The following is a 57,671-nucleotide window of genomic DNA, read 5'->3' as shown; positions in this document are numbered from 1 at the left end:
CGAGCGGTGATCCGGCCGTGGCCGTTACGACCGCCCTTGGAGTGAAGCGGACGAACCAGGGACTTCTCCGGCTCCGAGCGCGTGATTTCGACGAAGTCGCTCACGCTGGAGCCGCGACGACCCGGCGTCGTCGGCTTGTGCTTACGAATGCCCATCTTCTTCGCGCATTCCTTTACGTGTTACTTGATGTGCAGCGGTAGGACCCGGAAGGTCACTGACCGAAGATGTCGATGCGGTCACCCTCGGCGAGGCTGACGATCGCGCGCTTCGTGTCAGGACGCTTCCCGAAACCGAAACGGGTCCGCTTGCGCTTGCCCTTCCGGTTGATCGTGTTCACGCCGGTGACCTTCACTTCGAAGATCTTCTCGATCGCGATCTTGATCTGGGTCTTGTTGGCGTCCGGGCGAACGATGAACGTGTACTTGTTCTCGTCCATGAGCCCGTAGCTCTTCTCGGAGATCACCGGCTCGACGATGATGTCCCGGTGGTCGGCGATCCTCACTGGTCGTCCTCCTCGGACTCAGCGGCCTTCGAGGTACCGGCCGCGTGGGCCAGGAACTCGGCGTAGCCCGCTTCGGTGAAGACCACGTCGTCCGAGTACAGGACGTCGTAGGTGTTCACCTGGTCCGCGTCGAGGATGTGGACCTCTTCGAGGTTGCGCAGGGCGCGCCGGTTGTGCTCGTCCTCACGAGCCAGGACGACGAGAACCTTGTCGGACTCGGTGACCTGGCGCAGCGCCTTGAGGGCGGTCTGCGTGAGCTTGGTGTCCGCGTCCTCGGCCACGAACTGGCTGACGACGTGGATGCGGCCGTGGTTGGCCCGGTCGGAGAGGGCGCCACGCAGGGCGGCGGCCTTCATCTTCTTCGGGGTCCGCTGGCTGTAGTCACGCGGCTGGGGGCCGTGAACGGTGCCACCACCGGTGTACTGCGGGGCGCGGATCGAACCCTGACGGGCACGACCGGTTCCCTTCTGGCGGTAGGGCTTCTTGCCACCGCCGCGAACCTCGCCGCGGGTCTTGGTGGCGTGCGTGCCCTGACGGCCTGCGGCCAGCTGGGCGTTCACGACCTGGTGCAGCAGCGGAATGCTGACCTGCTGGGCGAAGACGCTCTCGGGAAGCTCGACGCTGCCCTTGGAGCCGCCCTCAGGGTTCTTGACCTCGATCTGGGTCATGGCTTACTTGTCCCCCTTCACAGCGGTGCGGACGAGCACCAGACCGCCGTTGGGACCGGGCACCGCACCCTTGACCAGGATGAGGCCCTTCTCCGCGTCCACGGAGTGAACGGTCAGGTTCTGGATGGTCTTGCGCACGTTGCCCATGCGCCCGGCCATCCGCATGCCCTTGAAGACGCGGCCGGGCGTGGCGCAGCCGCCGATGGAACCGGGAGAGCGGTGGGTACGGTGCGTACCGTGCGAGGCGGTCATACCGGCGAAGCCGTGCCGCTTCATCACACCGGCGAAGCCCTTGCCCTTGCTCTTGCCCGTGACGTCGACCTTCTGGCCGATCTCGAACGTGGCCGCGTCGACCTCCTGGCCGAGCGTGTACTCGGAGGCGTCCGCGGTGCGAACCTCGACGTAGTGACGGCGCGGGGTCAGTTCGTGCTTGCGCAGGTAGTCGCCCAGGGGCTTGTTGACCTTGCGCGGGTCGATCTGCCCGTAGCCGAGCTGGACGGCGGAGTAGCCGTCGGTGTCCGGAGTCCGGATACGACTCACGACACACGGACCGGCCTTCAGGACGGTCACGGGAACCATCTGGCCCGCGTCGTCGAAGACCTGGGTCATGCCGAGCTTTTCGCCCAGGACTCCCTTGATCTGCTTGGTAGCCATTGTCTGTGCCCTTACAGCTTGATCTCGATGTCAACGCCGGCCGGAAGATCGAGTCGCATGAGCGAGTCGACCGTCTTCGGGGTCGGGTCGATGATGTCGATCAGCCGCTTGTGAGTGCGCATCTCGAAGTGCTCGCGCGAATCCTTGTACTTGTGCGGCGATCGGATGACGCAGTAAACGTTCTTTTCCGTCGGCAGCGGCACCGGGCCCGCGACCTGTGCGCCAGTTCGCGTCACGGTCTCAACGATCTTCTTCGCCGAGCTGTCGATGACCTCGTGGTCATAGGCCTTTAGCCGAATGCGGATCTTTTGTCCCGCCATGTGGCCTGTTCGTCCTTCGCTTCAGTGTCCGTAACGGTGAGCAGTCCCGGTCACAGAAGCCCAGGCCCGTCGACGGAATCCGCCGGCTTCTTGGCCTTGAGCCCCTATTCCCTTGAGAAACCGCAACAGGGCTTGCCCCTGCGGTGCGTCACCGTCACAGAGCCCGATGACGTCTTGTCAGTGTGATGGGTGGGCCACGAGGAAGCGGCCCACCCACCACGCCGGGGTGGTTCCGTACGGGACCACCCCGGCGTGTGTACTACTTGAGGATCTTGGTGACGCGACCCGCGCCCACGGTCCGGCCACCCTCACGGATGGCGAACTTCAGGCCCTCTTCCATGGCGACCGGCTGGATGAGCTGGACGGTCATACCGGTGTTGTCACCGGGCATGACCATCTCGGTGCCCTCCGGCAGCGTCACGACGCCGGTGACGTCGGTGGTGCGGAAGTAGAACTGCGGGCGGTAGTTGTTGAAGAACGGCGTGTGGCGGCCACCCTCGTCCTTGGACAGGATGACGACCTGGCCCTCGAACTGGCTGTGCGGGGTGGTGGTGCCGGGCTTGATGACGACCTGGCCACGCTCGACGTCCTCGCGCTTGGTGCCGCGCAGGAGCAGGCCGACGTTGTCACCGGCCTGGCCCTGGTCGAGCAGCTTGCGGAACATCTCAACACCGGTGACGGTGGTGGTCTGCTTCTCTTCCTTGATGCCGACGATGTCGACGGTCTCGTTCACGTTGACGATACCGCGCTCGATACGACCGGTGACGACGGTGCCGCGACCGGTGATCGAGAAGACGTCCTCGATCGGCATCAGGAAGGGCTTGTCGGTGTCACGCTCGGGCTCCGGGATGAAGGAGTCGACGGTGCCCATGAGCTCCAGGATGGACTGGCCCCACGTGGCGTCGCCCTCGAGCGCCTTGAGAGCGGAGACCTTGGTGACGGGGGTGTCGTCACCGGGGAACTCGTACTCGCTGAGCAGCTCACGGACCTCGAGCTCGACGAGCTCGAAGATCTCCTCGTCGTCCACCATGTCGGCCTTGTTCAGGGCGACGACGATGGCCGGGACACCGACCTGGCGGGCCAGGAGCACGTGCTCCTTGGTCTGCGGCATCGGGCCGTCGGTGGCGGCGACGACCAGGATCGCGCCGTCCATCTGAGCCGCACCCGTGATCATGTTCTTCACGTAGTCGGCGTGACCGGGGCAGTCGACGTGGGCGTAGTGACGCGCCTCGGTCTCGTACTCGACGTGGGAGGCGGCGATGGTGATGCCGCGCTCGCGCTCCTCCGGAGCGTTGTCGATCTCGTCGAACGGCGTGACCGGGTTCAGGTCCGGGTACGTGTCGTGCAGCACCTTGCTGATGGCAGCGGTCAGCGTGGTCTTGCCGTGGTCAATGTGACCGATGGTGCCGATGTTGACGTGCGGTTTGTTCCGCTCGAACTTTGCCTTCGCCACTGGAAGTCTCCTAGACGTACAGATCTATCTGACTGTGGTCCAACCCCGCGGGCACGGGGAAACAGCCGGGTTACGTGTTCGCGACTATTCGCCGCGAACCTTCGCCACGATTTCCGTGGCGACAGCGGACGGAACCTCCGCGTAGGAGTCGAACACCATCGAGTAGTTGGCTCGACCCTGCGTACGGCTGCGCAGGTCACCCACGTAGCCGAACATTTCCGAGAGGGGCACGAGGGCCTTGACCAGTCGAACACCGGAACGGTCGTCCATGGACTGGATCTGTCCACGGCGAGAGTTCAGGTCGCCGACCACGTCGCCCATGTACTCCTCGGGCGTGGTGACCTCAACGGCCATGACCGGCTCCAGGAGAGCCGGCTTCGCCAGCCGGACGGCCTCCTTGAAGGCCATCGAACCGGCGGTCTTGAACGCCATCTCCGAGGAGTCGACATCGTGGTACTGACCGTCGGTCAGCGACACCTTGATGCCCACGAGCGGGTAGTGCGCGAGCACGCCCAGCTCAGCGGCCTCCTGGCAACCGGCGTCGACCGACGGGATGTACTCCCGCGGGATGCGGCCACCGGTGACGGAGTTGACGAACTCGTAGCCGGAAGCGGCGCCGTCCTCGGACTGCAGCGGCTCAAGGTCGATCTTGACCTTGGCGAACTGGCCCGAACCACCCGTCTGCTTCTTGTGGGTGTAGACGTGGCCTTCGACCTTCTTGCGAATGGTCTCGCGGTAGGCCACCTGGGGCTTACCGATGTTGGCCTCGACCTTGAAGTCGTCGCGCATGCGGTTGACCAGCACCTCGAGGTGCAGCTCGCCCATGCCCGAGATCACGGTCTGACCGGTCTGGTCGTCCGTGGCCACCTGGAAGGAGGGGTCCTCCTCGGCCAGGCGCTGGATCGCGATGCCCAGCTTCTCCTGGTCGCTCTTGGTCTTCGGCTCGATGGCCACCTCGATGACCGGAGCCGGGAAGGACATGGACTCCAGGACGATGGGCGACGACTGGTCGCACAGCGTCTCACCGGTGGTGGTGTCCTTCAGACCCATGACGGCGACGATGTCACCGGCACCGGCCCTCGGGATCTCCTCACGCTTGTTGGAGTGCATCCGGTAGACCTTGCCGATGCGCTCCTTGCGGCCCTTGATGCTGTTCAGCACCTGGGTACCGGCTTCGAGGACACCGGAGTAGATCCGCACGTAGGAGAGCTTGCCCAGGTGGGGGTCGCTGACGACCTTGAAGGCCAGGGCGGAGAACGGCTCGTCCACGCTCGGCTTGCGCTCGAGCTTGGTCTCCTCGGTCTCGTCCTTGGGGTCGTGGCCCTCGATGGCCTCGACGTCCATGGGCGAGGGGAGGTAGGCGATGACCGCGTCGAGCAGGGGCTGAACGCCCTTGTTCTTGAACGCGGTACCGCAGACCACGGGGACGGCGGTGCCGGCGATGGTGGCGCGACGGATCGCGACGACCAGCTGCTCCTCGGTGGGCTCCTGGCCCTCGAGGTACATCTCCATGATCTCGTCGTCGGCGTCGGCCAGCGTCTCGATGAAGGACTCGCGAGCCTCGCGGGCGGCCTCGACGTGGGTCTCCGGGATGTCGACGGTGTCGTACATCTCGCCCAGAGGAGTCTCGGCGCTCCAGACGTAGGCCTTCATCTTCACGAGGTCGATGACGCCCTGGAAGTCGCTCTCGGCACCGATGTTCAGCTGGATCGGCATGGCGTTCGCGCCGAGGCGCTCACGGAACATGTCGACGCAACGCTGGAACTCCGCCCCGATCTTGTCCATCTTGTTGACGAAGCAGATGCGGGGAACGCCGTAGCGGTCGGCCTGACGCCAGACCTGCTCCGACTGGGGCTCGACGCCTTCCTTGGCGTCGAAGACGGCGACGGCACCGTCGAGCACACGCAGCGACCGCTCGACCTCGACCGTGAAGTCGACGTGGCCGGGCGTGTCGATGATGTTGATGGTGGTGTCGTTCCACTGGGTGGTGATCGCAGCCGAGGTAATGGTGATACCCCGCTCCTGCTCTTCCTTCATCCAGTCCATCGTCGAGGCGCCGTCGTGCGTCTCGCCGAGCTTGTGGTTGACACCGGTGTAGTAGAGGATCCGCTCGGTCGTCGTGGTCTTGCCCGCGTCGATGTGGGCCATGATGCCGATATTGCGGACCTTGTCGAGGTCAAGCAATTTAGCCATGAGGCTCGTCCTTCGGTCTGTTCAGGTCCAGCCGCTTTACCAGCGGTAGTGGGCGAAGGCCTTGTTCGACTCGGCCATCTTGTGCGTGTCCTCACGCTTCTTGACGGCCGCACCGAGACCGTTGCTGGCGTCGACCAGCTCGTTCATCAGACGCTCGGTCATGCTCTTCTCACGACGCTGGCGCGAGTAGGAGACCAGCCAGCGCAGGGCCAGCGTGGTGGACCGGGAGGCGCGAACCTCGACCGGAACCTGGTAGGTCGCGCCACCGACACGGCGGCTGCGGACCTCAAGCGCGGGCTTGACGTTGTCCAGAGCTCGCTTCAGAACGACGAGCGGGTCCTGACCGGTCTTCTCGCGAGCGCCCTCGAGGGCGTCGTAGACGACGCTCTGAGCGATGGAGCGCTTACCGTCGAGCAGCACCTTGTTGATCAGTGCGGTGACGAGCGGCGAGCCGTAGACCGGGTCGGTGATGAGCTGGCGCTTCGGCGCCGGGCCCTTGCGCGGCATGCTTACTTCTCCTTCTTGGCGCCGTAGTGGCTACGGGCCTGCTTGCGGCCCCGGACACCCTGGGTGTCGAGCGAACCGCGGACAATTCGGTAGCGGACACCCGGCAGGTCCTTCACACGACCACCGCGAACGAGCACGATGCTGTGTTCCTGAAGGTTGTGACCAATGCCGGGGATGTAGGCCGTGACCTCGATGCCGCTGCTCAGCTTGACGCGAGCGACCTTACGCAGAGCGGAGTTCGGCTTCTTGGGCGTAGTGGTGTAGACACGCGTGCACACACCACGACGCTGCGGACTCCCCTTCAGCGCCGGGGTCTTGTTCTTTGCGACCTTGTCCTGTCGGCCCTTGCGGACCAGCTGCTGGATGGTGGGCACCGCGTCTCCGTCTTCCTCGTGACCTACGCCGGTTCTCGTAGCCGATATCGCTATTGACCTGCTGAATTTCCCGAAACTCCCCGGCCCCCGCAGTCGGGCGTGTCGACCTCGTTCCCGAGCACGGGAACGGAAGCACACCCGGCCATGAGGCCGATTCGCAGGAGAGGGGTTCACATGCGCCGCGCGCCTCGTATCCGTCCCGTAAAAGGACTGGGGCACCGCGCACATGCGTGACCCGTCGACTCACGGGCACAATCACACAGGCTACCGCTACCAGACCAGGTGGTCAAAACGGTGTGCGAGATAGCGAGAACAAACGGAACCGGTTCTCGCGTAGCCGTGGGTCACCCCTAGTCTACGCGCTCTCCGACTCGCTTCGCCCCAGGTTTCCCCTGGAATGTGGTTGGAGGGCCCTCACAGGAGAACGGCCGCTTCCGGAGGGCCCATTCTCCCCCCGAAAGCGGCCGGCCGGCTACAGAATCACCAAGATCGCGACGGAGATCACCGTCACCACGATGCCGACCACCGCGAATACGGTGCCGGTCGTGATCAGACCGAGTCCATCGAGGGTCCCACGCGATCCCCGGATCTCCTTCTTGGCCTTGGGTCCCGTGACGAACAACGCGAGGATCGCGGTGATCACACCGAGGAACGGGATCAGCGAGGCGAGACCCAGCCACAGGGTCCGCGTCGCGCCCGGATCGGTGTCGGCCAGGAAGTCGACGCTGTCGTACCCGGGGTAGGAGTCACCGGCCTCTCCCCCGAGGGGGCGGTCCTCGAAGCCGGGAAAGTCCTCAACGATCCGGTCACGACGGCGACGGTTCGACCTCGGGCGTTCGGTCATCCCGTAGTCGGCCGGGGTGAAGCCGTCCTCGTACTCGGGGTCCTCCTCCTCTGCGACCTGTTCCTCCGCGACCTCGTACCGGGGTTCCGGACCATCGTCCGGAGCGTCGGTCGGGTCGTCGTCCGGAGCGTCGGTCGGGTCGTCGTCCGGAGCGTCGTTCCAAGCGCCGGCGGGGCCCTGTGGCCGGGACCCGAAGGGTGAGGCCAGGTCGGAGGGGAGCCCCGCCGCGGACGGGGCGGGACGGTCGTCGAAGCCGAGCTCGTCCCGAACCCGATCGTCGTAACCCTGGTCACCGTAGGACCGGCCGTCATAACCCGGGTCGTCGTAGGTCCTCTCTTCATAGGCGCCCTCGTCGTAGGCCCGGTCACCCAAACCCTGTTCCGGGTACCCCGACCCCCGATGGCCCTGCTCGGTGTACCCCTGGGCCGCGTACCCCTGGTCCGTGTACCCCCGGTCGTAGTAGACCGGTTCGTCGTAACCGCCGATGTTCCGGTCACCGCCCGCGGGCGCGTCCGGAGCACGGTCGATCGAACGCGCGCCCGCCGTCCCGTAGTCATCGAGCCCACGACCGTCGAATCCGAGTTCGTCGTGGGGCATAGCGGGTCCGGTGCCGGTTCCGTACGCCGACGGTTCCTCGTCGTAGGCGGGCCGGTCGAACATCTGGGTGGCGTTGTCGGCGCCCCTGCTCCAAGAGGGTTCATCAACCGGGTCCGGGCCGTATGCCTGCGGTTCCTCGGTCTCCTTGGCCTTGGCCCGCGATTGCATGTTCGCGATCGCGGCGAGCGGGTCCTCGGATGAGGGCACCGCCGCGGACAGTGCCCCGGTGTCGGGGCCGTTGTCGCGTTCGGTACCGATCTCGTCCAGGCCCGTGGGCTCGAACCCGGTATCGCCGCGACGACGCCGTTCGGCCTCCCGGACCACCTCCGGCAGCCGCGGGTCGTCGCGGTCGAACGCCCAGGTGTTGCCACTGCCGGTGCCCAGGGCACCGTCGTCGGCGGGCACCGAGTACCGGGAAGGGGCGGAGAGCTCGTCGTAGGGTTCCGTGTACCTCTGACCGGACCGTTCCCCCAGCAGCGGATCCTGGGCCGGGGACGCCTCGTGGCGGCGATCCTCCAGGTAGGAGGGAGCGGGGTCGCTCCAACGCTCCGACCGGGATCCGGCCCAGGGCTCGGCCGCGCCGGTGGCCTCCCGATCCGGCGCCGGGCTCTGGTCCGGGGCCCGATCGTCCAGGCCATCGGTGTCGTACCGAGGCACCGCGTACTCCTCGGCCGCGGTGTCGGCTTCCCACGCGTCCGCGGATCGCGCACCGGGGGTCGCCTCGTCCATCCAGGAGTCCTGAGCGTCCACGGGGCCGCTCTCCTCCGACTCCTCGGGCGGCAACGGGACCTGTGCGCTCGCCGCGATGCCCGGATAGCCTCCGGCCCGGCCCTCGTCGTCCTCCGGCTCCCAAGCGGGCTCACCCTCGAACCCACGCCCGGGCGCGGTGCCCCACCACGGTTCCCCTCCGGGAGGGACATCGGAGGGCACGTTCTCCGAAGGGGAGAGCGTGTTCTCCTCGTGCCGGGGCCACAGCGGCTCGGCGGGATCCCGGGGTTCCGTGGACGACTCCCAGGACGGCGCTCGCGAGGCCGAGGCTCCGGCCGGACTCTCCCCGGTCGGAGCACCCCACTCGGGGTGGGTGTTCGGCACCGAGGGCTCGACCGGCGTCGAGGAGGTGTTCGAAGACTCCCAGGCGGGCGGACGCTCGCCCGGCACACGTGTCACCGGCTGATAGGCACCACTGCCCGCACCCGGGTAGGAGATGCCGGGCGGACCCTGAGGCTCCTGGCTCACCGCGGGGGGTGGGGGCGGAGCGCCCAGAGCGTCAGGGTAGGGCTCCACCAGGGCCGGGCGCGACGTGCTCAGCCCCGAATACCCGCCGCTGTCGGGAAAGACCGCGGTCTCTTCCTTCGGGGCGTCGCCCTCGGGCTCCTCCCCTTCATTGTTCATGGGGTCCTGGTAATCGGACTGTGTTCGGAAACGGTTCTCACTGGGCTTGAACCAGGAGTCCGCGTCCTCTCCGGACGACCGATTCCCCGGTTCTCCGCCCCCGTTATCGTTCACTTGCGTGCTCTCCCGCCGGCGCCGTGGCGCCCTCTCCCCGTCAACACAGCGGTGTGTCGACCCACAACGACGAAACGGCGGCGGGGCCACCCCCCGTGATGAGGGTGGCTGACCGCCGCCGTCAGCTCAGCCAACGTTCAGTTCGGCTGCTTATCGGTTGTACGGCCCGAAGTCGTACTCCTCCAGTGGCACGGCCTCTCCCGAACCCTGCCCGAAGGTGTACTCACTCGGTTCCTCGTAGCCGGACACCGAGTACATCGAGGCCTTGGCCTCCTCGGTCGGCTCGACCCGAATGTTCCGGTACTGCGGAATGCCCGTACCGGCCGGGATGAGCTTACCGATGATCACGTTCTCCTTGAGGCCGAGCAGCGGGTCGCTCTTGCCGTGGATCGCGTTCTCGGTGAGCACCCGGGTGGTCTCCTGGAAGGAGGCCGCGGACAGCCAGGACTCCGTGGCCAGCGAGGCCTTGGTGATCCCCAGCAGGACCGGACGTCCGGCGGCGGGCTGGCCGCCCTCGGACACCACGCGCCGGTTGATGCGCTCGAACTTGGGCCGCTCGACCATCTCACCGGGCAGCAGCTCGGTGTCGCCGGACTCCAGGATGTTCACCCGCTTGAGCATCTGGCGAACGATGATCTCGATGTGCTTGTCGTGGATGGACACACCCTGCGACTTGTACACCTCCTGGACCTCCGACACGAGGTGCTGCTGCACCGCGCGCGGGCCCTGGATGCGAAGCACCTCGTGCGGGTTGATCGCACCCTGGATGAGCTGCTGACCGACCTTGACGTGGTCGTCGTCGGTCACCAGGAGCTGGGCACGCATCGGGACCGGGTAAGCGATCTCGTCGGTGCCGTCGTCCGGGATGACGACGATCTTGCGGCTCTTCTCGGTGTCATCGATCCGGATCCGGCCCTCCATCTCGGAGATCGGGGCCACACCCTTGGGGATGCGGGCCTCGAAGAGCTCCTGGACACGGGGCAGACCGTGGGTGATGTCCAGACCGGCCGAACCACCCATGTGGAAGGTCCGCATGGTCAGCTGGGTACCGGGCTCACCGATGGACTGTGCCGCGATGATACCGATCGCCTCACCGACGTCCACCGGCTTGCCGGTCGCCATGGAGCGGCCGTAGCAGGTGGTGCAGACGCCGATCTTCGCCTCACAGGTCAGCGACGAGCGGATGCGCACCCGGGTGATCCCGGCGGCGACCAGCTTGTCGATGTTCTGCTCGGAGGTGTCGGACAGGGCGGGCAGCACCACGTTGCCGTCGGCGTCCAGCACGTCCTCGGCGAGGGTACGGCCGAAACCGGTGTTCTCGACGTTGTGCTTGCGACCGACGACGCCGGCGGCGTTCTTCTCACCGATCTCGTGCCACAGGGAACGGTCGGTGTTGCAGTCCACCTCACGGACGATGACGTCCTGGGCGACGTCCACCAGACGACGGGTCAGGTAACCCGAGTCTGCGGTACGCAGCGCGGTGTCGGCCAGACCCTTGCGCTGACCGTGCGTGGAGATGAAGTACTCCAGCACGGACAGGCCCTCACGGTAGGAGGACTTGATCGGACGCGGGATCGTCTCACCCTTGGTGTTGGAGACCAGACCACGGATACCGGCGATCTGGCGCACCTGCATCGGGTTACCACGCGCACCGGACTGGACCATCATCCACACCGGGTTGTCGGCGGGGAAGTTGTCCTCCATGTTCTTGGCGACCTCGGCGGTCGCCTCGGTCCACAGCTCCGTGAGCTCCTTGCGGCGCTCATCGTCGGTGATCAGACCACGGTCGTACTCGCGCTGCAGCTTGTCGGCCTTGCCGTCGTACCGGGTGAGGATCTCGTCCTTCTGCGGCGGCGCGACGACGTCCTCGATGCCGATGGTCAGACCGGACCGGGTGGCCCAGCGGTAACCGGCGTCCTTGAGGGCGTCCAGAGTCGTGGCGACCTGGACCTTCGGGTAGTTCTCGGCGAGGTCGTTGACCAGCGTCGAAACCTGCTTCTTACCCACCTGGAAGTTGACGTACGGGTAGTCGACCGGAGTGGCCTCGTTGAAGAGGTACCGCCCCAGGGTCGTCTCCAGCACGTACACGTCGCCCTGTTCCCAGCCCTCGGGCGGGGTCCAGTCCTTGGGCGCGGGGGCTCCGTCCGCGATCCGCAGGCGGATCTTCGCCTGCAGGTCGAGGTAGCCCAGGTCGAAGGCCATGATGGCCTCCGACGGCGAGCGGAACGCACGACCCTCGCCCGTGGCGCCGGCCTTCTCCGTCGTCAGGTAGTACAGACCGATGATCATGTCCTGGGTGGGCATGGTCACGGGCTTACCGTCGGACGGCTTGAGGATGTTGTTGGTGGCCAGCATCAGCAGCCGCGCCTCGGCCTGGGCCTCGGCGGACAGCGGCAGGTGCACGGCCATCTGGTCACCGTCGAAGTCCGCGTTGAACGCGGTGCACACGAGCGGGTGGATCTGGATGGCCTTGCCCTCGACCAGCTGCGGCTCGAAGGCCTGGATGCCCAGGCGGTGCAGCGTCGGGGCACGGTTGAGCAGAACCGGGTGCTCGGTGATGACCTCTTCGAGGACGTCCCAAACGACCGGGCGGGACCGCTCGACCATGCGCTTGGCGCTCTTGATGTTCTGCGCGTGGTTCAGGTCGACCAGACGCTTCATCACGAACGGCTTGAACAGCTCCAGGGCCATCTGCTTGGGCAGACCGCACTGGTGCAGCTTCAGCTGCGGGCCGACGACGATGACCGAACGGCCGGAGTAGTCGACTCGCTTACCGAGCAGGTTCTGACGGAACCGACCCTGCTTACCCTTCAGCATGTCGGACAGCGACTTGAGCGGACGGTTACCGGGACCGGTGACCGGGCGCCCACGGCGGCCGTTGTCGAACAGCGCGTCGACGGCCTCCTGGAGCATCCGCTTCTCGTTGTTGACGATGATCTCGGGCGCGCCCAGGTCCAGAAGCCGCTTGAGGCGGTTGTTCCGGTTGATGACACGGCGGTACAGGTCGTTGAGGTCGGAGGTCGCGAAGCGGCCACCGTCCAGCTGCACCATCGGACGCAGGTCCGGCGGGATGACCGGGATGCAGTCCAGCACCATGCCCATGGGGCTGTTGGTGGTGTTGAGGAACGCCGAGACGACCTTGAGCCGCTTCAGGGCACGGGCCTTCTTCTGGCCCTTGCCGGTACGGATGGTCTCCCGGAGTTTCTCGGCCTCCTCCTCCAACTCGAAGTTGGACAGGCGGTCCTGGATGGCCTGAGCGCCCATGCCACCACGGAAGTACTTCCCGAAGCGGTCCCGCATCTCGCGGTAGAGCATCTCGTCGCCCTCGAGGTCCTGGACCTTGAGGTTCTTGAACCGGTTCCAGACCTCGTCGAGGCGGTCGATCTCACGCTGAGCGCGGTCGCGCAGCTGGCGCATCTCACGCTCGGCGCCCTCACGCACCTTGCGACGCGCGTCGCCCTTGGCACCCTGCTCCTCGAGCTCGGCCAGGTCGGTCTCGAGCTTGCGGTGACGCTCCTCCAGGGTGGAGTCGCGACGCTGCTCCAGGTGCTGCTTCTCGACCGAGATCCGGGCCTCGAGCGACTGCAGGTCGCGCTCACGGCCCTCGGTGTCCACCCACGTGACCATGTAGGCGGCGAAGTAGATGATCTTCTCGAGATCCTTCGGCGCCAGGTCCAGCAGGTAGCCCAGGCGAGAGGGCACACCCTTGAAGTACCAGATGTGCGTGACGGGAGCGGCCAGCTCGATGTGGCCCATCCGCTCACGGCGCACCTTGGCGCGGGTCACCTCGACGCCGCAGCGCTCACAGATGATGCCCTTGAAGCGGACGCGCTTGTACTTACCGCAGTAGCACTCCCAGTCCCGGGTCGGACCGAAGATCTTCTCGCAGAAGAGTCCGTCCTTCTCGGGCTTGAGGGTCCGGTAGTTGATGGTTTCGGGCTTCTTGACCTCGCCGTGCGACCACTGGCGGATGTCCTCGGCCGTGGCGAGACCGATGCGCAGCTCGTCGAAGAAGTTGACGTCGAGCACTTAATTCGTCCCCTGCTCTCGAAGAATGCGGAAGTTAGACCTCTTCGACACTGCTCGGCTCACGCCTACCCAGGTCGATTCCCAATTCTTCCGCGGCGCGGAAGACGTCCTCGTCACTGTCCCGCATCTCGATGGACATACCGTCACTGGACAGCACCTCCACGTTCAGACAGAGCGACTGCATCTCCTTGATGAGCACCTTGAAGGATTCAGGGATGCCCGGTTCGGGGATGTTCTCGCCCTTGACGATGGCCTCGTAGACCTTGACGCGGCCCACCACGTCGTCGGACTTGATGGTGAGCAGCTCCTGAAGCGCGTAGGCGGCACCGTAGGCCTCCAGGGCCCAGACCTCCATCTCACCGAAGCGCTGACCACCGAACTGTGCCTTACCACCCAGCGGCTGCTGCGTGATCATGGAGTACGGACCGGTGGAGCGGGCGTGGATCTTGTCGTCCACGAGGTGGTGGAGCTTCAGGATGTACTTGTAACCGACGGAGATCGGCTCGGCGAAGGGTTCGCCGGTGCGGCCGTCGAACAGACGCGCCTTACCGTCGGTGTTGATGAGACGGTTGCCGTCCGCGTTCGGACGGACCGACTTGAGCAGACCGCTGAGCTCGGGGCCCTCCAGGCCGTCGAAGACCGGGGTGGCCACTCGCGAGTTCGGCTCGACCTCCGCGGCACCGACCGCGTGGATCGCCTTCTCCCATTCCTCTTCCATGCCCTCGACGGACCAGCCGTTCTTGGCCAGCCAACCGAGGTGGACCTCCAGGACCTGGCCGACGTTCATTCGACCGGGCACACCGAGCGGGTTGAGGATGATGTCGACGGGCGTGCCGTCCTCCAGGAAGGGCATGTCCTCCTGGGGCAGGATCTTGGCGATGACGCCCTTGTTGCCGTGACGCCCGGCCAGCTTGTCACCATCGGTGATCTTGCGCTTCTGGGCGACGTAGACGCGGACCATCTCGTTCACGCCGGGAGCGAGCTCGTCGCCGTCCTCGCGGCTGAAGACGCGCACGCCGATGACCTTGCCGGTCTCACCGTGCGGAACCTTCAGGGAGGTGTCGCGGACCTCGCGGGCCTTCTCACCGAAGATCGCGCGCAGCAGGCGCTCCTCCGGGGTCAGCTCGGTCTCACCCTTGGGCGTGACCTTGCCGACGAGGATGTCGCCGTCGACGACCTCGGCGCCGATCCGGATGATGCCCCGGTCATCGAGGTCGGCCAGGACCTCCTCGCTGACGTTGGGGATCTCCCGGGTGATCTCCTCCGGGCCCAGCTTGGTGTCACGGGCGTCGACCTCGTGCTCCTCGATGTGGATCGAGGAGAGGACGTCGTCCTGCACCAGACGCTGGGAGAGGATGATGGCGTCCTCGTAGTTGTGCCCCTCCCAGGACATGTACGCCACGAGGAGGTTCTTGCCCAGCGACATCTCGCCCTGGTCCGTGGAGGGACCGTCGGCGAGGACCTGACGCTCCTCGACCCGCTGGCCCTCCTGGACGATGGGGCGCTGGTTGAAGCAGGTGCCCTGGTTGGAGCGCTGGAACTTGCCCATCCGGTACGTCTTGCGCGTGCCGTCGTCGGCCATCACGGTGACGTAGTCGGCACTGACGTCCTCGACCACGCCGGCCTTCTCCGCGAGGAGGACCTCGCCGGCGTCGGTGGCGGCGCGGTACTCCATGCCGGTGCCGACGAACGGCGACTCGGCGCGCAGCAGCGGCACGGCCTGGCGCTGCATGTTGGAACCCATGAGCGCGCGGTTGGCGTCGTCGTGCTCCAGGAACGGGATCATGGCGGTGGCGACCGACACCATCTGGCGCGGCGACACGTCCATGTAGTCGACCTCGTCGGTGCCGACCTGCTCGAACTCCCCGCCCTTACGACGGACGAGCACACCGGACTCGGCGAAGCTCCCATCGGCGTTCAACGGGGTGTTGGCCTGCGCGATGACGCACAGGTCCTCCTCGTCGGCGGTGAGGTAGTAGACCTCGTCGGAGACCTTGCCGTCGATGACCTTGCGGTACGGGGTCTCCACGAAGCCGAAGGAGTTCACCCGGCCGTAGGCGGCGAGCGAACCGATCAGACCGATATTGGGGCCCTCAGGGGTCTCGATCGGGCACATGCGGCCGTAGTGGGACGGGTGGACGTCTCGGACCTCGAAGCCCGCGCGCTCACGGGAGAGACCGCCCGGACCCAGCGCCGAGAGGCGACGCTTGTGGGTCAGGCCCGCGAGCGGGTTGGTCTGGTCCATGAACTGGGACAGCTGCGAGGTGCCGAAGAACTCCTTGATGGAGGCCACGACGGGACGGATGTTGATCAGGGTCTGCGGCGTGATCGCCTCGACGTCCTGGGTGGTCATCCGCTCGCGGACGACGCGCTCCATACGGGCCAGGCCCAGGCGGACCTGGTTCTGGATGAGCTCGCCGACGGTGCGCAGGCGACGGTTGCCGAAGTGGTCGATGTCGTCGGTCTCGATCGGACGGAGGCCGAGGACGGTCTCCTTCTCGACCTCACCCGCGTGCAGGCGGACGAGGTAGTCGATCGTGGAGACGATGTCCTCTTCGGTGAGGGTCCCCTGCGTGAACTCGGTGTCCAGACCGAGCTTCTTGTTGATCTTGTAACGACCGACCTTGGCCAGGTCGTAGCGCTTGGGGTTGAAGTACAGGTTCTCCAGCAGCGCCTGAGCCGACTCCTTCGTGGGCGGCTCTCCCGGGCGCAGCTTGCGGTAGATGTCCAGCAGCGCGTCGTCGGTACCCGCGGTGGGGTCCTTCTCCAGGGTGTTGCGGATCGACTCGTACTGGCCGAAACGCTCCAGGATCTGGTCGGTGGTCCAGCCGAGGGCCTTGAGCAGGACGGTGACGCCCTGCTTGCGCTTACGGTCGATGCGAACACCGACGAAGTCGCGCTTGTCGACCTCGAACTCCAGCCAGGCACCACGGGACGGGATGACCTTGCACCCGAACAGGTCCTTGTCGGAGGTCTTGTCGACGGAGGTGTCGAAGTAGACACCCGGGGACCGAACCAGCTGGGACACGACGACGCGCTCGGTGCCGTTGATGATGAAGGTGCCCTTGACGGTCATGAGCGGGAAGTCGCCCATGAACACCGTCTGGCTCTTGATCTCACCGGTGTCGTTGTTGATGAACTCCGCCGTGACGAACATCGGGGCGGAGTAGGTCATGTCCTTGTCCTTGCACTCCTCTTCGGAGTACTTGGGCGGTTCGAACCGGTGGTCACGGAACGAAAGGGACATCGTGCCCGAGAAGTCCTCGATCGGGCTGATCTCCTCGAAGATCTCTTCGAGACCGGACTGCTCCGAAACGTCCTTGCGGCCGGCGGCGCGGGCCGTCTCGCCCCGCGTCTTCCACGTGTCGTTGCCCAGCAGCCAGTCGAACGACTCGGTCTGCAGGGCCAGAAGATTGGGAACCTCGAGGGGTTCCTGGATACGGGCGAAAGAAACGCGGTGCGGACCAAGGGCGTTAGCGGAGGCGTTGCGCGAGGCTGCCAACAGGGGTCCTTCCGAAGGCTTGTGGCGGTTGAAGCGCGCACGCCAGACGATCCGTCACGAGAAGGACCGCCGCAACACGGTTGAGACGGTCACTTCGAGCGGGAGCGGGCATTGTCGGAGCTTCCGGAGTAACAAACGGAAACGACGAAAAGCCGTTCACCGACACAGGGATCACCAAAGGGCAGCGCAAAAGAGCAGTGTAGCCGAACACTACACCGCTGTCCACTCACGGTCCACGGCACCACTCACGACACCGGCAGGATCACCCCTGGAGGGCGATCCGTCAAGCCCGGTGGCCGCCGAACGCCACCGCACACGCCCCCGGGGGAAGGCCCTGGACCATCAGGGTGAAACAGCGCGCCTGCCCTGGCCCCACGGGGGAATGTGAGCCAACGGACACCCGGAAGGATTCCCTCGCCCAAGGCGGGTAAACACTCCCCAACGAGTCCGTCAGGATTCCCGGGACGGGAGATTATCGCGTCCGAGGGACAGTTCGCACACGCGCACCCCTCCGGTCCCGGTTTCCCCTGGCCCCAGGGCCGGGGACCGCAACAGCTTCGCACACCGAAGACCCGTGTCCCCGCACGGACACGGCCGCGCCACGACAAAGGGGACGTTCGTTCTCGTTCGACCCGCGTACCGGCCACCCATGGGCCCGGGCCCTTCGACCCCGGCCCGAGGACGGACACGGACATGAAAAAACGGCCGCCCCTCCCCGAAGGGAGGAACGGCCGCTCAGCGTAGACCAGCAGGCGCCTGAGGCCCGCGGAGGACTACTTGAGGGTGACGGTGGCGCCGGCGCCCTCGAGGGCCTCCTTGGCCTTGTCGGCGTTCTCCTTGCTCGCGGCCTCGAGCACGGCCTTCGGAGCGTTGTCGACCAGGTCCTTGGCTTCCTTCAGGCCCAGGCTCGTGAGGCCGCGGACCTCCTTGATGACCTGGATCTTCTTGTCACCGGCGGACTCGAGGACGACGTCGAACTCGGTCTGCTCTTCGGCGTCGTCCTCGGCGCCGGCGGCACCGGGAGCGGCGACGGCGACGGCGGCCGGGGCGGCGGCGGTGACGTCGAACTTGTCCTCGAACAGCTTCACGAACTCGGAGAGCTCGAGAAGGGTCATCTCCTCGAACGCGGCAAGCAGGTCATCGTTGCTGAGCTTCGCCATGATGCGATCTCTCTTTCTCTCATGACACGCGCGCCAACGGCACAGCGTGCGAGCCAATGGCCGGGCGCCGTCGGCACCCGCCGTGGTTCAAAAGGTTTAAGCGGCTTCCTCGGTACGCTTGTCCGCCAGAGCCTGCGCGAGACGCACAGTCTTGGAGGGCAGCGCCTGGAAGACGGCGGCGGCCTGGCCCTGCTTGGCCTTGAGCGCGCCGGCCAGCTTCGAGAGGAGGACCTCTCGGGACTCCAGATCGGCCAGCTTGGTGACCTGCTCGGCGGTCATCGACTTGCCGTCGACGACAGCACCCTTGATCACCAGGGGCGAGTTCGCCTTCGCGAAGTCACGCAGACCCTTGGCGGCCTCGACGACGTCCCCGTGGACGAAGGCGATGGCGGAGGGGCCTTCGAGCAGATCGGTGATCTGCTCGTCGACGCCGGCCTCCTTGACCGCGATCTTGGTCAGCGTGTTCTTGACGATGCGAAAACGCGTGCTCTGACCGAGGCTGCGGCGCAGTGCGGAAACCTGCGCGACAGTGAGCCCCCGGTATTCGGTCAGCACTGCGGCGTTCGAATCGCGGAGCTCGTCCGCGAGTTCGGCGACCGCGGCTGCCTTGTCCGGCCTCGCCATGGGACTCCTTCCAACAGTGAACGCTGGTTTTCTCCCAAGGACTTCCACGATCGGCGTCAGCACGAGAAAAGCCCCGAGCGCAAGGCGCACGGGGCATGTCCGCGTTCTCCCACCCATGTGCTCGGCACACGGGACTTGGAACGGGAAAGCTCTGGTGACACCTGCGCGGGCGCCCATCGAGGTGGGTCCTTAGGTCACCCGAGCGGGTGACGACCAGCGGTCTTCGGCAAGTCCCAATGCTAACCGACGAATGGGAGTGCTCGACCACGTCCGGCTGGACCGTCCGGTGACGATCGCCACCCCGACTTCAGCGAGGGTGGAAAGCGAACCGCCCCCGCGCTCCCGAAGGAGGCGAGGGCGGTTCGAGCATCATCCGGTCCCCCCGAATGTTCCGTAGACCACAGGGGGTACCGTTCGGGCGCCGTCAGGCCCTGTTCACTGGAAACCCGGCGAGGTGCCGGCGGTGGGATAGCACGCTTTTCGCTATCACTCCGAAGGCGCCGCTGTGTCCCCTTGAACCCATTCCTGACTCATTTGGCGCCCGAACACCCGATAGGACTGCGCCGTAGGCGTCCGTTGAGGGTGGTGGCGGGCGACGGGTGGGCCAAAGCGTTAGCGGCGGCGCAAAACAAACACTGCCTAGGCGTCGAGCGGGATGCTCGGGCCCATCGTGGTGGAGACCACGGCCTTCTTGATGTAGCGGCCCTTGGCGGCGGACGGCTTGAGGCGGTTCACCTCATCGATCGCGGCCTGGTAGTTCTCGAGCAGCTTGGGCTCGTCGAACGAGGTCTTGCCGATGATGAAGTGCAGGTTCCCGTGGCGGTCCACGCGGAACTCGATCTTGCCGCCCTTGATGTCGGTCACGGCCTTGGCCACGTCCGGGGTGACGGTGCCCGTCTTCGGGTTGGGCATGAGGCCACGGGGGCCCAGGACACGGCCGAGACGACCGACCTTGCCCATGAGGTCCGGGGTGGCCACGACGGCGTCGAAGTCGAGGAAGCCGTCCTGGACCTTCTGGACGAGCTCGTCGTCGCCGACGATGTCGGCGCCGGCGGCCCGAGCCTGCTCGGCACGCTCACCGGTCGCGAAGACCAGGACCCGAGCGGTCTTGCCGGTGCCGTTCGGCAGGTTCACGGTGCCGCGGACCATCTGATCGGCCTTGCGCGGGTCGACGCCCAGGCGCAGGGCCACCTCGACGGTGGCGTCGAACTTGATGTTGCTGGTCTCCTTGGCCAGCTTCACGGCCTCGGCGGGGCTGTAAAGCCGGTCGCGGTCCACCAGGTTGGCGGCTTTGCGGTGGTTCTTGCTGCGCTTCACGCTGTTCTCCTACGGGAACGTGTGGTCCTTGGGCCGGCGCATGGCCCTGCCACTGTGGTTCTTGCCGTCGAGTAACCCCTGTTCGGGGGTTACTTGACCTCGATGCCCATGGAACGGGCGGTACCGGCGACGATCTTGGTGGCGGCCTCGATGTCGTCGGTGTTGAGGTCGGGCAGCTTGGTCTGCGCGATCTCACGGACCTGGTCGGCGCTGATGGAACCGTTGTTGCTACGGCCCGGCTCGCCGGAGGCCTTGTCCACACCGGCGGCCTTCAGGATCAGCTTGGGCGCCGGGGGCGTCTTGGTGACGAAGCTGAAGGAACGGTCCTCGTAGATGGAGATCTCTACGGGGATGACGTTGCCGCGCTGGGCCTCCGTAGCAGCGTTGTACTGCTTGCAGAAGTCCATGATGTTGACGCCGTGCGGACCGAGAGCGGTACCGACGGGCGGCGCCGGGGTCGCCTGACCGGCGGGCAGCTGCACCTTGACGAGTGCGGCGAGTTTCTTCTTCGGAGGCATATCGGGTCCTTTGCCTGATCTGCGTTGTGTGCCGGCCCCTGCCTCCCTGACGGCACGTACGGGCCGAAGGGCCACGGCCGTGCCGCTGCCGAAGGAGGCTTCCCCGCGCAGGGCGCGGGCCACGGCCCGTCGGGACCGGACGGGCCGGGCGCGTGTTCGTCGGGCCGCGAGGCCTACCGTGACACGCGACGGTGGGTCCACCCTCGTCGAGGGTGGACCCACCAAGTCTACGTCGCCCGGACAGTACTCCGGGCTGGTTGTGGGATGAACCCCACGACGTCAGATCTTGGCGACCTGGTTGAAGGAGAGCTCCACCGGGGTCTCACGGCCGAAGATCGACACGAGCACCTTGAGCTTTTGGGTGTCGCCGTTGATCTCGCTGACCGTGGCGGGCAGGGTCGCGAACGGACCCTCCATGACGGTGACGGACTCTCCGACCTCGTAGGCGACGTCGGAGCGGGTCTCGCCACCGCCCGCGGCCTTGGCCTGCGGGGAGGACTCCGGCTCCACCTCCGGTTCGGGGGCCAGGAGCTTGGCGACCTCGGTCAGGCTCAGTGGGGCGGGCTTGTTGGACAGGCCCACGAAACCGGTGACGCCCGGGGTGTTGCGAATGGCCGACCAGGACTCGTCGGTCAGGTCCATGCGGACGAGCACGTAGCCGGGCAGGACCTTCTCGGTGACCTGCTGGCGCTTGCCGCTCTTGACCTCGGTGACCTCGTGCTCGGGCACCTCGACCTGGAAGATGTACTCCTCCATGTTGAGGGACTGGGTACGGCTCTCGACGTTCGCCTTGACGCGCTTCTCGTAGCCGGCGTAGGTGTGCACGACGTACCAGTCGCCGGGCAGCAGGACGAGTTCGTTCTTGAACTCCTCGACGGGGTCGAGGCGGGGCAACTCGGGCTCGGCTTCGGCCTCTTCAGCACTCTCGTCGGCTTCAGCGACCTCATCGGCCTCATCGGCGAACCCCGGGACGTCGCTATCGGCGTCCTGGGCCGGCTCGCCCGCCAGGCCGGTCTCTTCCGCCGACGACTGATCCGGCTCCTCTTCGGGGAAGTCGTCAGAGGTCAGTGGGGACTCGGACACGGCTGCTCTTTCTCTCGTCGGATTCGCTAGTGCGTGCGACGCACACCGAACAGGCCGTGCGTCGAACCCAGTTCTGCCAGCTTACGGTCTCTCAGGGCGACGCGGGACCAACGCGCGGACGAGGAAGGGCTTCCAGGGCGGAGTCGACGCGCCCCTGTCCCTGTGCGAACGGGTCGTGCCTTAGACGCTGGGCCGACCGAAGGTGCTGTAGAGCCAGGTGACGGCCTCACCGAAGGCGAAGTCGAGAACGGAGACGTAGGACAGGACCAACACGACGAACACCAGGACGACGATGGTGTAGGTGGTCAGTTCCTTACGCGTGGGCCAGCGGACCTTGCGCAGCTCGTCGACGACCTGCTTGGTGAACGTCACCGGACCGGTACGACGCTTGGGCTCCTTCTCGGGCTTGGCGTCGGCGTCAGTCTGAGTCACCTGGGGTCCTTAGAGTCGCGGGCTGCTTGATTCCCCTGTAGTTCCGTTGCCCTCGCGGCGGGGTGACGACCGTGGTCGCCACCCCGATCCGCGCTCGGACTTGCAGGGCAGGAGGGACTCGAACCCCCAACCGCCGGTTTTGGAGACCGGTGCTCTGCCAATTGAGCCACTGCCCTTAGCGGAAACTGCGTTGCCCACCATAGCCGGTCCTGAGAGTCGTCGCACAACCTCGAAGGTGTGACGCCTGCGTAACGAACCGGCCGACACGAACGATTGTACGCCCATCCGGGGGCCACGGCCAAACCGGTTCCGCCGATCCGAACGACCGGGGTGACCTTCCCCGCCCGAGGAAGTGACCTTCCCCCCGACGTCGTGGAGGAGCGCATGACACCATGGGAACATGACTGATCGACCCCGTGTCTCTGCACGTATCAGCGCCATTTCCGAGTCCGCCACCCTCGCGGTGGACGCCAAGGCCAAGGCCATGAAGGCCGAGGGCCGACCCGTCATCGGATTCGGCGCGGGGGAACCGGACTTCCCGACCCCCGACTACATCGTGGAAGCCGCGGTGGCCGCCGCCCGTGAGCCCCGCTTCCACCGCTACACCCCGGCGGGTGGTCTTCCCGAGCTGAAGAAGGCCATCGCCGAGAAGACCGAGCGTGACTCCGGTTACAAGGTCGAGCCGGCCCAGATCCTGGTCACCAACGGTGGCAAGCAGGCCATCTACGAGGCCTTCGCCGCCCTGCTGGACCCGGGCGACGAGGTCATCGTGATCGCCCCGTACTGGACGACCTACCCCGAGTCGATCAAGCTCGCGGGCGGTGTGCCCGTCTACGTCGTCACCGACGAGAGCACCGGCTACCTGGCCTCGGTCGAACAGCTGGAGGCGGCTCGCACCGACCGCACCAAGGTGCTGGTGTTCGTGTCCCCGTCCAACCCGACCGGCGCCGTCTACCCGCGCGAGCAGGTCCGCGCCATCGGCCGGTGGGCGAACGAGCACGGCCTGTGGGTGCTGACCGACGAGATCTACGAGCACCTGGTCTACGGTGACGCCGAGTTCTCGTCGCTGCCCGTCGAGGTCCCCGAGATCGCCGACCGCACCATCATCGTCAACGGGGTCGCCAAGACGTACGCGATGACCGGCTGGCGCGTGGGGTGGATCATCGGCCCCAAGGACGTGGTCAAGGCCGCGAGCAACCTACAGTCGCACGCCACCTCCAACGTCGCGAACGTATCGCAGGCCGCCGCCGTGGCCGCCCTCTCCGGCGACCTGACCGCGGTCGATGAGATGCGGAAGGCGTTCGACCGTCGCCGCCGGACCATCGTGCGGATGCTCAACGAAATCGACGGCGTGGTCTGCCCCGAGCCCGAGGGCGCGTTCTACGCGTACCCGTCGGTGAAGGGCGTGCTCGGCAAGGAGATCCGCGGCAGGACCCCGAAGACCTCCACCGAGCTGGCCGAGCTCATCCTGGAGGAGGCCGAGGTCGCGGTGGTCCCGGGTGAGGCCTTCGGCACCCCCGGCTACCTGCGTCTGTCGTACGCGCTCAGCGACGAGGACCTCGTCGAGGGCGTGACCCGCGTGCAGAACCTGCTGGCCGAGGCCGAGTAGCGAACACGGGAGTGACGAAGGAGCCCCGGGCCGGGTGGTCCGGGGCTCCTTCGTGTGCGGGGCGGGTCACGGTTGTCGCCGTTCCCGGTGCGCGAGGTGTGCTTCATACGGCAGGCTTGGGACATGGAGACACCGACCAGCGCCCGCCGGTTGGACCGGCTGCCCAAGGCCCACCTGCACCTGCACTTCACCGGGTCCATGCGCCACGGCACACTCGTGGAGATGGCCGAGCAGCGGGGCGTGCACCTGCCCCAGGCCCTGGCCGAGGAGTGGCCGCCCAGACTGCGGGCCACAGACGAACGCGGCTGGTTCCGCTTCCAGCGCCTGTACGACATCGCTCGTTCGGTCCTACAGCGGCAAGAGGACATGTACCGCCTGTTGCTCGAGGCCGCCGAGGACGAACGAGAGGCCGGTTCGGGCTGGCTGGAGATCCAGGTCGACCCCAGCGGCTACGCTTCCCGTTTCGACGGACTCACCGCCACCCTGGAACTCATCCTGGACGCGGCCCGCGTCGCCTCGGAGGCCACCGGTGTGGGCATCGGGATCATGGTGGCGGCCAACCGCACCCGGCACCCGTTGGACGCCCGCGCCCTGGCCCGGCTCGCGCGCCAGTACGCGGGCAGGGGCGTGGTCTCGTTCGGGCTCAACAACGACGAACGCCGCGGCCGCGCGCGCGACTTCGAGGCCGCCTTCCGGATCGCCAAGCGCGCCGGCCTGCTGTCGGCCCCGCACGGTGGCGAACTGAACGGTCCGCTCAGCGTGCGCGAGTGCCTGGACGAGCTGGACGCCGACCGCATCGGACACGGGGTCCGGGCCATCGAGGACCCGTACCTGGTGGAGCGGATCGCCACCCAGGAGGTCACCCTGGAGGTGTGCCCGACCTCCAACGTGGGTCTGGGCGTGGTGGAGAAGGTGGACCACCTGCCGCTGCGCAGGCTCTACGACGCGGGGGTGCCGATCGCCCTGGGCACCGACGACCCCCTGCTGTTCGGCCCCCGTCTGCTGGAGCAGTACCGGATCGCCCGCGAGGTGTTCGGGTTCAGCGACCCCGAGCTCGCCGATCTGGCCCGCATGTCGATCCGTGGTTCGGGTGCCCCGGACTCGTTGAAGAAGGAGATGCTCTCGGGCGTGGACGACTGGCTCGAGATGCCTATCGTTTAGCGCCGCCGCTTCGCTTTGGCGTGTTCGGGCGCCCCAAAAAGTCAGGAACCTTCGCCACCTTCGGTGTGATAGCGAAAAAACGTGCCATCCCGCCGCCGACGCCTCCCCGAGTTTCCAGAGAACAGGGCCTGACAGCGCCCGAACGTCAACCCCCCGTGGTCCCCAAAACGAGTTCGGGCGACCACCCCACGCTGTTGAGCGCCGCCGCTTCGCTTTGGCCCACCCGTCGCCCGCACGGCCCTCTGGCGGGATCAGGCGAGGAGGGCCCACGCGCCCTGGGCGAGCATCGCGGCGCCGGCGACGAAGAACAGCACCGAGGCTCCGATCCTGATCGCCCGCTCGGGCAGCTTCTTGCCGAGGACGGCGCCGATGGCGATGGCGATCCCGTCGGCGGCGACCATGCCGATCGTGGAGCCGATCCACACCGGGAGCCAGTGGTGCTGGGTGCCGACGGTGATGGTGGCGAGCATGGTCTTGTCCCCGAGCTCGGCGACGAAGAAGACCAGGGCCACGGTCATGAAGGCGGAGCGGATCCGGCGGGAGGCGGCGCGTTCCTCGTCCTTGTCGGTCATCTCGTCGCCGCGCAGGGTCCACAGACCGAAGAAGAGGAAGGCCAGACCGGCGGCTAGGGTGAGCCAGTCGGTGGGCAGGGTCGCGCCGAGGACCTCGGCGATGAGGACGCTGCCCAGGTGGACCACGGCGGTGGCGGCGGTGATGCCGAGGATGACCGTGAGGACGCGGTAGCGCGAGGCGAGGGACATCGCGACCAGTTGGGTCTTGTCACCCATTTCCGCGATGAAGATGGCCGCCGTACTGAAGCCGAGAGCGGCGAGAAAAGCCGACATGCTACTCCTGCTGTCCTGGTTGGGCAGAAGGAGGCGGATAACGCCCCTTCAACCCGGTCGATTACTACCGGGTCAAAGGTCTCGCCCGCCCGCCTGAGCTGGGCTCACGCGGCCGGGACGGAAGGTCCAGTATGTCGACCGCGCGCATTGGGGACTACTCCCCTTCGACACGACCGACATTACCAGCGGCTTTTTTCATCGGCAATTCGTTGATTCGGCGAATTGTTCAATTCGGCGAGGTGGAAAAATGAGTTGGGAACGCCCAACTCGTTTCTTCGGTGCGTCGCCCCAGGACGTATCGGGCACAGGACCGGGCCTACAGGCCCACACCGACCATGACCGGTTCGTTGACCAGGCGTACCCCGAAGGCGGCTTCGACCCCGGCGCGCACCTCGCGGGCCAGGTCGAGCAGGTCGGCCGTGCTCGCACCACCGGGGTTGGTCAGGGCCAGGGTGTGCTTGCCGGAGATCCGCGCGGGACCGTCGCCGTAGCCCTTGGTGAATCCGGCCCGGTCGATCAGCCAGGCGGCGGAGAGCTTCACGTTGCCCTCGTCGTCGGGGTGGCCGGGGATCTGGGCGTCCGTACCCAGGCGTTCGAGGGCTCGCTCGCGGAAGGCCGCGTACTGTTCCGGCGACAGGATCGGGTTGGTGAAGAACGAACCGGCGCTGCGGGTGTCCGGGTCGGCCGGGTCCAGCACCATGCCCTTGCCTCGACGCAGACCCAGGACGACCTCCCGAGCCTTCTCCAGCGGTACGCGCTCCCCCGCCTCGACACCCATGGTGCGGGCGACCTCGGCGTAGCGCACGGGACGGCTGAGAGGTCCGCGACGCAGTTCGAAGACCACCTCGCACACCACGTAGCGATCGTGACCCTTGAAGGAGCTGTCCCGGTAGGTGAACCCGCAGTCGGCGTTGGACATGGTCACCAGGTCACCGGTGGTGCGGTCCAGGACCAGCACCTCACGGATGGTCTGGCTGACGTCCTGACCGTAGGCGCCGACGTTCTGGATGGGGGTGGAGCCGACCCGGCCGGGGATGCCGGAGAGGAACTCGATGCCGTTGAGGCCCTCGGCGACGGCCCGTTCGACCAGCGGGTCCCAGTCCACGCCCGCGTCCGCGCGCAACAGGACGACGGTCTCACCGGTCTCCGGGTCGGTCCCGGCCTCGGTCAGGGTGACCCCTTGGGAGGCGACCAGGATCACGGTTCCGGGGAAGCCGTCGTCGGCGACCACCAGGTTGCTGCCGCCGCCCAGGACGAGCACCCGTTCACCGGTTCGCTCGGCGTCGGTGACCAGGCGGACCAGTTCATCGGTCGTGGCGGCGGAGTGGAAGGCCTTGGCGGGACCGCCCAGGCCGAGCGTGGTGTGGTCGGCGAGCATCGTGGACACGGGCGTGGTACCTCTTCGTTCTCGGGCGGGTCAGGCGAGACGGACGACGGCGGAGGCCTTGGCGAGTACCTTGGCGCCACCGGACCGGGCGGTCAGCAGAACGGTGACGGTGCCGTCGTCGTTCTTGGACTTGACCTTGCCTCCGACGGTGATCTCGGCGCCGTCATCGTCGTCGGGGACGACCACGGGCGCGGAGAAGCGTACCGAGTAGTCGACGACGCTGCCGGGGTCCCCCGTCCAGTCGGTGATGACCCGTCCGGCCTCGGCCATGGTGAACATGCCGTGCGCGATCACGTCGGGCAGGCCGACGGACTTGGCGAAGCGCTCGTTCCAGTGAATGAGGTTGAAGTCACCGGAGGCACCGGCGTAGCGGACCAGGTCCAGTCGGCGGACCGGGAAGGTCCGTTCCGGCAGCTGCGCGCCGGTCTCGACCTCGTCGTACTTGAGCCTGCTCATCCTCGTGTCCCCGCTTCCTAGGATCCCCGGACGACGAGCATCATGCCCGCCGTCACCACGTGTTCGCCATCGGCCGCCGTGGCCACCGTCTCCAGGGTGAGCAGCTCGTTGCCGCCCAGGGCCTTGATGTCGGTGATGCGGGTGACGGTGTTCAGGACGTCACCGGCGTACAGCGGGCGCTCGTAGTGGAAGCTCTGGTCACCGTGGACGACACGGGAGAAGTCGACGCCCAGGTCGGGGTCGGCGATGGCCAGCGCGGAACCGGCCATGCCCAGGATCACCGGGAAGGTGGGAGGAGCGATGACGTCGGGGTGACCCATGGCCTTCGCGGACTCACGGTCCAGGTAGACCGGATTGAGGTCGTTGATGGCCTCGGCGAACTCGCGGATCTTGCCGCGGGTCACCTCGTAGGTCTCGGGGGCGGGGTACTCCCGGCCGAGGTAGTCAGGGTTGATCGCCACGCTCTGCCTCTCGGATGTGGAAACGTCGGGGCTCGGCCGCCGTCGCGGAGAGGACCCCTGGACAGCGAACAGCCCGGTGAGCGATTCGCTCACCGGGCTGGATTCTACGAGAAGCCGCCGTTCCCCGCCGGGGGCGACGACCGTCCTGCGTGACCTAGCGGGTCTCGCGGTGGTCGTTGTGCTTGCGGCAGTTCGGGCAGAACTTCTTGATCGTCAGACGGTCGGGGGTGTTCCGACGGTTCTTGCGCGTGATGTAGTTCCGGTGATTGCACTCCTGGCAGGCCAGGGTGATCTTCGGCCTCACGTCTGTGGCAGCCACTTCGGAGTGCCTTTCTCGCTGGAGACATTACCTTGACGCAGTGAAAAACTGCTGAGACCCACGACGACCCCTGAGTTTGACGCTCAGGGGTCAGTGGGTTGGTAGCGGGGGCCGGACTTGAACCGACGACACAGCGATTATGAGCCGCTTGCTCTACCGACTGAGCTACCCCGCCCCGATCAGACAACAAAGACATCCTATCGCGGATGTCTCCTGTTTCGGCCGGCGAAGTTCCACCGGCCGCCCACCTGAGTGGACCGGAACCTCATCAAGTGGTGGAGCCCCTTTACGGAATCGAACCGTAGACCTTCTCCTTACCATGGAGACGCTCTGCCGACTGAGCTAAAGGGGCGCGCCGTGGGACTTTCTCTCGTCCGCCCCGGGGGTGTTGCCCCCTTGCGCTGGTCATGACTATACAGGGATTGAGGGGTGGTCTGCCAAATCGAAGGCCCAAGCCCCCTCCCACCGGCTTGCCCGAGGCCGACACCGGATCACGAAATCCCTGGTCAGAGCAGGATTCTTAGAGTTTTCAGAGCCTGTCCCACGCCTCGAAAAACGGCCCGAATGTGACGGCGTGCACGCCCGTGAGGAGCCGTCAGGACCCCTCACTCCCCTCAGAGCCCCTCAGACGCCGTTCTCGGCGAGCCAGACGTTGGACATGGCGTCGCGGTTGATCGTGCGGATGTCCGCGGCCAGCCCCAGCCGGCGCAGCGCGTCCGACAGTCGGGTGTCGTGGGTGAAGACGATGAGCTGCCGGTGCCGGCCCACCTCGGCCAGCACGGAGGCGAGTCCCTCCACGGTCTCGGTGTCCATGGCCTGGACCGGGTCGTCCAGCAGCAGGAACCCGAACGGGTTGCCCTCGACGAGGGTGCGCGGCAGACAGATGGACAGCGCCAGGGCCTGGAACTCGCCCTGGCTGAGCAGCCCGGGCGCGCTGGTCTGGTCCTCCACGCCGTCCACGGACACGTCCACCTCGACCCTTCGCCGGGCCCCACGGCCGATGAGCCGCATGCCCTGTAGGTCGATGTGGCGTTCCTGGCGCAGCCGGAACCAGACCTGTTCGGCCTGGGCCGCGACCGGACCGAGCCGTTCGGCGCGCACCGCCCGGGCGTACTCGGTGAGCTGTCCGAGCGCGGCCTCCGCGTATGAGAGGGACTCGCTCGCCTTGATGGCGTCCTGGGCGTCGTCCAACCACTCGGAGAGCCGTTCGGCGAGGTCCGACCACCCGTCGGTGGGGTCCTCCAGGCGTTCGGACGCGTCCCGACGCGCGCTGACCGCGGCCGCGCGGAGCCTACGGCCCACGTCCTCGATGTGGTCGGCGAGTTCGGCGAGGTCCTCGATGTCGGAACCGGACTCCCACAGAGACCACACCTGGCCGAGTTCGCTCTCCGGGGGGAGCCAGCCGGGCATCGGGGAGAGCAGGAAGCGGGCCTGGTCGCGAGCGACGTCGGCGCGTTCGTAGGCGGCCGACGTGATCGCGGCCTGGGGGCGTAGCGCGCGCAGTTGGGCGTTGGCGCGCCGCACCCAGTCGGCCCCCAGTGCTCCGGTGGTGGCGCATGTGGGGCAGGTGGTCTCGGTGGGATGACGCTTGTGGTGTTCCAGCGCCTGTTCGAGGAGCCGGACCACCCCGTGGGCGTGGTCGCCCTTGGTACCGGCCGCCATGGCCAGTTCCATGGAGGCGCCCCGCAGCTCGTTGACGACGTCGCTCATGACGACGCGTTCGGGGACGCTGAGTCGGCGCAGCCTACGCATGACGACGTGTTGGGCCGGGTCGCTGGGGCCGTCGTCGGCGGCCAGTCGACGCAGGGCGTCCAGGTCCATGTCGGGTGCGGAGAGCAGCCCTGCGCTCTGGGCCGCCCGAGGGTCGGCGGAGGCGCCGAGCGCGTCCAGGAGCGGCCCCAGGGAGCGCGAGGGACGGTCTCGGCGGCGGACGAGGCCGTCGCAGACCTTGGCGAGGCGACGCTCCGCCTCTGCGAGCCCGGTGATGCCCAGGAGTGCGGTGAGGGTGTCGTAGAGCTCGGCGGCGCGACCGGTGACGGTACGGCCGAGTTCGTCGTAGGACAGGAAGGGCCGGTAGCGGACCAGGTTCTCGCCCCAGTCCAGGGTGCGCAGCGGCGAGACCTCGCCGCTCGGGTGCACGACCTCGCCGCGGGCGGAGCGAACGCTCTCACCGGTCCAGCGGCGACTGATCCGCGTGGGTCCGTGGTCCCCCGCGATGTGGATGTCGACGCTGGCCTCTGTGCGCTCGTCGTAGTGCAGGTTGCGCCAGCCGTCGCGCCATCCCGTGGGCATGGCGTCCCAACGGGGGTTGCGACCGGTCAGGGCGGCTTCGGCGGCCTCGGCGAAGCTGGACTTGCCGGATCCGTTGCGGCCGACGATCACGGTGAGTCCGGGGCCGGCCGGGAAGGTGAGTTCGGCCGGCCGACCGATGCCGCGGAAACCCTGGACCCGGATGCCGGTGAGGTAGGCGCGACGCATCGATCCGGGCGGAACGCTCGGGGGCTCGGGAACGGCCTCGGGGAAGTGTTCACCCCGCAGGAGGGCCTCCAGGGCATCATCGCCCCACAGGGCGGCGTTGACCCATGATCGGACCCGTGAGGGCACCCCGGAGCGCGCCAACGCCTCCAGGAGTCCCTTCGTGGTGGGGTCGTCGGCCCCGGGAGCGACCCCCCGGCCGTCCGGTCCTCCGTTCGCGCCCGCCTCGGGTCCCCGAGTCACCTTCGCCACCCCGCTCCGTTTCAGAACCTGCGTCAGCAGACTAGGACAGGAAAGGTGCAAGCCCGCTGGTGATGTCTACAACACGAGGCGCGGATCACACCCCCACCAGTTTCCTCCGGCTGCCGTCCCAGGTGAAGTGCAGGGTCGCGATCCCGGGCACGTTGGGGTCGCGCAGGCATTCGTAGATGTTGAGGCTGGGCACGCTCGCGAAGCAGCCCCAGACCCGTTCGGAGGTCAGCACGAAGTCGAGGTCGAGTTCGACCAGGAGACCCAGGAGCCTGCCGTGAGTGGGTTCGTCGACCTTGGCGAAGGCGTCGTCCAACAGGATCAGGCGAGGCGCCCAGGGCGCCCGGGCCGCGAGGGCGTCGAAATGGGCTGCGGCCGCCGCGAACAGCACCAGATAGGCGACCACGCGCTGTTCGCCCTGGCTGAGGGCGGTGCGATGGCCCAGACGGCGTTCGTCGCCCGCGGAGTCGGTGACGTACACGGTGAACGTGAACCAGGATCGGTAGTCCAGGGCCGCGCGGAGTTGGGCGCCGCCGGTGGCGGTCGGGTCGAGTCGGCGGATCGCCTCGATGCAGCGGCGCAGCGCGTCGCGTAGCCGGGTGGTCTGGACACGGGTGCGTTCCTCCGGCGGTGTGGCCAGCAGGGGGACGACCGCCTCGACGTCGGCTCCCGCGTCGGGGGCCAGGTTCCAGTCCAGTCGCACGCCGAGACCGGCGGAGGTGGTGACGTCCTTGAGGACGTCGTTCATGGTGGTGATGAGGGCGCGGGCCTCGTCGATCTGATGGGACAGGTGCCCGGCGAGCTCGCCGAGCAGGTGGCGTTCGAAGGCCTCCTCCTCCGCGATGGCGACGGCCTCCTCGGCCTTGGTCACGGACGCCGCGACGTGTTCGGCGTAGGCGGTGACGTCGTGTGCCCCGTCCTCGTCGTGGACGGTGAGGCGTTTGACGCCCCGGGGTTCGGTGAGTTCGGTGCGGGTCTGCGCCCGGCCGACGGAGGTGAGGAGACGCTGTAGGTCCTCACGGCTGCCGAGGATGGCGCTGTCGTCGACCTCGGTGACGTCGGTCTGCGCGGCCAGGCCGGCCTCCAGCCGTTCGACGAAGTCGGCGAGGAGGTCCAGGCGGGTGTCGGGGCCGACGGGTTCGGTGTCGGCTCCGGTCTCCAGGGCGGCCAGGTAGCGGGTCAGTGGGCCGTCGTCGGCGGCGCAGTCCTCCAGCCCTGCGGCGCGCAGCAGGACGGCGTCGGGAAGGGTGTCCTCGGTCCCCTTGACCGCCTTGGCCGCGGGGTCGCCGAGGGTGGTGACCGCGCCGACCAGGTTCTCCCCCGTGTTGAGGGCACGGCGGACCTGTTCGGCCCGTTCGATGGTGGCCGCTTCCAGGCGTGCCTCGGCGGCCACCCGGTCGTCGCGTGCCTGTTGGGCTCGGCGTTCGAGTTCGGGAAGGCGTTCGGCGGCCTCTTCGGCGCGGGCGCGGACCTGGTCGCGGGCCGCCTCGATCTGTTCGCCGGGCACTCCCCGCGCGCGATCGCCCAGTTCGAACTGGCGACGCACGGTGATCATGTCGTCGATGGCACCGGCTCGGGCGTCCTCGGCGACCAGACGCGCCGATCGGGTGCGGCTCCAGGCCGCGACGTGGCGTTCGTGGTCGGCCAACTGCCAGGCGAGGACTTCGAGGTCGCGCAGGGCCGAGGCGATGAGGACGCGGAGGTGGTCCATGGCCCTCAGGGCGCTGTCGAGTTCGGCACGCGTGGTGGGCAGTCCCTCGGTCCCGGCGGCGTCCTTGAGGCGACGGCGAAGGTCCAGGAGCTCGGTACGGGCGGCGTCGGCGGTGGCTCGGGCGGTGTCGTGCGAGCGACGGGCCGCGGCGACGTCGGTGCGTGCCACGTCGAGGGTGGCCCAGGCCCGGACCAGAGGTGAGGCGTCCGGCAGGTCCCGCGAGACCTCCAGGAGTTCGGAGTAGGAGTGCTCCACCGCCCACCGTCGTTCGCCGGCCTCGGCGAGGAGGGCCTCGGCGATGGCCATGCGGCGGTCGGTGTTGGCGGTCTGACGGTCGCGGGCGCGTTTGCGGGCTGCCTCGCCGATGTACTCCGGTTCGGTCTTGGTGTGTGCTCCGGAGGCCACGCCCAGGCGCCAACCTCCGGAGAGCGACATGGAGCTGACGGTGGCCACGGAGCTGTCCCGGCGGTGCTTGGCCTCGGTGTCCTCCGTGGAGGCGGCGGTCGACTCCGAACCCAGGGCGATGGAGGCCAACAGGGCGCGCAGGTTGTCGTTGTCGACGCCGCGGTCGGGGACGGCGACCGGTACGAGCACGTCGAAGAGGGTGCGGCCCTTGGCGGGGCGGGCCGGGGTGATCATGAGGTCTCGGGTGGCGGGGTCGTACAGGGTGCCGTCGGAGCGGATCCAACCGGCAAGCAGACCGCTGGCCTCCAGTGCGGCTTCGAGCCCGGCCTGTTCACGCGTGGTGAGCCCGTTGGCGAAGTCGACGGCGAGGTGGAAGGGGACGCCGTCGGAGTCGGGGCGCGCGTAGGTGGCCCACGCTGGGCGTTCGGGTGCGGCGTCGGCGTTCTTGGCCTTGCGTTCGGCGAGCTCGGCGAGCTCGTCGGCGAGTTGGCCCTCCTCGTTGACGGCCACGTCACGTCGGGCGCGCAGCTCCTCCAGGAGCGGGTCGACGGCGAGGTGGGCCCGGCGGGCGACCTTGGCGGGCACATCGGGGTCCAGCACGCGCAGCGCGTCGGAGATGGGCAGCTCCACGCTGCCCTCCAGCTCGTGGATGGCGTCGCCCAGGGCGTGGGCGTGGCTGGAGTCGCGCAGGCGCGCCGCCCAGGTGCGAACGCCCTCGGCGTAGGCGGCGCTCTGTTCGCGCAGCCCGGCGATGGCGTCCTGTTCGCGGGTGTGGGTGTGTTCGAGGATGGCCTGGGCGCTCTCCGACTCGCTGGTCAGGGCGACCAGGCGACGGTCCGCGGCGGTCTCCGCGCTGGTCAGGCCGGTGAGACGGGCGGCCTGGTCGGTGCGGTCGGCCGCGGCGTCGGCCGCGGTGGTGAGCCGGTCGTGCAGTCGGCCCAGGTTCTCGCGCAGGTCGTCGAGGTCGATGCCGTCGACGGGAGCGCGTTCCACGGCCTGTTCGAGGCCTTGGATGTCCACCCGGGTGGTGCTCTCACGGGGCGCGTGCACGGTGGTGCGGGTGTCGGGGACCCGGCCCAGCGCACGGGGGTCCAGGCCGGCGGCCGTGGCAGCGCGGCCGGCTTCGGCGTGGGTCTGTCGCAGGACGTCGAGGGCGCGTTCGACGGCGGAGACGTCCTCGCCCAACCGCTCGATCGCGTGGTCCTCGGTGGTGGTGGCGTGTTCGGAGGCGGCCCAGGCCGCCTCCGCGGCGCGGATGTAGGCGCCCACGGCCGCGTCGTAGGCGCGACGTTCGTTGGCGGTGGCGGTGGCCGCGTCCTGTTGGGCGGAGGCGAGGGTTCCGTCGTCGGCCTCGGCCGTGTCGCGGGTGCGGCGGGCCTGGTCGCGCTCCTCGGAGATCTGGCTCTCGTCCGAGATGAGCTCGTCGAGTTCGGCGCGCAGTCGGTCGGTCTCGTCCACGCGTCGGTCACGGGCGTCGAGCTGTTCGCGGACCTCGGCGGCCCGGGCGCGCAGGGTGTGGACCAGGTAACCGTGATAGTCGGTGAGGAACTCGGCGATGCCGCCGTCGGCCTCGGTGAGGGCGTTCTTCTCCGCGCGGGCCTGTTCGAGGTCGGAGATGTTGCGGGCCACCTCGTCCAGGATCGACTCGTCCATGGGCGGTAGTGCCTCGGAGAGCACCCCGACGAGTTCGCCCGCTTCCAGGCGGTCGCCGATGGTGGGGCGGCGCAGTCGGTAGAGCAGGTGGATGAGGTTGCGGTAGCGGACGGAGTCGTCGATGCCGAACAGCGTCCGCATCACCCGTGCCCGGTAGGGGACCGCGCTGGTGAAACAGTTGTCCGCACCGATCTCCGAACGCAGCCGGTCCACGGGCTTGGGTCGGCCGTCCACGACCAGGTCCAGGTCGTGTCCGACCCGGCGTTCGGTGACGAAGAAGACGCAGCGCGGGTCGGAGTCGCCCACGGCGAGGACGGCGGCGCCCAGGGTGAGGTAGTGGGGTTCCTCGCCCTCGGGTTCGGGTTCCGCGACGGGTTCGGCCTGCGCCGCGAGCAGGGCGGAGGCGGAGTTGGGTCCGGTGGTGTGGGCGGCGGCGTCCAGGCCGCGGTCCCCGCGCGCGGTGGTGAACTCCACCCACAGGTAGCCCAGGCGGGTGACGGGGCCGGGGGTCGCGTCGCCATCGTCGGAGGCGGTGTCGGTGTCGGTGTCGGTGGGCGCGGTTTCGGTGTGGGCCGGGGTCGCTTCGTCGGACGCGCCCTCGACGGGATCCTCGGGGCCACCGAGCAGGTCCGGACCGGTCTCCTCCTCGACCGGGGCACGGCCCGCGCGGGGGTCGTCGGCCATCAGCCAGCGCAGGCTCGTCCGGTTGGTTCCGGTGGTGTCCAGACGCCGCACGTCCCCGTCCAACAGAAACGGCAGCAGCATCTCCAGGGCCTTGGACTTGCCGGCGCCGTTGCGGCCGCGCAGCAGCAGTCGCCCCTCTGCGAAGTCCAGGACGTGGTCGTCGTACTGCCAGACGTTCCGGATGCCCGCGCGTTCGAGGCGGTAACGGGGGGTGGGGGCGGGGTCAGCCGGAAGCTTCCCGTGGGCCTGGCTCGTCTCCTGTGTCACCACTGGTCGCGCTCACCTTCTCGTTCGCCACCGCTTGCAGCACGGACGCCACCCGGTCGAGGTCGCTACGGGGGTCGTCCCGGGGCTCGGGCTCCTGTCGACCGGAACCTCGCGGTTGTTCTGGGTGTGTCCGGTCTTCGGGATGTGTCCGGCTGTCTTCGCCATTGTCCTGGATCCGGGGGACGCGATGGTCCACTTCCGCGCCGTACCTCGCGGCGGCGGCCGTCAGTCTTCGGGCACCGGGTTCGCCCCGGAGCAGCCCGAGCCCGGTGAGAAGCTCCAGGACGAGGGCGAAGAGGCGTTCGGGATCGGGGATCTCCGGCCCCGCGGTACGCGCCCACTCCGCGCGCACCGGTGCGTCGGCGCCACCGAGCGCGTCCAGCGCGACCTGGAGTTCTCGCTCGGGGATGGGGACGGACGTGGTCGGGCGGCCAGGGTTCAGCAGACCGGAGAGGTGGCGGACCAGGGCCAGCGCGGTGTGTCCGACCGGGTCGTCGGAGGGGAAGCGCGGGCGTGCCATCGCCTCGTCGGGCATGACCAGGGCCACACCCTCGGCACGGATCTCGGTGTCGCAGCCCAACAGGTTGCCCAGGGCGGACGCGGCGCGCCACTGGTGGGCCGCGAGCAGGTCGCGCTGCCGGTCGGAGAGCTCTTCTCGGTGCACGACGGCGGTCTCGGCGAGCAGACGGCGCAGGGCGACCTCTCCCGCCTGGTCGCTCTCGGGTTCGGGGTCGACAGCCTCGGCGAGGAAGGTGTCGGCGTCCGTGCCGGCCCGGGGCAGGTGCACGGTGACCGTGCGCAGGGCCTCGGTGTCGGGGAGGAGTTCGACGTCCACCGCGGCGTCGGCCTGGTGGGCTCCGATGGCGCCTGAGGTCTCCGTGAGCGCGCCGAGGTCGACCAGGTGGAGCAGGGCCGCGCAGTAGGCACGGCGCTCGCCCAGGCCACGGGCGGGGTCGGCGTCGATGCCCGCCTCATGGGCGGTCGCGCGCACGGTGGCGGCGAGGGAGCGCACGCTGACGGGTCCGTCGTACTCGACCAGGACCGCGAGGGTCAGGGCGAGGTAGGTCAGGGCCCGGGGGGTGAGCCGGGAACCGTCCGCGCGGGTGATCGGTACGGTGACCTGGTCGACGAGTCCGCGTTTACCCAGGCGGGCGTGGTCGTCGGCGACGGTGAGCCGGTAGCCGAGCACGCGTTGGAAGCGCTGGACCAGCCACTCGTTGTGCGAGCGGACCAGGGAGAACTCGGCCGGGTGGGCGGCACGGGTGAGCAACGGGTGGGCCATGAGGGCGCGCGCGGCGGCCTGGCGTTCCCCGATGAGGGCGGCGTCTTCGCTGTAGGCGTTCGTCTCCATCACCCCCACCTCCGCGTCCAGGGTGTTTGCGTGGTGATCCCGATGGGACCGGTGTTCTGGGAGTCCGGGTCCGGTTCGGAGAGGCTATCGGTGCCGCTCGGCTCCTCGACAGGGGCCTGCGCGGTGTCCTCCTCCGATACCTCGGAGGCCGAGGGCACGGCGTGCGGTGTTCCGGTGGGCGGGGTTCCCGCGGGGGGTGGTTCGGTCGGGACCGGTTCCACCGGTTCGGGGGTGTCCGAAACGGGTTCCGGAGGGATGGGCGCGGCCGGGGTCCGGTCGACCGGGCGTTCCGGCGGGTCGGGTGTGACCGTGCGGTCGGCGGGGACGTCGATGAAGTGCTGCCCATAGGGGGTCACGCACAGACGCAGCCCCTCCAGGCTCAGGTCGCCGCCCTCTCCCCGGACGGTGACCTCGGCGCCGGGCGCCACGATGACGTGCAGGCGCAGGCCGAACTCCAGGTCACCGGCGGAGGTGGGGCGCCGGGAGGCGTCGCCCGAACCGAGCGCGGCGGTGAGGAGCTCCATGAGGACCTCCATGCCGGCGCCGGACAGGTCCAGCCGGGCGTCGTCGCCGGTGGGTTCGGCCAGCAGGGAACGGATCTGGTCGGCGCCCGCGCGGCGCCAGTGCGCCGAGGACTCGGCGGCGTCCCGAAGGCGGGCCTGTTGGGCGCGGTGGTCCCGGACCGGTTCGGGAGGGCGGGCACCGGGGTGCTCGGTGATGGTGCTGCGATCCGGTTCCCCCTGCCACCAGCTGGTGGTCGCCGCGACACTGTCGTCGACGCGTCCTTCCAGGTGGCGGGCGGGGTGGAGGGCGAAGGCCGCGGTCGCCAAGGCTTCGGCGCGGTCCGGTTCCGCCTCCTCGAACCAGCCGGCCAGACGCAGCAAGGCGGCGCGTCCGTGCCGTGGCACCGGCCGATCGCCGTTGCCCCGTCCGTCGTCCGCGCGGTCGTTCGTCCACTGGTTGAGTCCCACAACTCAGCAGACTAGAGACCTCTCGGGCCCGCCACGCCCGGTTCGGTTCCCTCCGTCCTCGATGAGATTCCCCGCCACCCGCTCTGAACAGGCATTTTGTCCCGACTGTGGCGTTTGTAAGGATTCTGCGAAGAGCCGGGGAACCCTTCGGCGTCACCCCGCCCCTGGACGCCTACTGCGGGACGCCGAGCCGGCCCTCGTCCGCCTGGTCGAACGCCTCCCGGGTCTCCTCGGGCATGTCGTCGTCGTAATCGGTGATCGTGTACGTGGAGAAGTACATGGTGCCGTCGACGTCGACGGGATCGCCGAGTTCCACGTCCACGTCGTAGGGGTCGTCCTGACATCCCTGGTCCATGCACCAGGTGCCCAGGACCTCGCCCTCTCCTCGGGCTCGCCCCTCGTCCCACTCGTCCCACTCCATGTCGGTGAAGGTGGTGAACTCGGTGGCCACGTACTCCGTGGGCCGCTGCTCGTCGAACCCGGCCTCGTCGCCGTGGAAGTTGAGGACCTGGACGTCCCCCTGGGTCGCCGCGCCACCGTCTTCGTCACGCTCGTCGTCGTCACGGTCGTCGTGGTCGTCGCGGTCGTCGCGGTCACGCTCGTCGTCACCGCTACCGTCCTCGGCCGGAACGTCGTCCCGGTCCGGCTCGTCCTGGTCGCCACAGGCGGAGAGCGCCAGGGCCAGGACCGCGCCGATCAGTAGTGCACGCTTCATGTCGCCTCCTGGGTGTCGAGACCCCATCATCCCGGTGTGAACGCGAAAGGCCCCCCGGCACACACCGGGGGGCCTTCGAACAGCTCTGTTCCGTCATCGGGACCGGATCGGCCCCGCCGGACTCGGGCTACTACTAGTGGTAGCCGTTGCCCTTGTCACCATCGTGACCGTCGTGACCGTCGTGGCCGTGGTGGCCGTCATCGTCACGGTCGTGGTCGATGTTGGTGCTCGTGGGGCCGTTGACGCAGTCACCGGCGGTCTGCGGCGACAGGATCGGCACGTTGGCGCCGACCAGGCCCACGGCCAGCTCGGTGTTGCACAGCTGAACCGGAACCAGCTGGAGGTTCTGGTTGAACTGCTGGTCGCCGCCGTGCGAGGCGAAGGCCGGCGTGGTCGCGAGCATCGCACCCATGGCGATACCGGCGATGGCGGTGGCGGCGGTGAACTTGCGCAGCATCTACGGTCCCCTAGTCGATGTTGGTGCTGATGGGGCCGTTGACGCAGTCGCCCGTGGTCTGCGGCGACAGGATCGGCGCGTTGACACCGGCGAGGAGTCCGACGGCCAGCTCGGTGTTGCACAGCTGGACCGGGACGGCCTGGAGATTCTGGTTGTACTGCTGGTCGCCACCGTGCGAGGCGGAAGCCGGAGCGGCGGCGAGCATGGCGCCGAAGGCGATACCGGCGATGGCGGTGACTGCGGTGAACTTGCGCATTCTGGGGACTCTCCTAGTCGATGTTGGTGCTGATGGGACCGTTGACGCAGTCGCCCGTGGTCTGCGGCGACAGGATCGGCACGTTCACACCGACCAGGCCCACGGCGGCGCTGGTGTTGCACAGCTGCACCGGGACGGCCTGGAGGTTCTGGTTGTACTGCTGGTCGCCACCGTGCGAGGCGGAAGCCGGAGTGGCGGACAAAATGGCGGAGAAAGCGGCACCAGCGACGAGGCCGGCAACGCCGAGCTTACGCAGCATTGAATTACCTTTCGAAAAAGTTTGGGACAGCGTCTCGGTCGGACCGATTGCCGGAACTAGCTGATGTTGGTGCCGACGGGGCCGTTCACGCAGTCGCCCGTGGTCTGCGGCGACAGGATCGGCACGGTGACGGCGACCAGACCGACGCTGCCGGTCAGGTTGCAGGACTGAACCGGAACCAGCTGGAGGTTCTGGTTGAACTGCTGGTCACCACCATGCGAGGCGTGCGCGGGAGCTCCCATGAGGAGCGCGCCCATCGCGGCACCGGCGACCAGGCCAGCAGCGGTCAGCTTCTTGATCATGTTTCCCCCGAGAAATCATGCGAGGCATTGACAGAAAAAGACGCAGGCGCTTCTTGCACCTGTGTCGCGGCGGACTGTGGCAATCATTATCCGACCCCGCTTTTTTGTCAACGCCGAAACCCGGAAGCCATTTTGTCCATATTGCCGGAACAATTCTTTTCGCCAGGCAACTCGAATACGACAATGCGCTGATTTATCAACCCATCCGGGTCGCCCCACCACCCCGCGAAGATCACCCAGAGTGATCTCCCTGTGGCTCTGCCGTAACATCTTCGCGACCACCCGAATCCCCGAGCACCACGTCACCCGCGGCGAACAAGCCCGAAACCACGACGCACCGTCACTTCGTGCCGCCGGCCCTGATCCGTCGGCTCCCGATCGGTGGTCGCGTGGTCGAGTCGGCGAGCACGTCGCGATGTGGTCGGGAGTCGATGCGGTCGTGTCGCCCACCGGTGGCCGCCGTCCCACGAGGCGGGCCTGGAAGGCCCAGGGAACGCGAAAGGCCCCGGTGGGCAGCGTTTCCGCTGTTCACCGGGGCCTTCCCCAGGGTGGCAGGTGAAGGATTCGAACCTTCGAAGGCTAAGCCGACGGATTTACAGTCCGCTCCCATTGGCCACTCGGGCAACCTGCCTGGGCTGCGGCGACGTGTGTGTCGCTGCGCATGAATGACAATAGCGGATGATCGGCCTCAACCTGAAATCGAAACCTGGAGCGCGTCCCCACCAGGGGCTTCGGGTGTGCGAAGCGGGGCGCGGCTAAGCTCTGAAGCCGGCCCGAACCGGGCCGAACAGACGTGCACGGGCATCGCCCGTGACCCACGAGATCTAGCGGGATGTGAGAGTACGTGGCCGCCGAATCCAGTTTCGACGTGGTGTCCAAGCTCGACCGTCAGGAGGTCGACAACGCCCTGAACCAGACGGGCAAGGAGCTGGCCCAGCGGTTCGACTTCAAGGGCACCGGGACCACCATCGCCTGGCAGGGTGAGAACGGCATCGAGATCAAGAGCAGCGCCGAGGAACGCGCCACGGCCGCCCTGGAGGTCTTCAAGGAGAAGCTGATCAAGCGCAAGATCTCCCTGAAGGTCCTGGACGCCGCCGAGGAGCCCAAGCCCTCGGGTAAGGAGTACCGCCTCTCGGTGAACCTCAAGGAGGGGATCACCACCGAGGACGCCAAGAAGATCTCCAAACTCATCCGCGACGAGGGCCCCAAGGGTGTCAAGGCGCAGATCCAGGGCGAAGAACTTCGGGTCAGCGCCAAGAAGAAGGACGACCTCCAGAACGTCATGACGCTCATCAAGGAGAAGGACTTCGACCTGGCCCTCCAGTTCGTCAACTACCGCTGACGCACCGACGTTCGACGGCCGCCCGCCATCGGTGGACGGCCGTCGTCGTGTTCAGCCCAGGTCCCACTCGCGGCGCAGCTCGCGCAGGCGTCGGATCCGCTCGGCGATCGGTGGGTGCGCCGAGAACAACCGGCCCACCGGCCCGGGAAACGGGTTGGTCGTCATCAGATGCGCCGTGGCCAACAGCACCCGCTCGCGTGGCAGCGGGTGGGCCCGGTTGCCGGACTCCAGCTTGCGCAGCGCGTCGGCGAGCCCCAGCGGGTCCCCGGTGAGTTCGGCGGCCTGCTCGTCGGCACGGAACTCGCGGGCCCGCCCCACGCCGCAGTAGACGACCACGCCCGCGAGCGGTGCCAGCACGGCCAGCATCAGCCCTCCCAGGAGGTTGGGCATGTCCGTCTCCTCGGACTCCCCCAACGGCAGCAGGAAGGTCACGAGGGTGAGCGCTGTGATGAGGGTGGTCAGGGTCGCCGCGACCGAGCTGAGCAGCGTGTCGTGCGAGCGGATGTGCGCCAGCTCGTGGGCGATCACCCCGCGCAGCTCACGTTCGTCGAGGGCGCGCAGCAACCCGGTCGTGCAGCACAGGGACGCCCGGCGCGGGCTGCCCCCGGTTGCGAAGGCGTTGGGTGTGCGCACCGGCGCCAGGTACAGCTTCGGCATCGGCTGTTTGGCGGCCGTGGCCAGTTCCCGAACGATCCGGTACAGCTCCGGGCGCTCGATCTCGCTGACCGGTCGGGCCCGCATCGCCCGCAACGCCAGGGACTCCCCGAACAGATAGACGAGGATCCCCGCGCACAGCACCAGGGCGATCGCGATCTGGACGCCCTTCTGGGCACCGCAGAACCAGCCGACCACGACGATGAGCGCCGATGCTCCGGCGAACAGGCCGACCGCGCGGACCGCGTTGACGTGCACGCGCCCTCCCTTCCGGTGTTCGCCGGTGTCCGGCTTTTGATGCGTACATGGTGACAAACGTGCGGGTCGAGGTCTCGCGTTCCCCATGTGACCGGTCGGTGTCGCGGCCCGCGCCATCAGCGCGCGAACACGGGCCGAACCGGCTTGTGTGACAATCGCCACCCGCACGGCCTCCGTCCGGCGTCGACGACCTATAGTGCGAACGTGGTCCTCGTCACTACGCGCACCGACGGGGACGGAAGAACTCCGTCCTTACGGTGGAGTGGTGGGCCGTGTCGTCGAAGGTCGGCAGCCACGCGCGATCCGGCCGCGGTACCCGCACCGCACACGCCGCACCGGGTTGGCGCACCCGGCGCGTGTGAGGGCCACGACCGAAGTCCCCGCCCCCGACCCTGGCATCCGGCCCGCGACGGTGCGGTCCGGCCGGGGGTGGAACACCCGAGCGCCGCCGCCTCCACGACCGGCGGCTCACCGAGGAGGTCGTCGATCTCAGTGGCCAAACAGATCGAACAGCTCGACCGCGTCATCATCCGCTTCGCCGGCGACTCCGGCGACGGCATGCAGTTGACCGGTGATCGATTCACCCAGGAGACCGCGTCGTTCGGCAACGACCTGTCGACCCTGCCGAACTTCCCGGCGGAGATCCGCGCTCCGGCCGGCACCCTTCCCGGTGTCTCCAGCTTCCAGTTGCACTTCGCCGACCACGACATCGTGACCCCGGGGGACGCCCCGGACGTACTGGTGGCGATGAACCCGGCGGCCCTCAAGGCCAACCTCGGCGACGTGCCCAAGGGCGCCACGATCATCGTCAACACCGACGAGTTCACCAAGCGCAGCCTGGCCAAGGTCGGTTACGTCTCCGATCCGCTCACCGACGGGACCCTCGACGGGTTCAAGGTGAGCGCGGTGGGGCTGACCTCGATGACGGTGGCGGCCCTGGCCGATTCCGACATCTCCAAGAAGGACGCCCAGCGCGCGAAGAACATGTTCGCCCTGGGTTTGTTGTCCTGGATGTACAACCGCCCGACGGAGGGGACGACCTCGTTCCTGAAGTCGAAGTTCGCGAGCAAGCCGGACATCCTCGACGCCAACCTCAAGGCCTTTCGGGCGGGGTGGAACTTCGGGGAGACCACGGAGGACTTCGCGGTCTCCTACGAGATCAAACCGGCCCGGCTGCCCTCGGGCACCTACCGCAACATCACCGGGAACCTGGCCACGGCCTACGGGCTCATCGCCGGGTCCAAGCGTTCCGGTCTCCCCCTGTTCCTGGGCTCCTACCCGATCACGCCGGCCTCGGACATCCTGCACGAGTTGTCCAAGCACAAGCGGTTCGGGGTGCGGACCTTCCAGGCCGAGGACGAGATCGCGGGGGTGGGCGCGGCCCTGGGCGCCTCCTTCGGCGGTTCGCTCGGCGTGACCACCACCTCCGGGCCCGGCATGGTGCTCAAGCAGGAGACCGTGGGGCTGGCCGTGATGACGGAACTCCCCCTGCTCATCGTGGACGTGCAGCGGGCCGGCCCGAGCACCGGCATGCCCACCAAGACCGAGCAGACCGACCTGTTGATGGCCATGTACGGGCGTAACGGCGAGTCCCCCGTCCCGGTGGTGGCGCCCTCCTCCCCCGCGGACTGCTTCGACGCGACGATCGAGGCCACCCGGTTGGCGGTGAAGTACCGCACGCCGGTGGTGGTGCTCTCCGACGGCTACCTCGCCAACGGCTCCGAGCCGTGGCGACTGCCGGACGTGGCGGACCTTCCGGTCATCGAACCGGACCTGGCCACCGAACCGAACGGTCCGGACGGCGCCTACCTTCCCTACCTGCGCGACGAGGACACCCTGGCGCGCCCGTGGGCGGTTCCGGGCACGGCCGGCTTGGAACACCGCATCGGCGGCATCGAGAAGCACGCCCAGAGCGGCGACATCTCCTACACCCCCGGTAACCACGACCTCATGGTCCGCACTCGGCAGGCCAAGATCGACGCCATCGCGAGGGACATCCCCGAACTGGAGGTGTCCGACCCCACCGGGGACGCGGAGGTGCTCGTGCTGGGTTGGGGCGGCACCTACGGGTCCATCACCGCCGGGGTGCGCCGGGTGCGGCGGGCGGGCGGCCGTGTGGCCCAGGCCCACCTGCGCCACCTCAACCCGTTCCCCGCGAACCTGGGCCGGGTGCTCGCGCGCTACGAGCGCGTGGTGGTACCCGAGATCAACCTGGGCCAGCTGGCGCTGCTGCTGCGCGGCCGCTTCCTGGTCGACGTCATCGGTTACAACAAGGTCCGTGGTCTTCCCTTCAAGGCGGAGGAGCTCGCGGGTGTGCTTCAGGAGGTCATCGACCGTGACTGAGAATCCGAACGGAACCGGGCACGTTCACGACGAGGGCGGCCTCGCCGGACTACGACTGGTGCCCAAGACCGACGCCCCGTACAAGATGAAGGACTTCAAGTCCGACCAGGAGGTGCGCTGGTGCCCGGGCTGCGGTGACTACGCGATCCTGGCCGCGTTCCAGTCGTTCCTACCGCAGCTGGGGGTGCCCCGGGAGAACATCGTGATGGTGTCCGGGATCGGCTGCTCCTCGCGGTTCCCGTACTACCTGAGCACGTACGGCGTGCACTCGATCCACGGGCGCGCCCCGGCGATCGCGACGGGGTTGGCCACGAGCCGACCGGACCTGTCGGTGTGGGTGATCACCGGTGACGGCGATGGGCTGTCGATCGGCGGCAACCACCTCATCCACGCGCTGCGTCGCAACGTCAACATCAACATCCTCCTGTTCAACAACCGCATCTACGGGCTCACCAAGGGCCAGTACTCCCCCACCTCCGAGGCCGGGAAGATCACCAAGTCCTCGCCGGTGGGGTCCCTGGACCACCCGTTCAATCCGCTGTCGTTGGCGCTGGGCGCGGAGGCGGGGTTCGTGGCCCGGACCGTGGACTCGGACCGCAAGCACCTGACGTCGGTGCTGCGGGCCGCCGCCGACCACCCCGGCGCTTCGTTCGTGGAGATCTATCAGAACTGCCCCATCTTCAACGACGACGCCTTCGAGCCGTTGAAGGACGCGTCCTCGCGGGACCTGAGGCTGCTGCGGATGGAGCACGGCGAGCCGCTGCGGCTGGGGCCGGACCGCGGTGTGGTCGCGGGCGACTTCGGCGGCCTGGAGGTCGTCGACGTGGCCCGGGTGGGTGAGGAGAGGTTGATCCGCCACGACGCGCACCGGGAGGACCCGGGTTACGCGTTCGCGCTGTCCAGGCTGGACCGGCCGGCCTTCGAACACGTGCCGATCGGAGTCTTGCGGGACGTGCGCCGGCCCACCTACGACGATCTGTTGAACGAGCAGATCGAGGACGCGCGGTCCGAACGCGGCGACGGCGACTTGGCCGCGTTGCTGGCCGGCGGCGACACCTGGACCGTGGACTAGTGGAATAGGGGCCCGGCGGTCGACCGATCACGAGGCCGATCGTCGGGTCGGCCCGGTATTCCCCCGGACGGCGTCGAGAAGTTCACAGGCGCCGTCCGGTGCGGTCCTCGGCCCGCCGTGGGTGAAGGCAATACGCTGCCCCCATGCGAATCGTCATCGTCGGAGGACACGGAAAGATCGCGCTGCGACTGGCCAGGCAGTTGGCCGACCGCGGTGACACCCCCGTGGGCCTCATCCGCAACCCCGACCATTCCCAGGACCTCGTCGACGCCGGGGCCGAGCCGGTCGTGATCGACCTGGAACAGGCCACCGTGACCGAGCTGACCGAGAAGATCATGGGCGCCGACGCCGTGGTGTTCGCGGCCGGCGCCGGACCGGGCAGCAGCGCGGAGCGCAAGGAGACCGTCGACCACAAGGCGGCGGTGCTGACCGCCGACGCGGCCGCCCTCGCCGGGGTGCGCCGTCTCGTCCAGGTATCGGCGATCAACGTGGACAAGCCGGTTCCGGAGGACACCGGTGAGGTGTGGAAGGCGTACGTGGCGGCGAAGAAGGCCGCCGACGACGACCTCCGTCAGCGCGACCTCGACCTGGACTGGACGATCCTGCGTCCCGGAGGTCTGACCGACGACGTCGGAACCGGTCGGGTCGACCTGGGTGAGGAGGTCGAGCGCGACACGGTGACCCGTGACGACGTCGCCGCCGTGATCGTCGCGCTTTTGGGCGAACCAGGAACCGTCGGCCGGGTTCTCAACCTGGTGAACGGTGAGACGCCCGTCGACGAAGCCGTCCGCGCCGCCGCCGGCTGACCCTCGACCGCGTGTCGTGGGGCCGGGGATCCGTTCGGTCTCTGTGGCCAGACGCACCTATAGAAGGCATGATGGTTTCGGAGCCCGGCGGAATCCCGCCACGGTGGACGCGGACGACCGGGAACGCCCCGACGGGTGAATCAGCTCCGCAGAGCAGATGGGTACGGTTTTCATGAGCGTCACACAGGTCGTCAGGGATAGCACGGTCGTCGAACACGCCAAGGTCGCCGCGCAGCAGAAGCGTCGGATGTTCATCATCCAGTTGGACGTCAACGCCTACGACGAGGCTTCGAGCAAGCTGCGTCCGGGGCTGACCCGCATCCTCGAGGGGATCGAGGAGGCCGGCTGGCGTCTGGACCTGATCACACCGAGCGAGAACGGGGAGTCCCAGGCCGCCCGCCTGTTCATCTTCCGCCCCGACGCCGAGGCGCTGAAGGCGAGGGAGTCGGCGCAGGCCGAGGCCCAGCAGCCGCAACAACCCCAGCATCCGCAGGACGGGACGGGGCAGCAGGCCGCCTACCCGCAGCACCCTACGGGCGCGCAGCAGCCGGACCCGTACGCGGGTTACGGCCAGGGTTACGGTCAGCAGCCGCATCAGTACCCGGGCTACGACCAACAGCAGTACCCCGGATACGGGCAGCAGCAGCCGGGGTACGGGCACCAGCCCGGCTACGGCCAGCAGTACCCGGGTTACGGCCAGCAGGGCTGGTAGTCCCACCAGGTCTTCGGGCCCGTACGGCGGATACGCCGTACGGGCCTTTTCGTGCGTTCCCTACGCTTCGTCCCCGTCTCGGGTCCGACATGACCGGCGATGAGCGGACAGTTACGTATTCCGATGCATTCGCCAGAAGCCTGTTCTAGCCGTGCTTTCGGTTGTGTAACACGGCGGGGACTCCATGCGGTGACATGTCGGTCATACCACCCGGGAAGCCGAGGAAACTCTGGGGAAACTCTGGAATCTTCGCGGAAACTACTTCAGGCACGCGTGCGGCTACGCTAAGTTAATTACGGCGGCCGCAGCCAACCCGTTTTAGTACTTCCGAAAGGTGACTCACATGTCCCGTATCGCCAAGATTTCCGGCTTCGTCCTGGCCACCGGCCTCGCCTTCGGCGCGTTCACCGGCACCGCCGCGGCCGACAACAACGCCGACGTCCAGAACATCACCATCCCGATCTGCCTGGACGTCCTGAAGGCCTCCGGCGTCAGCGCCAGCGGCTGCAACGTCGTCGACTGGGACGCCACCTCGGGCATCTCGGTCGACGACTGATCACCCGGTAGTCATCCGGGTCGGCTCCATCCGGCCACCGTCACCACCTGCACACAGCGAACCACGAAGGAACACTCACCATGAAGCGCATCACCGCCGTCTCCGGTCTCATCCTCGCCACCGGCCTCGCCCTGGGCGCCATGTCCGGCACCGCCGCGGCCGACAACAACGCCGACATCCAGAACGTCACGGTGCCCGTCTGCGCCGACGTCATCAGCTTCGCGGGCTTCAGCTCCGAGGGCTGCAACGTCATCGACACCGACTTCAACTCCGGCATCACCGTCATGGACGACTAGCGGTCGACACTCCTCCGGAGACGGCGCGGGGCACGGCGAATCCATCGCCGTGCCCCGCGTTCCGTTCCGTCGCCGCCCCCGCTCACGCGGAACCGACTCAGCCCTTGCAGGGCCCCTCGGGGGTCCAGGTGTCCGGATCGGTCACCAGGCGCGCGTGCGACGCGGTGTCGTAGCGGGAGGTGCCGTACCGCAGCTTGGCCCGCTCGGTCCCCTCCGGCAGCAATCCCGCGCGACCCAGCGCCAGGCACGAGCCCGGGTTGTCGAGTCGGTGCCCCGCCTCCACCCGGAACAGGTCCAACCGGTCGAACGCCAAGCGCGAGGCCAATCTCGCCCCGGCCGTCGCGACCCCGCGTCCCTGTTCCGCCGGGTGCGTCCAGAAGGACAACCAGCCCAGCTCGTGTCTGCGGCTACTGACCGAGATCTGCACGTGCCCCAACGCCTTGTCCTGGTCGTCCACCACGGCGAACCCGTGGACGTCGCTCTTCCCGGCCAGTTCGGCCCGGTGCGCGATCCACTCCCGGGCCTGGTCCTGGGTGCGGGGAAGGTCACCGGGCTCCTGCCAGACCAGCTCCTCCCAGGAGAAGGCCTCCAGCAGTCGGTCGGCGTCCCCTCGGTTCCACTCACGCAGTCGGTACAACGACACTTCCTCTCCTCGACTCCACCGATCGCGCCAACCTAGAAGCCGTCCTCTTCCCGGGCAAGTGGTTTGCCGTCCCTCGGGGGTCACCGTTCGGTCTCTCCCCGCGACCCGAGAGGCGTTTCGGTGGATATAGGACGGGGACGTGTCACAGACCACGCACGGTGGTACGTCTTCCCTGCCATGACGACGACAGAGGTCTTCGAAGAGCACCGCTCCCTGCTGAACGGGGTCGCCTACCGGGTCCTGGGCAGCGCCAACGACGCCGAGGACGTGGTCCAAGAGGCCTGGTTGCGCTGGTCCGGGGTCGACCCCGCCGGGATCGACGACCCGCGCGCCTACCTGGTCACCGTGGTCTCTCGGGTGGCCATCGACCGGTTGCGCCGGGCCGGTTCCCGACGTGAGTCCTACGTGGGCGAGTGGCTTCCCGAACCGGTCAGCGACCTGCCCGACGGCGCCGAACGGGCCGAACTCGCCGACTCGGTGGAGTTCGCCCTGATGGTGGTGTTGGAGACGCTGAGTCCGTTGGAACGTGCCGTGTTCGTCCTGCACGAGGCCTTCCAACTGCCCTACGCCCAGATCGCGCAGGTCATCGGGCGCGGAGAGGCCGCCACCCGACAGTTGGCCAAACGCGCCCGCGACCACGTGCGGGATCGCCGACCCCGGTTCGAGGCCGACCGGGTCGAACGACGACGGATCACCGAACGCTTCCTCCGGGCCTGTCTGGAAGGGGACCTGGACGGGCTCAAGGGCCTGCTCGCCGACGACGCCACCCTGGTGAGCGACAGCGGTGGCAAGGCCAGGGCTCCCCTACGGGTGCTGCGCAGCGCGCACAAGGTGGGTCGCTTCCTCTCGGCCGTCACCGAGGAGCGCAACGTCACCCGATTCCTCGCCTCGGTCGGGGTCGAGGGCATGGACGGCCTGGACATCCGGGTCACCGAGGTCAACGGCGGTCCGGGGGTGCTGGTCTCGGCGACCGGGGCCGCGGTGCTCATGATCGCCCTGGACGTCTTCGCAGGGCGGGTCCAGCACGTGTATCTGTTGGTCAACCCCGACAAGCTGTCACGTTTGAGCCCGGTCGACCCGTCCTAGGGACATGGAACTCAACGTTGTGGGCGGTGGCCTCGCCGGACTGACCGCGGCCATCGCCGGCGCCGAGGGAGGCGCCACCGTCACCCTGTACGAATCCCACGCCACGCTGGGCGGGCGGGCCCGCTCCACCGAGCCCCCGTACGTGGCCAACGACGGACCGCACGTCCTGTACTCGGACGGGGCGCCCTACGTCTGGTTGGAGCGGCGCGGCCTGGTCCCGCGCTCGAAGGCCCTGCCGTTGAGGGCCGCGCTCGGGACCCGGTGGCGATACCGGGAGCGGATCGGCGGCCCCCCGACCGGGGTACTCCGTGCCGCGTCCCACAGGCGTCTGCGCGCCCCGAACGACGTGGACTTCGGTACCTGGGGCACCGAGCGCCTGGGCGCGGATTCGGCCCGGGCCGTCGCCAACATGATGGGGGTCGTGCTCTTCCACGCCGAGCCGGAGCGCCTGTCGGCCGCCTTCGTCTGGGACCGGTTCCAACGTGTCACCACCCCGGGATGGCCCGCGCCCCGGTACCTGATCGGGGGCTGGGGCGCCTGGGTGGAGCACCTGTCCGCGCGTGCCCGGGAGATGGGGGTGCGGATCGAGACGCGGAGCCGGGTGGACGCCCTGCCGCAGGGCCCGACCGTCGTGGCCACGTCCTTGAACGCGGCACGCACCCTGTTGGGGGACGACACGCTGCGTTGGGAGAGCGGACACACCCTGATGGTGGACCTGGGGCTGACACGGCGCCACGGCGATCCGTTCCTGGTGTTCGACTCCGACGAGTGCGGTTTCCTGGAGCGCTACACCGTCGTCGATCCCACGCTCGCACCCGAGGGTGAGGACCTGGTCCAGGCGCAGCTTCCGGTCCGCCCGGGTGAGGGTCGCGCGAAGACGAACGCCCGGTTGGAGGTCCTGCTCGACACCGCGCTGCCCGAGTGGCGGGAGAGGCTGACCTGGCGGCGCGACCAGGTGGCGCGGGGGCGCACCGGTGCGCTGGACCTGCCGGGCACCACCTGGCGGGACCGTCCCGCCATCGACCGGGGTGAGGGCGTGTACCTGGCCGGGGACCAGGTCGCCGCACCGGGCCTGCTGGGCGAGGTGGCGGTGACCAGCGCGGTACGGGCCGCGGAGCTGGCCACCGCTCGGCACTCGCGTGCCGCCACCGACTCCCGCTGAACCAGGTCCGGGGCCCGGCCGTGTCCGATCAGCCCCGGGCCGGGACGTGGGAGACGGCCTCCACGTTGTTGCCGTCGGGGTCGCGGACGAAGGCGCCGTAGTAGTGCTCGTGGTACTCGGGCCACTCCTTCGGTTCGTGCAGGACCCGCGCCCCGACCTCGACGGCGGCGGCGAAGAAGGCATCGACGGTGGCCCGGTCGGCCGCGGTGAACGCGATGTGGGACTCGCGCGCGGGGCCGTCCGTCTCGCTGGGCGAGATCCAGAACGCGGGGTCGTCGGAGCCGTAGGCGATGACCTCCCCGAACTGGAGCATGCGGCGGTGTCCCAGGGGCGCGAGGACGGCGTCGTAGAAGGATGCGGCGGCTGTGGGGTCGGTGACCTGGATTCCTAGGTGATCCAACATGCCCCGAGTGTGACACCCGCCACCGACATTCCTCGATGGGACACGTCCCTCCGAAGCACGCCCCGCCGGTTCACCGATCCGAATACACCCTGTGGAAACCCGTCGGTAACCCAGGGTGACACTGAATACTGGTCTTCATGCACCCGAGGAGGCAGTATGTCTGTCATGAGTATCCGGCCGGAAGTACCCGAACGACGGCTCACCGTGGACGACCTCGAGAACACTCCGGACGACGGGCGGCGGTACGAGCTGGTCGACGGGAGGCTTGACGTGTCTCCCGCGCCCAAGCCCTTGCACACACGAGTGAGCTACCGTCTGGGTTTCCATCTCGGCAATCACGCCCCCCACGATCTGGAGATCGGGGAGGGCCCCGGGATCATCCTCGACGGGGACCCGGGCCGGCATCGCATCCCCGACCTGGCCGTCTTCGACCAGGAACCGCCGGAGGAGGGTTACTACACCGTTCCCCCGTTGCTGGCGGTGGAGGTGGTCTCGCCCGAGAGCGTGCTTCGCGACAACCACACAAAGCGGCACGAATACGCCGCTTTCGGCATCTCCGCCTACTGGATCATCAACCCCCACCCGGAGAAGCCCGGCATCGTGGAGTTCCGTCTGGAGGACGGTGTCTACCAGGAGATCGGTCAGCGCCAGGGTGAGGAGCTCTTCGAGACCGACTTCCCCTTTCCCGTGAAACTCGTCCCGCACTGGCTCGTGGCCAGTGGCCCATGGCGCGAACACATCGGGGGGACGCCGGCGACCAAGTGATCCGGCGACCGGGGTCAGGCGACCCAGCGGTAGAGGTGTTCGGGACGACCGGCGGAACCGTAGCGCATGCGCAGTTCCGCCCGACCATCGGCGCACAGGTGCTCAAGGTAGCGGCGGGCCGTCACCCGGGACACCCCGGAACGCTCGGCCACCTCCGCGGCGGACAGCTCCCCCTCCGCCTCGCGCAGCACCCCCGCGACCAGGTCGACGGTGGCCGCGGTCAGGCCCTTGGGCAGGGAACGGGCCGCGGGCGGACGCAACAGTCCGAACAACCGGTCCACGTCCTGTTGGGTGGCCTCCCCTGGGGCCTGCATCTGCCGCCGGGCCACCGCGAATCGTTCGAGCTGGTCGCGCAGGGCGCTGAGCGGAAAGGGTTTGAGCAGGTAGTGAACGGCACCGCCGTGCACCGCCGAGCGGACCTGGGCGATGTCGCGAACGGCGGTGATCATCAGGAAGTCGGGTTGGGGCGTGCCCGGTTCGCCGGCCGATCGCAGGGCGCGCATGACCGAGATCCCCGAGCCGTCGGGCAGGTGCAGGTCCAGCAGGACCAGGTCCGGACGGTGTCCGCGTACCTGGGCCAGGGCCGCGGCGGCGGTGTGCGCCACCCCGACCACGGTGAACTCGGGCACCGACTCCACCAGCTCCTGGTGGTTACGGGCCACCCGCACGTCGTCGTCGACGACCAGGACACGGATCACCCGGCCACCCCCGTCGGCGCGGCGACCGGCAGGCAGGCGGTGAAGACCGCGCCCTCCTCCGCGTCGGGAGCCTCCATCTCGATGCTTCCCCCTCTGCTCTCACAGACCTGCTTGACCAGGGCCAGGCCCAAGCCCCTGCTTCCACCGTCCCGGGACGCCTTGGTGGTGAAACCGAACCGGAAGATCTCCTCGGCGACGTCATCGGCGACCCCCTGTCCGGAGTCGATCACCCGGATCTCCAGGAGGTCGTGCGGCAGGTCGGTGTCGGCGGACCTGTGCAGTCGTACCAGGACCTCGACCCATCCGCCATGGGCGACCGCGTCCAGGGCATTGTCCACCAGGTTGCCGAGGATGAGCAGCGCGTCGGATCGTAGTTCGCCTTGGAGGCACTCGGGGACACTCGTCATCGGGGACAGGCCGAGGTCGACGCCCATCTCGGAGGCCTGCGCCGACTTGGCCAGGGTGAGGGCGGCCAGCGCCGGGTCGCGCACGTGTTCGGCGACGCCGCTCGTGGTGCGGGTGTGGGTGGCGGTGAGGTCGGCCAGGTAGTCGCGGGCCTCCTCGTGGGCGCCCAGCTCCAGCATGCCCGCGACGGTGTGCACCCGGTTGGCGAACTCGTGGGTCTGGGCCCGCAGCCCTCGGGTGACGGTACGGGCTCCGTCGAGTTCTCCGGTGAGCCGGTTCACCTCGGTGCGGTCCCGGAGGGTGACCACCGCCCCGGACTCGACGCCGCGGATGCGCACCGGCATGCGGTTGGCGACCAGGATCCGGTCACCGGCCAGCAGGATGAGGTCTCCTCCCTGATCGACTCCGGAGACGATGTCGCGGGCCCGTTCGGGCAGGTCGAGTTCATCCAGGTGCCGGCCCTCGGCGTCCACCGGCAGGTCGAGCATGGCGCGGGCGGGCGGGTTCACCAGGACCACCCGGTCGTTGGTGTCGACGGCGAGGACACCCTCGCGCACGGCGTGCAGGAGGGCTTCTCGGCTTTCGAGCAGCGCGGTGATGTCGGCGGGTTCGAGCCCGTGCGTCTTGGCGCGCAGCCGCCGGGACAGCGCCCAGGAACCGACCACGCCCACGGCGAGGAGGAGCACGGTCGTGGCGAGGATGGCGGGGATGGCGGCACGGGCGTCCCCGGCCGCGCTGGAGGTGAGGATCCCCAGCGACACGTAGCCGACCACGTCGCCCCGCGCGTCGCCGCCACTGACCGATCCGCCTTCGGAGAAGACGGGCACCTTGGCGCGGACCGTGCGGCCTTGGGTGCCGTTCTGGACCCCGGTCCACTCCACGCCCCGGGCCGCGGGGCCGGGCGGGGTGGAGACCGTCCGACCTATGAGGTCCTTGTTCGGGTGGGTGTAGCGGATTCCCTCGGGCGTGGCGATGACCAGGAAGTCCGCGCCGGTGGCCGCGGCGACACGGTCGGCGAGGGGGTCCAGTTCGGCGCTGGGGTCGGGCCCCTGCACGCCCTCGACCACCGTGGGCATGACGGCCACGGAGCGGGCCACGGTGAGGACGCGTTCGGCGTACTGGCGGTCGGTCGCCCGGTCGGCCTGGAGCATCCAGAGCACCCCGACGCCGGCGAGCGCCACCGCCAACAGGCACACGTATCCGATGAACAGTGAGCCGGTGAGCGTGAGCCGGCTTCGTGCGGGCGGTGAGGTCATGGGTACTCCAGTGGCCGGGGAGCGCGGGTGATCCGGCCGAAGGCGCAGGTCGTCAAGGGACGTAACGCGCTTCACGAACAATACGACCAATATGACGCCAGTTTTAACAAAACCCTCATCTCTCCGTGCCGCGGGTCACACTGTGTCCTGGATCTCCCCTGCGTCTGCGCACCGGGGGACGTGCACAGACGATCAAGGAAGGAGAGGACCCATGCGCAACAGTGGCGTGGCACTCCGCCTGCTGGGTGGGCTATGTGCCCTCCTGCTGGTCGGGACGGCGCTGTTCGACGTTCGCCAGAGCGCGGCCTCGGGCGATGGAGCTCAGGAGAAACTCCTGCTCATCGCACCGGCCGGGCCCGGCGGCGGCTGGGACACCCTGGCCCGCGAGATGCAGAACGGCCTGCGCGAAGAGGACCTGCGATTCAACGTCGAGGTCCGCAACGCCGAGGGCGCCGGCGGCACCATCGGTCTGGCCCAGACCGCGAGCCGCGAGGGTCAGCCCAACGTATTGACCATGACCGGTCTCGGGATGGTGGGAGCGGTGGAGACCACCGGGTCGCCGTACACGATGGCCGACTCGACTCCCATCGCCCAGCTGGCCTCGGAGTACCTCGCGATCGTCGTCCCGCAGGATTCCCCCTACGAGACCGTCGACGACCTCGCCGAGGACTGGCGCGAGCGCCCGGGGACCCTGCCCGTGGCGGGCGGCTCCATGGGCGGCGTCGATCAGATCTTCGCGGCTCAGGTCGCCCAGAGCATGGACATCTCCCCCGGTGAGATCAACTACCTGCCCTACTCGGGCGGCGGCGAGACCCTGACCTCCCTTCTCTCCGGCACCTCGGAGATCGGGTTCGGCACCCTGGGCGACTTCAGCGACCAGATCGAGGACGACGGTCCGCTCCGCGCGCTCGCCGTCTCCTCCCCCGAACGTCTGGACGGGGTGGACATCCCCACCATGACCGAGCTCGGCTACGACCTGGAGATGTCGAACTGGCGCGGGGTCATCGCACCGCCCGGGTTGACCGAGGAGGAGGCCGACGGGTTGGAGGCGCTCGTCGAGGAGATGGTGGCCTCGGACTCCTGGGCCGACACCTTGGAGCGCAACCGCTGGACCGACACCTACCAGGGTCGCGACGATTTCGAGGAGTTCTTGGGCGAGGAGATCTCCCTGACCCAGGAGACCGTGGAGGAGCTGGGACTGTGAGCCCCGACGGAACAGACGAGAAGCACACCGCGGGCACCGACCCGTCAGAGACCACCGACGGCTCCGGGCCCCCCGAGACCACGGACGTCGTCGAGACCCGGGGGACGGAGACGAACACCGCGGACACGGCCGCGGACACGGCCCCGGATCCCGAGACCACCGTGTGGAGGGGCCCGGCGGCGTGGATCGTCCCCGCGCTGGCCGCGATCCTGGGCCTGGTGGCCCTATGGGGCGCGGTCACCATCGAGGCCCCGCCCAACGCCACCAGTCCCGGTCCGGGCGCCTTCCCCGGCGCGGTGGGCGCACTGTTGCTGATCATCGCCGTGTGCATGAGCGTGGTGAACCTGCGCAACCAGGGCAGCGGGAAGGGCTCGTCCCCGTTCGCCTGGTTCGAGAGCCGACCGGTCCTGTTGGTCCTCGTCGGCCTGGTGGCGCACACCGCCCTGCTGGAGTTCGTGGGCTGGCTGCTCGCCGGCGCCCTGCTGTTCTGGGTCGTGGCCTACGCGTTCGGCGCCCGCGCGTACCTGCGTGACGCGATCGTGGCGCTGTCGATGTCGGCCGCCGTGCAGGTCGGTTTCTCGCTCGGGCTCGGGCTCAACCTGCCGGGCGGCTTCCTGGAATTGGTGCTGTGATGGACACTCTGATCAACCTGATGGACGGGTTGGCCTCAGCGCTGACCCCGCAGAACCTCATGTGGGCCTTCCTCGGCGTGCTCTTGGGCACCGCCGTGGGCGTCCTGCCGGGCATGGGCTCGGCCATGGCGGTGGCCCTGCTGTTGCCGGTGACCTTCCGGTTCGACCCGACCAGCGCGTTCATCCTGTTCGCGGGTGTGTACTACGGCGGCATGTTCGGTGGCGCCACCACGTCGATCCTGCTGAACACACCCGGGCAGGCGTCGTCGATCGCCACTACCTACGAGGGCCACAAGATGGCGCTCAACGGCAGGGCGGCGCAGGCACTGGGCACCGCGGTGATCGGTTCGTTCGTGGCGAGCGTCATCGGCACGCTCGTCGTGGCGTTGTTCGCGCCGGTCATGGTGGCGTTCGCGCTCAACTTCGGTCCCGGCGAGTACTTCGCCCTGACCGTGTTCTCGTTCGTGGCGGTGGCCGCGGTGGTGTCGGGTTCGGTGCTGCGCGGCGTGACGTCGCTGCTCATCGGTCTGGCCATCGGTTTGGTGGGCATCGACGCCCAGAGCGGCGCGGCCCGTTTCGACTTCGGTTCCTCCAGCCTGATGGACGGCATCGACATCGTCATCGTGACCGTGGGTCTGCTGGCACTGGGCGAGGTGCTGTACATCGCGGCGCGCGGCAAGTCCGCTCCGAACTTCGCGGCGATCCGCACCGGGCGTCCGTGGCTGGGCCGCAAGGACCTGCGCCGCTCCTGGAAGCCGTGGCTGCGCGGCACCGCGTTGGGCAGCGCCTTCGGGCCGATCCCCGGCAGTGGCGCGGAGATCCCCACGTTCCTTTCGCTGGGTCTGGAGCGCAGGCTCGCGGCTCGTCGTGCTCGCCGCACGGGTGAGGAGGACGAGTTCGGGCAGGGCGCCATCGAGGGTGTGGCCGGCCCGGAGTCGGCCAACAACTCCAGCGCCGCGGGCACCATGGTTCCGTTGCTCGGGCTGGGTCTGCCCACGTCGGCGACGGCCGCGATCATGTTGGCGGCGTTCCAGCAGTACGGGTTGCAGCCGGGTCCGGTGCTCTTCGAGCGCAACGCCGAGCTGGTGTGGACGCTGTTGGC

52 protein-coding genes and 4 tRNA genes (2 of these 56 cut by a window edge) are annotated in these 57,671 nt (G+C 68.3%); 15 read left to right on the top strand and 41 right to left on the bottom strand.

The window, feature by feature from the left end; genetic code table 11:
• The 19 genes from rplB to NLI01S_RS01205 all read right to left on the bottom strand — a co-directional run.
• Positions 1–155: the 5' portion of a 50S ribosomal protein L2 gene (gene rplB, locus NLI01S_RS01295; protein WP_067597770.1), read on the bottom strand. It extends 685 nt beyond the left edge of the window; only the first 155 of its 840 coding nucleotides appear in the window; it begins with the start codon at positions 153–155; the stop codon falls past the left edge of the window.
• Between the two features lie 56 nt (positions 156–211).
• Positions 212–502 carry a 50S ribosomal protein L23 gene (gene rplW / locus NLI01S_RS01290; RefSeq protein WP_067597766.1) on the bottom strand — a complete coding sequence of 97 codons (291 nt, stop codon included), beginning with the start codon at positions 500–502 and terminating at the stop codon, positions 212–214.
• Complete coding sequence (rplD, locus tag NLI01S_RS01285; RefSeq protein ID WP_067597763.1) at positions 499–1,170, bottom strand: 50S ribosomal protein L4; 672 nt, start codon at positions 1,168–1,170, stop codon at positions 499–501. The genes rplW and rplD overlap by 4 nt, the downstream gene beginning before the upstream one ends.
• Before the next feature lie 3 nt (positions 1,171–1,173).
• On the bottom strand, positions 1,174–1,824 hold the full coding sequence (gene rplC / locus NLI01S_RS01280; protein ID WP_067597760.1) for a 50S ribosomal protein L3: 651 nt from the start codon (positions 1,822–1,824) through the stop codon (positions 1,174–1,176).
• A gap of 11 nt (positions 1,825–1,835) precedes the next feature.
• Entirely contained in the window at positions 1,836–2,144 is a 309-nt protein-coding gene (gene rpsJ, locus NLI01S_RS01275) for a 30S ribosomal protein S10 (RefSeq protein WP_014908366.1), read from the bottom strand.
• Positions 2,145–2,403: 259 nt separating this feature from the next.
• Positions 2,404–3,597: an elongation factor Tu gene (gene tuf, locus NLI01S_RS01270; protein ID WP_067597757.1), complete on the bottom strand. Its 1,194-nt coding sequence runs from the start codon at positions 3,595–3,597 to the stop codon at positions 2,404–2,406.
• Positions 3,598–3,681: 84 nt separating this feature from the next.
• Positions 3,682–5,790, bottom strand: coding sequence for an elongation factor G (fusA, locus tag NLI01S_RS01265; protein ID WP_067597754.1), 2,109 nt, complete (start codon positions 5,788–5,790; stop codon positions 3,682–3,684).
• Between the two features lie 36 nt (positions 5,791–5,826).
• The gene (rpsG, locus tag NLI01S_RS01260; protein ID WP_067597751.1) at positions 5,827–6,297 is read right to left on the bottom strand and encodes a 30S ribosomal protein S7; all 471 of its coding nucleotides are present in this window, start codon (positions 6,295–6,297) and stop codon (positions 5,827–5,829) included.
• 2 nt (positions 6,298–6,299) lie between these two features.
• Positions 6,300–6,671: a 30S ribosomal protein S12 gene (gene rpsL / locus NLI01S_RS01255; RefSeq protein WP_014912437.1), complete on the bottom strand. Its 372-nt coding sequence runs from the start codon at positions 6,669–6,671 to the stop codon at positions 6,300–6,302.
• A gap of 472 nt (positions 6,672–7,143) precedes the next feature.
• Positions 7,144–9,504, bottom strand: a complete 2,361-nt coding sequence (locus NLI01S_RS01250) for a hypothetical protein (protein WP_157090902.1) — start codon at positions 9,502–9,504, stop codon at positions 7,144–7,146.
• A gap of 264 nt (positions 9,505–9,768) precedes the next feature.
• On the bottom strand, positions 9,769–13,647 hold the full coding sequence (locus NLI01S_RS01245) for a DNA-directed RNA polymerase subunit beta' (RefSeq protein WP_067597744.1): 3,879 nt from the start codon (positions 13,645–13,647) through the stop codon (positions 9,769–9,771).
• Positions 13,648–13,681: 34 nt separating this feature from the next.
• Positions 13,682–17,149 carry a DNA-directed RNA polymerase subunit beta gene (gene rpoB, locus NLI01S_RS01240; protein ID WP_067597741.1) on the bottom strand — a complete coding sequence of 1,156 codons (3,468 nt, stop codon included), beginning with the start codon at positions 17,147–17,149 and terminating at the stop codon, positions 13,682–13,684.
• A 773-nt stretch (positions 17,150–17,922) separates the two neighbouring features.
• Positions 17,923–18,309 carry a 50S ribosomal protein L7/L12 gene (gene rplL, locus NLI01S_RS01235; protein ID WP_067597738.1) on the bottom strand — a complete coding sequence of 129 codons (387 nt, stop codon included), beginning with the start codon at positions 18,307–18,309 and terminating at the stop codon, positions 17,923–17,925.
• A gap of 96 nt (positions 18,310–18,405) precedes the next feature.
• Positions 18,406–18,933 carry a 50S ribosomal protein L10 gene (rplJ, locus tag NLI01S_RS01230; RefSeq protein ID WP_067597735.1) on the bottom strand — a complete coding sequence of 176 codons (528 nt, stop codon included), beginning with the start codon at positions 18,931–18,933 and terminating at the stop codon, positions 18,406–18,408.
• A 639-nt stretch (positions 18,934–19,572) separates the two neighbouring features.
• Positions 19,573–20,250: a 50S ribosomal protein L1 gene (gene rplA / locus NLI01S_RS01225; protein ID WP_067597732.1), complete on the bottom strand. Its 678-nt coding sequence runs from the start codon at positions 20,248–20,250 to the stop codon at positions 19,573–19,575.
• A gap of 89 nt (positions 20,251–20,339) precedes the next feature.
• On the bottom strand, positions 20,340–20,768 hold the full coding sequence (gene rplK, locus NLI01S_RS01220) for a 50S ribosomal protein L11 (RefSeq protein ID WP_067597729.1): 429 nt from the start codon (positions 20,766–20,768) through the stop codon (positions 20,340–20,342).
• 279 nt (positions 20,769–21,047) lie between these two features.
• On the bottom strand, positions 21,048–21,851 hold the full coding sequence (gene nusG / locus NLI01S_RS01215) for a transcription termination/antitermination protein NusG (RefSeq protein WP_067597726.1): 804 nt from the start codon (positions 21,849–21,851) through the stop codon (positions 21,048–21,050).
• Between the two features lie 180 nt (positions 21,852–22,031).
• Positions 22,032–22,283, bottom strand: a complete 252-nt coding sequence (secE, locus tag NLI01S_RS01210; RefSeq protein WP_067597723.1) for a preprotein translocase subunit SecE — start codon at positions 22,281–22,283, stop codon at positions 22,032–22,034.
• 103 nt (positions 22,284–22,386) lie between these two features.
• Positions 22,387–22,459, bottom strand: a tRNA-Trp gene (locus NLI01S_RS01205).
• A gap of 224 nt (positions 22,460–22,683) precedes the next feature.
• Here NLI01S_RS01205 and NLI01S_RS01200 point away from each other — a divergent pair.
• Positions 22,684–23,892, top strand: a complete 1,209-nt coding sequence (locus NLI01S_RS01200) for a pyridoxal phosphate-dependent aminotransferase (RefSeq protein ID WP_067597720.1) — start codon at positions 22,684–22,686, stop codon at positions 23,890–23,892.
• 123 nt (positions 23,893–24,015) lie between these two features.
• On the top strand, positions 24,016–25,053 hold the full coding sequence (locus NLI01S_RS01195; protein ID WP_067597862.1) for an adenosine deaminase: 1,038 nt from the start codon (positions 24,016–24,018) through the stop codon (positions 25,051–25,053).
• Between the two features lie 251 nt (positions 25,054–25,304).
• Here NLI01S_RS01195 and NLI01S_RS01190 read toward each other — a convergent pair whose 3' ends face one another.
• The 17 genes from NLI01S_RS01190 to NLI01S_RS01110 all read right to left on the bottom strand — a co-directional run bounded on the left by NLI01S_RS01190 (position 25,305) and on the right by NLI01S_RS01110 (position 40,907).
• Positions 25,305–25,898, bottom strand: coding sequence for a TMEM165/GDT1 family protein (locus NLI01S_RS01190; protein WP_067597717.1), 594 nt, complete (start codon positions 25,896–25,898; stop codon positions 25,305–25,307).
• Between the two features lie 316 nt (positions 25,899–26,214).
• Complete coding sequence (locus tag NLI01S_RS01185; protein WP_190318329.1) at positions 26,215–27,276, bottom strand: UDP-N-acetylmuramate dehydrogenase; 1,062 nt, start codon at positions 27,274–27,276, stop codon at positions 26,215–26,217.
• A 39-nt stretch (positions 27,277–27,315) separates the two neighbouring features.
• Positions 27,316–27,741, bottom strand: coding sequence for a MaoC family dehydratase (locus tag NLI01S_RS01180; protein WP_067597711.1), 426 nt, complete (start codon positions 27,739–27,741; stop codon positions 27,316–27,318).
• Positions 27,742–27,758: 17 nt separating this feature from the next.
• Positions 27,759–28,202 carry a MaoC family dehydratase N-terminal domain-containing protein gene (locus NLI01S_RS01175; RefSeq protein ID WP_067597708.1) on the bottom strand — a complete coding sequence of 148 codons (444 nt, stop codon included), beginning with the start codon at positions 28,200–28,202 and terminating at the stop codon, positions 27,759–27,761.
• A gap of 154 nt (positions 28,203–28,356) precedes the next feature.
• Positions 28,357–28,521, bottom strand: a complete 165-nt coding sequence (gene rpmG / locus NLI01S_RS01170; protein WP_026117477.1) for a 50S ribosomal protein L33 — start codon at positions 28,519–28,521, stop codon at positions 28,357–28,359.
• 99 nt (positions 28,522–28,620) lie between these two features.
• Positions 28,621–28,696: transfer RNA gene (locus NLI01S_RS01165), tRNA-Met, on the bottom strand.
• 101 nt (positions 28,697–28,797) lie between these two features.
• Positions 28,798–28,873, bottom strand: a tRNA-Thr gene (locus NLI01S_RS01160).
• Between the two features lie 272 nt (positions 28,874–29,145).
• Complete coding sequence (locus tag NLI01S_RS01155; RefSeq protein WP_067597705.1) at positions 29,146–31,248, bottom strand: ATP-binding protein; 2,103 nt, start codon at positions 31,246–31,248, stop codon at positions 29,146–29,148.
• Positions 31,249–31,333: 85 nt separating this feature from the next.
• Entirely contained in the window at positions 31,334–35,968 is a 4,635-nt protein-coding gene (locus NLI01S_RS01150; protein WP_067597702.1) for a TIGR02680 family protein, read from the bottom strand.
• Complete coding sequence (locus tag NLI01S_RS01145; protein ID WP_067597859.1) at positions 35,922–37,316, bottom strand: TIGR02678 family protein; 1,395 nt, start codon at positions 37,314–37,316, stop codon at positions 35,922–35,924. The genes NLI01S_RS01150 and NLI01S_RS01145 overlap by 47 nt, the downstream gene beginning before the upstream one ends.
• Positions 37,316–38,287 carry a DUF2397 family protein gene (locus NLI01S_RS01140; RefSeq protein ID WP_067597699.1) on the bottom strand — a complete coding sequence of 324 codons (972 nt, stop codon included), beginning with the start codon at positions 38,285–38,287 and terminating at the stop codon, positions 37,316–37,318. Before NLI01S_RS01140 ends, NLI01S_RS01145 begins: the two co-directional genes overlap by 1 nt.
• 172 nt (positions 38,288–38,459) lie before the next feature.
• On the bottom strand, positions 38,460–39,002 hold the full coding sequence (locus NLI01S_RS01135; protein WP_190318327.1) for a hypothetical protein: 543 nt from the start codon (positions 39,000–39,002) through the stop codon (positions 38,460–38,462).
• Between the two features lie 133 nt (positions 39,003–39,135).
• On the bottom strand, positions 39,136–39,459 hold the full coding sequence (locus NLI01S_RS01130; RefSeq protein ID WP_067597696.1) for a hypothetical protein: 324 nt from the start codon (positions 39,457–39,459) through the stop codon (positions 39,136–39,138).
• Positions 39,460–39,469: 10 nt separating this feature from the next.
• Complete coding sequence (locus NLI01S_RS01125; protein ID WP_067597693.1) at positions 39,470–39,715, bottom strand: hypothetical protein; 246 nt, start codon at positions 39,713–39,715, stop codon at positions 39,470–39,472.
• A 13-nt stretch (positions 39,716–39,728) separates the two neighbouring features.
• Complete coding sequence (locus NLI01S_RS01120; protein ID WP_067597690.1) at positions 39,729–39,974, bottom strand: hypothetical protein; 246 nt, start codon at positions 39,972–39,974, stop codon at positions 39,729–39,731.
• Positions 39,975–40,030: 56 nt separating this feature from the next.
• The gene (locus NLI01S_RS01115; RefSeq protein WP_017578673.1) at positions 40,031–40,276 is read right to left on the bottom strand and encodes a hypothetical protein; all 246 of its coding nucleotides are present in this window, start codon (positions 40,274–40,276) and stop codon (positions 40,031–40,033) included.
• A gap of 549 nt (positions 40,277–40,825) precedes the next feature.
• Positions 40,826–40,907 (bottom strand) — tRNA-Tyr (locus NLI01S_RS01110).
• A gap of 213 nt (positions 40,908–41,120) precedes the next feature.
• On the opposite strand from NLI01S_RS01110, the gene NLI01S_RS01105 reads away from it, so the two are divergent.
• Positions 41,121–41,618, top strand: a complete 498-nt coding sequence (locus NLI01S_RS01105; protein ID WP_067597687.1) for a YajQ family cyclic di-GMP-binding protein — start codon at positions 41,121–41,123, stop codon at positions 41,616–41,618.
• Between the two features lie 51 nt (positions 41,619–41,669).
• Here the strand turns inward: NLI01S_RS01105 and NLI01S_RS01100 are convergent, their stop codons facing one another.
• Positions 41,670–42,530: a M48 family metalloprotease gene (locus tag NLI01S_RS01100; RefSeq protein WP_067597684.1), complete on the bottom strand. Its 861-nt coding sequence runs from the start codon at positions 42,528–42,530 to the stop codon at positions 41,670–41,672.
• A 492-nt stretch (positions 42,531–43,022) separates the two neighbouring features.
• On the opposite strand from NLI01S_RS01100, the gene NLI01S_RS01095 reads away from it, so the two are divergent.
• The 6 genes from NLI01S_RS01095 to NLI01S_RS01070 all read left to right on the top strand — a co-directional run bounded on the left by NLI01S_RS01095 (position 43,023) and on the right by NLI01S_RS01070 (position 48,315).
• A complete protein-coding gene (locus NLI01S_RS01095; RefSeq protein ID WP_067597681.1) occupies positions 43,023–44,873 on the top strand; it encodes a 2-oxoacid:acceptor oxidoreductase subunit alpha in 1,851 nt (616 codons plus the stop codon).
• On the top strand, positions 44,866–45,945 hold the full coding sequence (locus NLI01S_RS01090; RefSeq protein WP_067597678.1) for a 2-oxoacid:ferredoxin oxidoreductase subunit beta: 1,080 nt from the start codon (positions 44,866–44,868) through the stop codon (positions 45,943–45,945). The genes NLI01S_RS01095 and NLI01S_RS01090 overlap by 8 nt, the downstream gene beginning before the upstream one ends.
• 143 nt (positions 45,946–46,088) lie before the next feature.
• Positions 46,089–46,751 carry an NAD(P)H-binding protein gene (locus NLI01S_RS01085; protein WP_067597675.1) on the top strand — a complete coding sequence of 221 codons (663 nt, stop codon included), beginning with the start codon at positions 46,089–46,091 and terminating at the stop codon, positions 46,749–46,751.
• Positions 46,752–46,923: 172 nt separating this feature from the next.
• Complete coding sequence (locus tag NLI01S_RS01080; RefSeq protein WP_067597853.1) at positions 46,924–47,463, top strand: hypothetical protein; 540 nt, start codon at positions 46,924–46,926, stop codon at positions 47,461–47,463.
• A 343-nt stretch (positions 47,464–47,806) separates the two neighbouring features.
• Positions 47,807–48,019 carry a hypothetical protein gene (locus tag NLI01S_RS01075; protein ID WP_067597672.1) on the top strand — a complete coding sequence of 71 codons (213 nt, stop codon included), beginning with the start codon at positions 47,807–47,809 and terminating at the stop codon, positions 48,017–48,019.
• 80 nt (positions 48,020–48,099) lie between these two features.
• Entirely contained in the window at positions 48,100–48,315 is a 216-nt protein-coding gene (locus tag NLI01S_RS01070) for a hypothetical protein (RefSeq protein ID WP_067597669.1), read from the top strand.
• Between the two features lie 97 nt (positions 48,316–48,412).
• Here NLI01S_RS01070 and NLI01S_RS01065 read toward each other — a convergent pair whose 3' ends face one another.
• Entirely contained in the window at positions 48,413–48,952 is a 540-nt protein-coding gene (locus tag NLI01S_RS01065; RefSeq protein ID WP_067597850.1) for a GNAT family N-acetyltransferase, read from the bottom strand.
• 183 nt (positions 48,953–49,135) lie between these two features.
• On the opposite strand from NLI01S_RS01065, the gene sigJ reads away from it, so the two are divergent.
• Both sigJ and NLI01S_RS01055 read left to right on the top strand, forming a co-directional pair.
• Positions 49,136–50,044, top strand: coding sequence for an RNA polymerase sigma factor SigJ (sigJ, locus tag NLI01S_RS01060; RefSeq protein ID WP_067597666.1), 909 nt, complete (start codon positions 49,136–49,138; stop codon positions 50,042–50,044).
• Between the two features lie 4 nt (positions 50,045–50,048).
• Complete coding sequence (locus NLI01S_RS01055) at positions 50,049–51,206, top strand: NAD(P)-binding protein (RefSeq protein ID WP_067597663.1); 1,158 nt, start codon at positions 50,049–50,051, stop codon at positions 51,204–51,206.
• 28 nt (positions 51,207–51,234) lie between these two features.
• Here the strand turns inward: NLI01S_RS01055 and NLI01S_RS01050 are convergent, their stop codons facing one another.
• Positions 51,235–51,609: a VOC family protein gene (locus NLI01S_RS01050; protein ID WP_067597660.1), complete on the bottom strand. Its 375-nt coding sequence runs from the start codon at positions 51,607–51,609 to the stop codon at positions 51,235–51,237.
• Positions 51,610–51,774: 165 nt separating this feature from the next.
• Here NLI01S_RS01050 and NLI01S_RS01045 point away from each other — a divergent pair, with 165 nt between their 5' ends.
• Entirely contained in the window at positions 51,775–52,374 is a 600-nt protein-coding gene (locus tag NLI01S_RS01045; protein ID WP_067597657.1) for a Uma2 family endonuclease, read from the top strand.
• A gap of 14 nt (positions 52,375–52,388) precedes the next feature.
• Here NLI01S_RS01045 and NLI01S_RS01040 read toward each other — a convergent pair whose 3' ends face one another.
• Together NLI01S_RS01040 and NLI01S_RS01035 are read right to left on the bottom strand one after the other, a co-directional pair.
• A complete protein-coding gene (locus tag NLI01S_RS01040; RefSeq protein ID WP_067597654.1) occupies positions 52,389–53,072 on the bottom strand; it encodes a response regulator in 684 nt (227 codons plus the stop codon).
• Positions 53,069–54,733, bottom strand: coding sequence for an ATP-binding protein (locus tag NLI01S_RS01035; RefSeq protein WP_067597651.1), 1,665 nt, complete (start codon positions 54,731–54,733; stop codon positions 53,069–53,071). Before NLI01S_RS01035 ends, NLI01S_RS01040 begins: the two co-directional genes overlap by 4 nt.
• 211 nt (positions 54,734–54,944) lie before the next feature.
• Between NLI01S_RS01035 and NLI01S_RS01030 the strand changes: the two genes are divergently transcribed.
• The 3 genes in view from NLI01S_RS01030 to NLI01S_RS01020 are tightly spaced (each overlapping or abutting the next) and all read left to right on the top strand, a layout consistent with a single transcriptional unit that may run on beyond the window.
• Entirely contained in the window at positions 54,945–55,937 is a 993-nt protein-coding gene (locus tag NLI01S_RS01030; protein ID WP_067597648.1) for a Bug family tripartite tricarboxylate transporter substrate binding protein, read from the top strand.
• Entirely contained in the window at positions 55,934–56,569 is a 636-nt protein-coding gene (locus NLI01S_RS01025; RefSeq protein ID WP_067597645.1) for a tripartite tricarboxylate transporter TctB family protein, read from the top strand. The genes NLI01S_RS01030 and NLI01S_RS01025 overlap by 4 nt, the downstream gene beginning before the upstream one ends.
• On the top strand, positions 56,569–57,671 hold the 5' portion of the coding sequence (locus tag NLI01S_RS01020; protein ID WP_067597642.1) for a tripartite tricarboxylate transporter permease. The gene runs 448 nt beyond the window's last position; the window shows 1,103 of its 1,551 coding nt (coding positions 1–1,103); the start codon lies at positions 56,569–56,571; the stop codon falls past the right edge of the window. The genes NLI01S_RS01025 and NLI01S_RS01020 overlap by 1 nt, the downstream gene beginning before the upstream one ends.

Origin of the sequence: Nocardiopsis listeri NBRC 13360 (assembly GCF_001570765.1) — a bacterium.
GTDB classification, from domain to species: domain Bacteria; phylum Actinomycetota; class Actinomycetes; order Streptosporangiales; family Streptosporangiaceae; genus Nocardiopsis; species Nocardiopsis listeri.
This window is presented reverse-complemented; position numbering and strand designations above follow the sequence as displayed.

Excerpts from the sequence above, each read along its gene's own strand:
- NLI01S_RS01125 (WP_067597693.1), bottom strand. The coding sequence starts at position 39,715 with ATGCGCAAGTTCACCGCAGTCACCGCCATCGCCGGTATCGCCTTCGGC.
- NLI01S_RS01050 (WP_067597660.1), bottom strand. The coding sequence starts at position 51,609 with ATGTTGGATCACCTAGGAATCCAGGTCACCGACCCCACAGCCGCCGCA.
- rplK (WP_067597729.1), bottom strand. The coding sequence starts at position 20,768 with ATGCCTCCGAAGAAGAAACTCGCCGCACTCGTCAAGGTGCAGCTGCCC.
- NLI01S_RS01195 (WP_067597862.1), top strand. The coding sequence starts at position 24,016 with ATGGAGACACCGACCAGCGCCCGCCGGTTGGACCGGCTGCCCAAGGCC.
- NLI01S_RS01115 (WP_017578673.1), bottom strand. The coding sequence starts at position 40,276 with ATGATCAAGAAGCTGACCGCTGCTGGCCTGGTCGCCGGTGCCGCGATG.
- NLI01S_RS01030 (WP_067597648.1), top strand. The coding sequence starts at position 54,945 with ATGCGCAACAGTGGCGTGGCACTCCGCCTGCTGGGTGGGCTATGTGCC.
- rplL (WP_067597738.1), bottom strand. The coding sequence starts at position 18,309 with ATGGCGAAGCTCAGCAACGATGACCTGCTTGCCGCGTTCGAGGAGATG.
- NLI01S_RS01035 (WP_067597651.1), bottom strand. The coding sequence starts at position 54,733 with ATGACCTCACCGCCCGCACGAAGCCGGCTCACGCTCACCGGCTCACTG.
- NLI01S_RS01045 (WP_067597657.1), top strand. The coding sequence starts at position 51,775 with ATGAGTATCCGGCCGGAAGTACCCGAACGACGGCTCACCGTGGACGAC.
- NLI01S_RS01075 (WP_067597672.1), top strand. The coding sequence starts at position 47,807 with ATGTCCCGTATCGCCAAGATTTCCGGCTTCGTCCTGGCCACCGGCCTC.
- NLI01S_RS01200 (WP_067597720.1), top strand. The coding sequence starts at position 22,684 with ATGACTGATCGACCCCGTGTCTCTGCACGTATCAGCGCCATTTCCGAG.
- NLI01S_RS01055 (WP_067597663.1), top strand. The coding sequence starts at position 50,049 with ATGGAACTCAACGTTGTGGGCGGTGGCCTCGCCGGACTGACCGCGGCC.
- NLI01S_RS01080 (WP_067597853.1), top strand. The coding sequence starts at position 46,924 with ATGAGCGTCACACAGGTCGTCAGGGATAGCACGGTCGTCGAACACGCC.
- NLI01S_RS01250 (WP_157090902.1), bottom strand. The coding sequence starts at position 9,504 with ATGAACAATGAAGGGGAGGAGCCCGAGGGCGACGCCCCGAAGGAAGAG.
- NLI01S_RS01185 (WP_190318329.1), bottom strand. The coding sequence starts at position 27,276 with ATGCTCGCCGACCACACCACGCTCGGCCTGGGCGGTCCCGCCAAGGCC.
- NLI01S_RS01180 (WP_067597711.1), bottom strand. The coding sequence starts at position 27,741 with ATGAGCAGGCTCAAGTACGACGAGGTCGAGACCGGCGCGCAGCTGCCG.
- NLI01S_RS01120 (WP_067597690.1), bottom strand. The coding sequence starts at position 39,974 with ATGCTGCGTAAGCTCGGCGTTGCCGGCCTCGTCGCTGGTGCCGCTTTC.
- NLI01S_RS01070 (WP_067597669.1), top strand. The coding sequence starts at position 48,100 with ATGAAGCGCATCACCGCCGTCTCCGGTCTCATCCTCGCCACCGGCCTC.
- fusA (WP_067597754.1), bottom strand. The coding sequence starts at position 5,790 with ATGGCTAAATTGCTTGACCTCGACAAGGTCCGCAATATCGGCATCATG.
- NLI01S_RS01130 (WP_067597696.1), bottom strand. The coding sequence starts at position 39,459 with ATGCTGCGCAAGTTCACCGCCGCCACCGCCATCGCCGGTATCGCCATG.
- rpsG (WP_067597751.1), bottom strand. The coding sequence starts at position 6,297 with ATGCCGCGCAAGGGCCCGGCGCCGAAGCGCCAGCTCATCACCGACCCG.
- rplJ (WP_067597735.1), bottom strand. The coding sequence starts at position 18,933 with ATGGCGAGGCCGGACAAGGCAGCCGCGGTCGCCGAACTCGCGGACGAG.
- NLI01S_RS01145 (WP_067597859.1), bottom strand. The coding sequence starts at position 37,316 with ATGGAGACGAACGCCTACAGCGAAGACGCCGCCCTCATCGGGGAACGC.
- rplD (WP_067597763.1), bottom strand. The coding sequence starts at position 1,170 with ATGACCCAGATCGAGGTCAAGAACCCTGAGGGCGGCTCCAAGGGCAGC.
- rplC (WP_067597760.1), bottom strand. The coding sequence starts at position 1,824 with ATGGCTACCAAGCAGATCAAGGGAGTCCTGGGCGAAAAGCTCGGCATG.
- NLI01S_RS01135 (WP_190318327.1), bottom strand. The coding sequence starts at position 39,002 with ATGAAGCGTGCACTACTGATCGGCGCGGTCCTGGCCCTGGCGCTCTCC.
- NLI01S_RS01190 (WP_067597717.1), bottom strand. The coding sequence starts at position 25,898 with ATGTCGGCTTTTCTCGCCGCTCTCGGCTTCAGTACGGCGGCCATCTTC.
- sigJ (WP_067597666.1), top strand. The coding sequence starts at position 49,136 with ATGACGACGACAGAGGTCTTCGAAGAGCACCGCTCCCTGCTGAACGGG.
- NLI01S_RS01085 (WP_067597675.1), top strand. The coding sequence starts at position 46,089 with ATGCGAATCGTCATCGTCGGAGGACACGGAAAGATCGCGCTGCGACTG.
- rpsJ (WP_014908366.1), bottom strand. The coding sequence starts at position 2,144 with ATGGCGGGACAAAAGATCCGCATTCGGCTAAAGGCCTATGACCACGAG.